Genomic DNA, 57,671 nt, shown 5'->3' on the forward strand with positions numbered 1-57,671 from the left:
TAGCTGCGTAAAAAACAGTAGTGGTGGTATGGACCCACCCTGAATCTACGGGGCCTAGGCTCCGCACATCAGATGCTCGGTAATTTAATTGCCGAGTAGTTCACATGTATCTAGCAATACCATTCAAGAAAGGAAAAAAAGATATGAACGAACATGAATTTTGGAAAGAACGCCGCCACCTTGAGGAAATGCCGTTTGATAAGCGTTTTGATGTGGACGGAAACTCTGAACTTTGCCATGCAACCGGATATGAGGTCTTTGACGGCGAGGACTGGTGGGATGAGTTCGTGGATTCTAACGGAGATTTCCAATACGGAAGATAACTCCGTGAAGCAATTTTGCCTGCAGAAATTCTGCAGGCTCTTTTTTCGCAAATTTTTCTTCTCTCCAAAAAATCCCGCATATTATGTATAGAAAAAACAAAGGAGACAAAAAATGCCTGAAAAAATACTAGTCTTGGATAACTCAACTTTTTTCGTAATCTGCCACGCAGTAGCAGAAGACGAGAAAGATATACGAAATAATGCACAGAATCTGGATTGGTTTCTGTCAGACGACAAAAATGCAGCAAGCCAGGAGATTCTCTCAGACCACACGTGTGAGACTATTGTTCTGGATGCAGACTGGATTGCTAAGCATGCCGAAAACAAATATCTTGGACTTCAATACCGTCAGAACGGTAACACACACACCGAAACAGTATGTTTTCTGTCCAGCGATGTCACAGCTTTGCTGAAAAGAAATTCTTTTGCTAAGCTGAATATATGCGACATACACGGCAACACGAAGGATACATACACCCTGAAAAGGAGATGATTCAAAATGCTTAAAAAGAAGCTCAAAACAAAAACAAAAACCAAACCAAAAAGAAGTCTAAAGACAAAGTCCTCCACCTGCAAACGGCCTTCGCGCAAGCAGCGCCGCAATAAGAAGATGTACGAAGATGACTCTCTGCTGAATATCTGGAATGGAAATGGATTCGTAATGTGCGGGCTTGGGAAAAAATCCCGAATGTTAGCAAAAATCAAACATTTCTTCAGATGCATCAAATGGTCAAAGCAAAGAGCAAAAAGAGGCTTTGCTGACTCTGATGTGTGGAGTATGTATACATATCTGGAAGAACTGATGCCAGCAATGCTGCAGCATCTGAAAGATAACCGGATGGGGAGCCCGGCGATGCTCGGTGAAAATTATACTGACGAGCATGGCATAATGCAGAACGATGCTTGCCATAAAGAATGGGACAAAATTCTTGACCGGATGATTTTTCTCTGGCGGGAACTTGACGAAGAGACATGCAGTGAGAAAAATAAATACGAAAAAGAATATTCAAAAGCCTCTGATGAATTCTTTGATAAATACGGTTTCTTCGGGGAAGGCCTGGAAACAGAAGAAGAAAAAGAAAAAGCAAAAAAGACAGGCTCCAGGAGAGTGCATTTTATGAGTGAACTGCCGGAGTACGAAGAAATCAGCCGGCTGCATATGGAAGAGGAGAAACGACTGATGGCGTATAGAGAAAAATGCAAAGATGAGGTGTTTGATTTAATGAAGAAATATTTCTTCGCGTTGTGGGATTGAGGCTTAATGGGCGCTGCCTTCGGCGGCGCTTGTTTTTTTTTGTAAAAATAGAAATCCTTCATATTATTACAGATATATGATATTATTTATATAAAAAAAGAAAGGAGAAAAAAGAAATGGTAAAATACATCCTAATGCCGGAAGAGGCTATTCAGAAAATAAGAAAAGGAGACAAATTTTTTGTGGATGGCGAATTCAATCCGAATGCTGCCAGAATCATAACTGCGGCACATGATGCATATTTTTGGGTAGATGACAACAATATGCCACATTGGACTGTGGACGCAGAAGGGGGCGGATGCTATGGATATGGAGAAATCTGCCAGCAGGTTTAAGTTTTTTGATACAGCCAGAAATTTTGGCTGTATTTTTTTTTGTAAAAATGGAGAATTGGCATATTAAGAATGAAAATTTTTATTGAATCAGCAAAGAAAGGAAAATGATATGGAGAAATCAGTAGAAAAATTCTATGGAGAACACTATAAATACATGCAGCGGGCAATGTGGTGTATGGATGCCGCGATTGGCGAGGCAGCACGTTTTTCAAAAGTGGCGATTGTATCAACTGATGGATTTATAAAAAGGCCAGATTGTAAAACCGGAATTGATGCGGCATTAAATGCAGACGATACAATTAATGTTATGGTAATTGTGGACTCTAAAAGTGACGCAACAACCCTCCTGAAATGGCTACAGAATATTTCTTGTGAACATCAGATGCAATTAGAACATTCAGATGAATTCCTTGATGTGAAAAATCAGGATGGATTCTATGGGATTTATGCGGTATTTGAGGTTAAATCAAAAGATAACAAATGTGGCCCTTTAAAGGTTCAGGTAAGAATCAGCACGCCAGTATTGGATTGTATTGCAGCATTAGAAAAGTGTTGCGAGTCTGAAGAAGTTAAACAACTTCTGGAAGTTTATAAAAAAATGGCATAATAATTCTATGACTGAACTATGGTATGTCGTCGCATTTTGCGGCGGCATTTTTTCTTTTGAAACATCCACGCGACTAAAGTCGAGGGATTCCCACACCTGCAAGCAAAAGAAAGGAAGAAAAATAATGAGGAAAATCAAAAGAAAAAAAGGATATGCAGAGAAAAGACCGCAAAAACATATACATTTGCATAAAGTATTTTGATTTTCTTGCAAGCTGCCGCTTCGCGGCAGCTTTTTTGCCATATTTGCTGAAGCCTTAAGAATTCTCGCTATGTGCAAAGACTAACCTGGAGAATCATCTCCAGGTTTTTTGTTCGCAAAAAACGAACGGAAATCAAAAGATTCTGCATATTACAGTTAGAAAAAAAATATAGCAGAAAGGAAACAATAGAAAAATGAGAAAAAAAGACAACGTAAAAAAAGATACGGTGAAGTCAAACGTAACAGACAGAGATAACGGCAGGAACGATGGAACAGTAGGAAAGGGCCCCGGAAAAGATAAGATAGTAAAAATTATTTCATATATCATACTGGCCGTTCTGATAGTTACCGCTGGAGCTGGGCTTTATGTCGGTTCGGGTCCTGGAAGGCCAGGAAAGCCAAAAGAAATAAAATATGAAAAATTCCTGGATATGGTGGATGCGGGGCAGATTAAGGAAATCAAGTGGAATGAAGATGACGAGGCCATCACTGCCTATGACAAAAAAGATAAAGAATATACAACGTCAAATCCAAAATACGATGATTTTAAAGTAGATATGCTGGAGCAGGGCGTAGAAGTTAAAGAATCAGAAATGCTCAAGAAGTATGAAACGCCGATTATGATGGCAGTTCAGTTACTTATGTATGCCGCTTTATTCTATGCAATGACAAAGATAATGGGTATTGGTTCCATAAAATCAACCAGAAAGAAAGAACAAAAAAGTAATGTTAAATTCAAAGACGTTGCCGGCCTGGATGAGGTAAAAGAAGACCTCATGACGGTCGTTGACTTCCTGAAAAATCCGGATAAATATAAAGAAGCAGGCGCAGATATACCGAAAGGTGTGCTGCTTTACGGCCCTCCAGGAACAGGAAAAACACTTCTGGCAAAGGCTGTAGCAGGAGAAGCCGGAGTAAAGTTTATTGCAACGTCTGGTTCAGACTTTGATGAGAAGTATGTCGGTGTTGGAGCGAGCAAAATGAGGAAACTTTTTGACGACGCAAAGAACAATGCACCATGCATCATCTTTATTGATGAGATTGACTCCATGGGCGGCCGCAGGCACTCCAAACAGAATAATTATGACAGACAGACGCTGAACACGCTGCTTTCAGAGATGGACGGATTTGACGGAAGCAATGGTGTTGTGGTGATTGCAGCAACAAACAGGCTGGAAGACCTGGACCCGGCGCTGACAAGGCCAGGAAGATTTGATAACCATTTTGCAGTCAGCCTTCCGGAAAGCGCAAAAGAAAGAAGGGCTATTATTGACCTTTATACGAATAACAAGAAATTTGCCGAGGACGTTGATTTTGATACATTTGCAAAAGAGACCATGGGAAGCAGCCCGGCGACAATCAAGACTGTATTAAACGAAGCGGCTATTATTGCAGCAAGAGATAATAACGGAATCATCGACAGAAAAATCCTTGATGAAGCATGGATGAAGCAGTTAATGGAAGGGCATTTAAGAAGGAACGGTGAAAGAAATAATGTTGAAGTCGTAGCATGGCACGAAGCAGGACATGCGCTGGCAGGGCTTCTGCTTGGTCAGGACCTAACAAAGGCATCCATCATCCCGTCAACATCTGGTGCTGGAGGCGCAACCTTTATCACTCCAAAGAAACTTGGATTATTCACAGTCAAAGAATTAAAAGAGCAGGTAATCATGCTGTATGCAGGAAGAAATGCTGAAGCACTGCTGGCAGAGAGCAACGGCGAAGAGGAAGGAGTTACAACCGGGGCATCAAATGATATTGAAAAGGCTACAGACATCATCAAGAAAATGATTGTAGAATATGGCATGAATGATGAGTTCGGACTGCTGAATCTGGATAATCTCGATGTAAAGCCGGAAGTCATTACAAAAGAGGCGGTCAAACTCGCGAAGGCACTTCAGGAGCAGTCTCTGATACTAATGAAAGAAAACATTGACAGGCTGCGGGATATTGCAGAAGAACTTATGAAAAAGGAAACACTCACAGGGGAGGAAATCAGAAAAATTGCAGAAAGATAATTTTTTTAACAGAATGACCGGCAGGGGTGAACTGCCAATCAGCAAAATGGCTGGTCTTCATCCCCCAGAGGACGAAGACCATGAATATATAGAAGATATAATGCATAAAAAAATAAGCAGAGAGCTTTTGGCATCTGTTCTATGGTCAATAATTGGGATTGCATTTATTATCGTATATATTTATATCCATGTAAAATCGAAATCAGAAATAACCATTTATTTCTTTATCACTCTTGCTGTGTTTGCCATGATTGTTATTGTAAATACATACCGCTTTGCTGTTGTGGATAAAAAGCTTGACAAGATAGTCAAAGAAAGAAAGTACACGATAAGAGATGTTAAAGTGCATCATGTGATGCCGGGCTATGGAACAAATTTTGGCAAACTAACTGTAAAGATTCAGGATGAACAGGAAAATGTGTATTATCAGGAATTTACACTCAATAGAAAAATGGCAAAGATGTACAAAAACGACACAGATACAGCATTTATCCTGATAGCACTGGATAGAAATAAAAATATATACAGTCTTTTAAGCAAGAAGGAAGAACAGAAAAAAGAAAAGAGTGAAGAGGCAGCCGAAGAATAGCGGCTGCCTCTTATTTTGCATACAGAGAAAATTGTGCGTATTTCAGGAAAGAAATTTTGCATATTGTAAATATAAAAAAAAGAAGGAGGAAAAGAAATGACGAAAGAAATAGAGAAGTTGCAGGAACTAATCGATAACCACGACAACATTGTATTTTTTGGAGGCGCAGGGGTCTCAACAGAAAGCGGCATCCCGGATTTCAGAAGCCAGAACGGGCTGTATAATATGAAATACGAGTATCCGCCAGAGACAATCTTAAGCAAGCAGTTTTTTAAAAAATTCCCGGAAGAATTTTTTAAATTTTACCGTGATAAAATGTTATGCGATGCAGTAAAGCCAAATGCTGCACATTTAAAATTGGCTGAGTTGGAAGAAGCTGGAAAAGTTAAGGCTATTATTACGCAGAACATTGACAATCTGCATCAGATGGCCGGAAGCAAAAATGTACTGGAGCTGCATGGAAGCGTATACCGCAATCATTGTACGAAATGCGGAAAGACATACGGCCTTGATTACATTAAGGATTCTGATGGAGTACCGCATTGTAAATGCGGTGGAATTGTCAAGCCTGATGTAGTACTATATGGAGAAAATCTCAATGACGGTATTATGGCCAAGGCCGCAAGGGCACTCCGTGAAGCGCAGGTACTCATCATTGGAGGAACATCGCTTTCTGTTTGGCCTGCCGCCAGTTTGATTGACTATTTTTACGGTAATCATCTGGTGGTGATTAACAAAACCCCGTCACCGCGTGATATGCATGCAGATTTGGTTATCCGTGAGCCAATTGGAGAAACCTTCGCTCAGATTCAGCTGAAAAAATAAGAAAAAATTTATTTTCAAAAGTTGGTCAAAAAGTGTTACAAAAAATTTTTTATTTTTCATATTGTATATGAATGCAAAAGAGATGCAAAAAAGCGGGACAAAAGAAACAGGGCTTTGCCGATTGGTAATCCTCCGGCCCGATTTTTAAAAGCACCTGGATTTTGCAAAATAAATATAGATGCGCAAGAGAAAGCGCAGAAAAATCTAACAGGAGGAAAAACCAATGCGAAATAAAGCAAAAAGAAAGATTGACTACAAGAAGGTGGCATGGTGCCTGGCGATGATGGTGCTGGGAAGCATGATGTTTATCATGCCGGCATTTGCAGCAGTCAGCGCTTCCGCCACTATGAATAACCTTATCAGTTTAATGTGTTCAATGTTTAAGTATGTTGGCGCTGCGATTTTTGTTTGGGCAATTATTCAATTTATTCTTGCAACTAAACGTTCTGACGCTGATTCTAAGGCTGATGCGGTGCAGACTGCAGTTTGTGGAATTGCACTTATGGGAATTGCACTTATTGTAAATGCTCTCGGTATTGGAGATGCTATCGATGGCAATGGAGACGATTTTACAGACGACAAGTTAGCAGGATAAAAAAAATACTGCTATTACGCACAAAATTAATAATATTAAACAACAGCAGGTTTCGGTTCACGAAAACCTGCTGTTATATTTTGTTTAAAAAACTGAATTCGCAAAAATTTGCAGCAATCTCAAAAATAACGTATAATATAACTAGAAAATAGAAAGAAAGGAGAAAGAAGATGGCTAAAAATATCCTAAAAAAGATTCTCACTGTAATCGGCTATCATTCGCCGGATATTGCGCGAATTGTAACTATCGTCATGTGCATCATTATGACCGGCCATTGGATTGCTGTGAATAAAGACGGCATGAACGTTTTTATCGTACTGTTTTCTGTATTGGTTATCTATCCTCTTCTTGGTCTCGTCCTTTCAGTTCTGATAATAATCCCTTCATTTATTTGCCGAATGATTTTATATGCATTAGGAAACGATGCAAATGCAGAAGACCATTATTCATATACATATGACAATAATAGCGATAGCAATAACGCATATAGTAACGCTGAAAATGGATACCAAAGATACCAAAATCAGCAGCAGGGTGGTCGATATTATGGTTATAGCGGTTACGGATATAATTCCGGAAATGCCGGTTATGGTTACAGCAATACCGGAACCGGTCAGAGAGATTATTCTTATAACTATTCTGGAAGAACAAATATGAAGAGCGATTATGAGATGGCACTTGAATTTTATAAACTTCAGATGCCTTTTACAGAAAAAGAACTGAAAGAACGTAGAAGACAATTTATGAAAACCGCACATCCGGATGCCGGCGGCAGCAATGAAGAGGCAGAAAAGATTAATGAATATTATGAGATTTTAAAGAAATACGCATCATAAACCAGACTGTTTTTTGCATACTGTAAGAAAACGATATGCAAAGGAGCAGAAAAAATGAAGACAACAAGAAAGATAATCATTACAATGTTATGTGTGCTATGTATTATACTGGGCACATCCTATTTTCTGGGAATGGCGTATTTTCAGACACATTTTAAAATAGGCACTACAATCAACGGTTTCCATTGTGCGTTTAAGACGGTTAACGAAGCCGAGGCGCTGCTATCAAAAGAAGTCAGTAGTTACGCAATCGCCATAGATACGAGGAATGGAGGGGTCGAAAAACTAACTGCAAAAGATGTAGGAATGACGTTCAATGGAAAAGAAGGACTAGTGAACATCATCAACAATCAAGATTATAGATTATGGTTTATGCCAGAAATAAAGGAACATAATCTTGATGAGGAAAGTTATGCGATAGATTCAGCAAAGATACAAAAATCAATCGCGAAATTAAAATGTATGCACAATATGGTGAGCCCTGAGAGTGCACGTATCGTTGACACAGATGGGTTTTACCAGGTAGCGCAGCAGGTCGTAGGGACTGAACTCGACAGGGAGAAAGCAAAACAGGTGATAGAAACGTCCATAAGGCAATGGCACAAGAGCGTAAACCTTGAAGACAAAGGATGCTACAAAGAGGCAGAAAAAACAGATGGGAAAGAATTGCAAAAGCAGTGTGATTTTTTAAACTCAATCAAAGATGTTATCATAACATATGACTTTGGGGATAGAAAAGAAACTGTGGATGTTGAGACGATAAGAAAAAATATGCTCAGTAAAGATTTTAAACTGAGCCAGAAAAAGATTGAAGAGTATGTGAAATCATTGGCAGAAAAATATGATACAATTGGAAATGAAAGAAGCTTTGTCACCTATGATAATCGGACTTCCAGCATTTCCGGAGGCGATTATGGGTGGCAGATAGATATAAAGAAGACGGCACAGGATTTAAAACAGATGATTACAGATAAAACAATTGATGTTGTGAATCCAACATACAGCCAGAGTACAGTCAGCAGGAATTCAGACGACATCGGTCATTCTTATCTGGAAATCGATAAGTCACATGGAAGTGTGGTCTTATACGTGGATGGAAATCCAGTGGCTCAATGTCAGGCAAGGTTTGGCACAGACATCTCATCCGGATTCTATAGATTAAAGCTGAGAGAGGCAGCAGCAGAAGACGGTACAAAAAATATCATGTATTTCGGAGATGGTGCTGTTTATCAGTTTGATGATGCTGCGGCGATGCCTGGTTTCTCCGGAAACGAAGATATTTCAGCAACGGCAACATCGAATGGTGTAAAACAGGGATGCATTGCTGTTGATGAAACATCTATGAATACAATATTCACCACATTTCAGGACAACTGGCCGATTATAGTCTACGATGATTCCAATATCACGGGACAGACTACACAAGGAACAGAATAGAAAGACGAGGAAAATTTCATGGAAGAAGATAAAGTTAAAAAAGAAGAAGAAAAAACGAACGATTTAAAAAATATTCGGCATACTATAGTTGTATACCTGACGATAGCCGTTATGACAATGGTTGCAATGGTCGTATTATATACACAGGTACTTATGAATGCTTATATTCCATCCGAATCAATGGAAAACACACTGATGACTGGCGATAGGGTAATCGGCAACCGTCTCGCCTATAAGTTTGGACACGACCCGGAAAGATTTGATATTGTTATGTTTCATTTCCCGGATGACCCAAGCATGATTTATATTAAAAGAATCATCGGTCTACCGGGGGAAAAAGTAACAATCAAAAAAGGAAAGGTCTACATCAATGACAGTTCCACTCCACTCGATGATTCGTTTATCCGTGAAAAAATGGAGGCAGAACCCGATATGGAATTCAATGTCCCTGAGGGATGCTATTTCATGTTGGGAGACAACAGGAATGAATCCGCAGATTCACGGTATTGGGATAATCCATATGTATCCGCTGACCAAATAGTAGCCAAGGCTTCTTTCAGGTATTGGAAGGGGTTCAAGGTGGTAAAGTAACAAAATAACAACCCTGTAACGACTCTCTGATGGGCAGGGTCCGGTTTAGACGGGCATGCTAAAATAAAAGATGTCGATATGCAGGACTCCTTCCGGCCAACGCGACAGTTTTCTGTTGCGCTGGCCGTTTTGCATACATCGAAACGATATCAGAGAAAGAACAGGAGGAAAAAATAAATAATGAGAGAAGAAGATAAGAATTACAATCTCGAAGAAGATGATGAAGACGAGAACTTTATGATAGGCGGAACTGATGACGACCTTGATGAAGAATCGGAAGAACCGGAAGAACCGGAAGTACCGGAAGGAGAGGAGGAAGCAGAGGCCCGGGTTAATAACAAACTTGAAAGAAAGACGACGCCCAACAAAGCAGCGGACACTGAAAGAGCAAATACCAAAAAGGAGAAACAAGGAATAATCCATGACGAGGAAGAGGAAGAAGACGACTATGATTATGACGACGATGACGATGAAGAAGAAAACGGCGGAAAGAAGAAAATCATTATCATTGCAATCATTGTCGCAGCGGCCGTAGCAGCGGCAGGCGTATGTACATACCAGAAATTAAAAGGAAATAGTGAAGGAACGCATCAGGAGCAGCAAGCAGCCGAAGTAACAGAGACGCCGACGCCTGAGGCTGACAGCGCAAGTGAAGACAGCGACTACGAAGAAGATTTCGGTGGAGACAGTACGGAGACCGACGACGGTGCAGACAGTGCTGATGCAGACAGTGATTCCACTGACGAAGATGAAGATGGCAGTACAGATGAAAACGATGCCATGCCGACTTCAACGCCAAAGCCATTACCAACTGCTACTCCAATGCCAACAGACACACCAAATACAGAAGAGGACACGGATGTTGTTGATGCAAATAATGAAACAGACAGCACGGAAGCCGAGAACACCGGTGATACTACTGTTGCGGACTCAGACTCACAGTCACAAGAGCCGGCAGGGGTAATTTTCCTTGGTGATGAGAGATTCCGAACAATGGCAAACTACGCTAGCGGGCAGTCTGATTTATGGGAGTGCTCTGCATCTGGTGATTTTTCATGGATGACAGATACGGCATACCCGGATGTAGATACAAAGATTGGAAATGGAACAAAAATATTTATCAGTATGGGCATTAACGACCTTGATAACTACCAGGCTTACGCATCTTCCATCAATACAAAAGCGAAAGAGTGGCAGGACAAGGGAGCCTCTGTTTATTTTGTAGCAGTGGGACCGGTATCTGCTGAAAGCACCACTTCAAACCAGAAGATTTCAACATTTAATACCTACATGTATCAGAACCTGAGCATTCCGTTTATTGATGCTTACAATCATCTTGTAAGTTCTGGATTTAGTACAACAGACGGACAAGATTATGACGAGGCAACAAGCACTGAACTATATAATTATCTGAATAGTCTTATCGGAAGATAAGCAGCGCGGGCTGATATATTCAGCCTGCTTTTTTCTGAAAACAGACGAGAGGAGGACGCTGCCTGAATGGAAAAGATAGGAGCGAAAGAAAGCAGAAAAAAGAAAAAAAAGAAGATGACAGCCAGCGACGTTGTCTTGATTGTGATTTTTGTCGTTGCGATTACGGTCGCCGCTGTCTCTGGTTATAAATTATATTCTATCATGATGGAATACAAAGCGGGTGTCGATGAGTACAACGAAATTGCAGACACGGTTGTCAAAGAAAGAGATGCGGACGCGGAGGAAATAAAAAAACTGAAAGACGCAAAAGGACATGAGACCAAACATTGGACGTCACCGTTGGAAATTAATTTTGATGAGTTGAAGAGCATTAATCAAGATGTAGCAGGTTGGCTTTATATGGAGGCTTTACCAAACATTAATTACCCGATTGTCCAGGGAAGTGATAATGATTTTTATTTACATCACACATACAAAAAAGAATCTATTTTCGCAGGTTCTATTTTTGTTGACTGCAAGAACACAAAAGATTTTTCCGACCAGAATACCATAGTTTATGGGCACAATATGAAGAATGGTTCTATGTTCGGAACATTAAAACAATATAAGCTGCAGGAGACCATTGATAAAAGTCCATACTTCTGGGTAATCACGCCAAAAGAAGCATATAAATATAAGATTTTTGCGATGTATGTGGCAAATGTGGATGGCGATACGTACACTTTGATTAAGGGCCCGGGAAAAGAGACTATTGAATATGGTGAAAGTATGAAGGCAAAATCGCTGATAAATACAGGAGATTATCAATTTAAACAAACTGATAAGATTGTTACACTTTCAACATGTACAGGCGATTCTTCAACAAGATTTGTAGTACAGGGCGTAAGAGTAGAACCGGAATGAGTGCAAAAAGATGACTGGATATAATGTCCGGTCATCTTTTTTTTGACAAAAATAAATTGTCAAGAAAAAGTGTTACAAAAAAAATTTTATTTTGCATATTGAATATAGAGAACATGCAGGCATGGCATATACGGCCGACCGATAACTCGGAGCAAACCCCTTTGCTATCAACGTAGAACGGGGAAGCCGCGGCCGACCAAAAGTCGTCCGCGGGTAAAATGTCCCAGTTTTAACTTCGCGCGCGGGTCGAAATCCCCGTTCGAAGTCAGGTAACGGGTCCGGCTTTGCTGGCGAGTTATCAATTGATGATACCGCGCGTGCACCAAAGCCTCGTAAAGGCTGACAAGTGAAGCCGTTAGGCTGAGCACAGTAGGCTTTAGCCGCAGACAAATGATACCTGCAGATAGTTCTAAAAGAACCAGCAAAAAAATATGCGAAAGCAAAAAAAATAGGAGATAAAAGAAATGAAAAATAAAGTTATTTCAGCCATGCTTTTAGGCATGTCAGCAACAATGGCTGTGCCAGGCACAGTAGTTATGGCAGCGGAAGACGGTTCCGAGTCTACCGCAGTAGAGGAGACCGCAGCTGAGGTCCCAGAAACAGAAGGAGGAGCGTCTGAGGCAGAGCAGAGCGATGAGGAGAGCCAGGATAAACAGGATACTGATACAGCTGTCCAGAAAATGATTGATTATGCAACAGACGAGAGTGCAAAAGTCGCAGATACACCAGCCGATTTCGGGCCTAAACTGAGCAACATTGTTTTTTCTGATGATGTATTTGGAAGATATGCGGATTCATTAAATGAGTACATCAATGGAAGCGAGATAGATACAGATTCTATTTACAATTGCGAAATGGATATGGTAGATAAGGTAGCCGAACTTACCAAAGATGAAAGTGCAGAAGCGATTGCTGCATCAAAATACCAGGTTGCTCTGACATTTGAAAGTGTTTATGGAGAGGATGCTTTTATGCCAGGACGGGATATCAGGCGTGCACTGATTGCAGATAGCAGTAAAGATGAAGATTTTGCTGTATGCGGAACAATTGCTGAGGCTGATACGGTATACATCAGTGCAGGCGGAACAACAGCAATTCCGGCTACTCTTTTTAAAGCGGTATCCGAACAACCGGAAAATCCAGATGAGACAGGTGCTACAGACTCACCAAACGACACAGATTCAGTTACTAAAGACGAAGACCAGAACGGAGCAGATGACTCAACTACAGAAGAAACGCCGTCTGATACAACAAACCCGGATACCCCAGGAGACGTAACAACAGATTCAGATTCTACAGAAGAAGAGAAGAGAAGCCTTGATGAATATGTGGAAGGGCTTGACGATATTGAAATCCAGCTTGGAGATGACCTTCCGAGTCCACGCGTTTCCTATGATGATACAAAAGTCGTGTCTGTATCACTTGACACTTCAAAAGTAGACAAAAACACAATCGGAGTGTATACGATTTCTTATATCATCAAAGGAGTTGATGGTACCACTAAGATTGTAAATAAACAGTGTGCAGTATCTGAAGACCCGGTCCTTAAGGAACTGAGAAAGCAGATGTGTGAAAAAGCCGGCGAGATTGAAAAAGGTAAGTTTACCGAAAAAGATTTCAAAAGCAAATGGGATGAAGCCGTAAAAGCAGCAAAAGCGGAAATCAACAAGAAGAAAAATGAGGAAGAAATGCAGGCAGTGTTGGACAAATTGACAGAAACAGCCACATCAATCCTTAATGACCAGCAGCTCTATATAACTAAAAACGGATATGTTGGGGAAATGTATAGTAAATTTGAGTCCATGGAATTCGTCACAGATGCGCAAAAAAACATGGCAAACGATGTATTAAAAGACGCAGTCGCAAAAATCAAGAAATCCGAAACGGTTGAAGACGCTAAGCAGGCAATGGATGAAGGAATTGAAAGCATCGAAAAAATCGCTGCGCAGGATGATTCATCTATTGATGCGCTGAAGAGCGAGGCGAAAAAGAAAATCAATGCTGCTATGGATGGAATCAAGGATAAAACAACCGTACTGCAGAATGTATACGGTTCATTAATCTTCAAACTCGATACATGCACAACAGCGAAAGAGATTGATTCCGTAACAAATTCCGCAGACAGCGCTTTTGCCCATGTGAAAGCTGCGATTGAAGGTGACATGGATTCAATGTTTGCTCTGTATAAAGACCTTAAGGGAATTGCTCCAGACAGCGATACAACGGAAACAATTGACGAAATCATATTACTCGGCACACCAAGTGATATTTCTGATGGAGAAGATAAGATTTCAGATATCCATAAGGCTATCACGAGCGACGTGGATGAGTTTACAGCATATCTTACCGGACGCGCCGGTGAAACAATTTCTGGAGAAACAAAAGCGGAGGCTTATGCCGCTTACGTAAAAGCTACGAACGGAACCCCAGATGCAGACCTCACAAAAGTAAAAGAAGATGCAAAGTCAGAAATCCAGAAAGCGCTTGATGAGATTACAAGTGACAATGAAGAAGTAACAGACAAGAAAGGTCAGATTAAAGACGAGGTGTTTAAAAAAATTGATACCGCAGCATCTGCAGAAGAAGTAGAGACTATTGTCAGTGATGCTAAAAGCGAAATCAAGGACCTGAAAGATGAAATTACAAATAATGAGGGTCTGAGTTCAGTGAAAGAGAGCGCCAAGAAAGAGATTCAGAATACTGTAGACAATCAGTCTGACGAAGAACTGAAGGCCTCAATTCAGCAGCTGGCTGGTGCCGCACTGAAAAAAATAGAGAATGCTACAACAGAGGATGAAGTAAAAGATATAGTAGAGGGATTTAAATCTGACGTGCAGACAACTACAGATGCTTACAAAAAAGACAAAGAACTTGCATCAGTGAAAGCAGACACATTAAGTAAATTGTCTGTTCTTGAGTCAAAAGTGAAGTCTGAGTATGTAACAGCAGATATGAACAGCATCATCAGCACTGCGAAAGCAAACATTGAAAATGCACAGTCTGCATCTGAATGCTCTAAGATTTACGCCCAGGCAAAAACGGATTACAACAATGCATACCTGACATCAATGCGGTCCGTATTTAACAATAAGATGGATGCACTCCTTACAGAGTACAAATTTACAGATGATACATATTCTCAGAAAGCACAGGAAGTAATCAACAAGCAGAAAGAGAACATTAACAAAGCAAAAAATGAAACAGCAATGGAAAAATGTTACAACCTTGCTAAAGACAACCTTGCGAAGCTTGTAACCGCGCAGGACGCAGCAGCAAAACTTGCACAAGCAAAAACGGATGCGATAGCAAAAATCAAAGCAATGGTAACAAATCCTACAGATACTTCGAACAAGATTATCGATACTTACACAGACAAAATCAACAAAGCAACGTCAGAAGATGATATCAATAAACTTGTTGATGGATGTCAGCAGGCACTGAAAGACGCAGGGGTTGATGCGAGCAGCACGGCAGATGCATCGAAACTTGCACAGCTAAGGGCAGACGCAATCAGTACACTCCAGAAAATGCTTGACACGGTTCCTTCAGACAAGAAAGAAGATGCACAGAAAGTGTTTGATTCTTACGTAGAAAAGATTAACTCAGACACAACAGAAGATGCCATCAAAAATGACCTGGAAGAAGGCAAGACCAAATTAAAGAAATACGGAGCGTCTGATGTAACAGATAATACCCCAACCCCAAACGGAAATACATCTACGACTCTTGATGGTTCCGGTTCAGGAGCAACAGAGAAGGGAAGCGATGTTGCCACAACGAGCGGAGTAAAAACCGGCGACGATAATATGAGTATCATTGCAATAGCAGGGGCTGCAATCATGGCGGCACTTGCAGCAGCATTTATTTCACTGAAGAAATTCATTAAAAGATAAGAACGATGTAACCATTACATGAGGCAGCCTGTGCTGCCTCATACATAAAAATTCATAGAAAAGAGGAAAACATAATGAAAAAAGGATTAATTGCTGTAGTGCTTGTTGCAGTTTTAGCCGCTGGAGGCGCTGGGGGCTATACTGTATACCAGAAAAAAGTAGTAGAAAAAAAATATGAGCAGGATATGACGAAAACGATATCCAGCCTGCCGGCTATCACGGTATACGAAAAAGAAGACCTCCCATCCGTAGAGGAAGAGTTCAAAGGTACCGAATCAAATATCAATATTGATTCTATAACACCTGATATCAGTGGTGTACATACAAGCGAGCCGGGTGAATATGATGTTAAATACACTTTTAAAGACAGCCATGGCGCAGACAGGACTGCAACTGTAAAATGCACCGTAAAACCTGAGTTGGCATCACATGTAGAGGGCATGCAAGATATCGAGATTGACAAAGGGGATGAACTGCCTACAGAATCCGGATGTACATTCGATGATTATGTAAGTTCCGTAACATTAAATACCGATGAGGTAGACAATGAAGAGGCTGGAACTTACGACATCTCTTACACGGTTCTTGGTGCAGATGGAGACATGAAGACAGTAGAAGGTTACACCTGTACCGTCAACGAAGTTGCAACGCCAAGCCCAACGGCAACTCCAAAACCGACTGCAACGCCGAAGCCAACCGCTACCCCAGAGGCAAAACCGGAAGACAATACAGCACAGCCTGAAACGACAGAAGCAGAAGGTAATTCACAGCCTGAACAGGCAGCCGCTGATACAGCAGTAGGAAACGTGGAAGTGCAGAATAATGTTGTAGAAACAGGAGATGAGAACAATATCATCGCAATCGGAGCGCTGATTGTTGTTTGCCTTGGTGCTGCCGCAGGAGTGCTGATTTATAAGAAGAAAAAGAAAAATTAATTTTAATCTGGTACCGGGCCGAACGGAGAGTTATCAATTTTAATCTGGTGCCGAGCCGATACGGCGAGGTATCAAACAAAAAGCGCTCAGCCGATAGGAAGCCAGCAAAAATAGATAAAAAAAGCCCTTCATTTATTCACAGATGAGGGCTTTTTTTATCGGCAAAAAAAATGCGCAAAAAAGCAACGATTCTTGAAATTATTTGGCATATTATCTTAGAGAAAATTAATTTTGATTTAGATAGTTTGAAAGGAGAAAGAAATAATGGCAGAAAATTATTTAATTGGGATGGCAGAGGAAATCAAATCATATATTCCCGGCACATCAAGTATTGAAGAGGGGGACAGCAAGATTACGATTAATGCAGAATTAAAAACAGGTATTAAAGGTATAAGCGTTGCGATTGAGTGTGCCCCAAATACAGTAAAAATCAAAGGTACACAGGAGTATAAGTATCCGATTTCAGAAGAAGCCGTAGAAGAGTTCCAGCAGGAGATGATGGAAAAATATTCCGGATGCAATGTGTATGTAAGCGGCCAGGTATTTGCATTTTCAAAGTTTTTTTCATACCAGACAGTAGAAGAAGCAGTAAAAACAACAGAAGAAATCATCGATGCGATGCAGGACGCAGTGGTGACATTTGAGAACGACTGCGTAAACTTTCTTGAAAAAGATGTTGAGGCCAAAGAGGAAGACTATAACCCGGAAGAAAACGTAAATCTTGTACACGTGGATAATGCATACCATGCGGTATCAACTACGATGCAGGATACAGAGGACTATGAGGAAGAACATCGCAAATTTGCGGAAAAAATTTTCCGTGATTTAGCAGCTGAAATTGGTGGGACATTAAATGGAAATGAAGTTATCCTCACCGACGAAAAAGAAAAAATTACAACAGACTGTATCTTTTTTCCTCTGGATGCGGAGATTCTGGTTTCCGTATCTACTCCGGCAGATAATGATGCCGGCACGATATATGTTTCCTACATCAATGCAAATTATCCGGAATTGATGGCTGCTTATGACGCAGACAATGAAGTATTCAAAGTAAGAACGTATTCAAGCCCAGACAAATACGCACCGGATGAAACAAAAGAGCGTCTGGATTTATGTAGAACGGCTCTAATTGCATGCATGAAGGAATATGAAAGAACGCTAAAAAAGAAAGATTCCGCGGACTTTGCGTCAGACGTACAGCAGATTTTGTCAGAACAGACAGCAATGGTATCTGAGCGAGAGAAGGCTGTCGCTGAGCGTGAAAATGAAATGGAACAGAAAGAAAAAGAGATGCAGAAAAAAGAGGCAGAACTACAAAAACAGGTTGCTGTATTGGAAGAAGAAAGGGCTGCACTTCAGGAGAAAATCAAATCAGAAGAGGCGAAAGTAAAAGAGCATGAAGAGGAGATGCAGAATAAAATCAAAGAATATGAGGAAAGGGATACAAAAAATATACTGAATCTGCAGCAGCTCGCAAAGCAGCTGGCTGCATTGCAGGATAGACAGAATGCCCTGGGAAAAACTGATAACGAAGCGGAAGAAGAAGTGTTCAGAATGAAGCAGAAAGTACAGCAGCTGGTAGGACAGAAGATTGCCTTGGAGAAAAAATTAACAGAAAAAATTGTCACAAAAGAATCAAAAATCAAAGAACTCTCTGATTCCATTGGAAAGAAGGACCGTGAAATCAAAAAGATTGAAAGCAATATTGAAGACATGGTCAAAAGCCAGGTAGCAGATGAAGTTAAAAAAGTAGAAGAACGCGCGGAAAGTATCCAGAAGCAGCTGGACGAAATCGGGCATATCCTGACGCCGGAGGACCTGATTTCTTATTATGAGCAGTATTCCGATGCTGAAATCAAAAAATTCCATGCCCCAAATGCAGAATTTGTTGTATACAATGACGGGGCTCTTGAAGTTAGAATCCGTATCGGAGAGACAAACTACGTTGAAGTATCAAGAAGCGCAGCGCTAAAAGACCAGATTCTGAGGAAGCTTAACACAAAGTACAATGATGTCAAATTTTACAGTACAAAGGATGACAGGATTGCAGCAAGGTCATATTTCAAGAAAAATGCCGCTGCTGAAGATGTCGACGACATTGTAGCATCATTGTCTGAAAATTTCAAAAAATAATAGTACAGCCCATCGGTAATTTACTCATTACTGATGGGCACGCATAAAGGAGGAGTAGAAAAATGGACAATACAGTGATTATTTTAATCGGAGCCGGTGTTTCTTGCGTCGTGATTGGTTTCGCTCTGTTTGTTAAATTGGCAAAAATGGGCTCACAGGAAGAGAGTGAAGCATCAGGAAACAAGAAACTGCTTGCAGACGATTATGCAGAAAATTTTCAGGAATGTTTCGAAAACACTGGAAACATTGAGGACACGCTTGAACAGCTGGCTGATATTTATACTGGAAATCAGTATATGTACAATCTGATTATCAATGCCCTTAACTTCCTTAAAGAAGACCAGGGTGATTATGAGACTGCATTGGAGGGTATCAATGTTGACAGTGATACAAGTATCATGAAGATGCATAATAACGCGATAAAAAAGGCGTTAAATATAAACATTGGAAATAGAAATAACGCTCATGAAGATGTTAAAGAAAAACCGGAACGAGAAAAAGCAAGAGAGAGTTACAATAAATCAACAAAGAGCGAAGGGGACTCGGCCGATGATGTCGTCTGTGAGCCAGACCCTGCGGTTTCAGCTTTTCATGAGGGCTTAAATTCACGCCCTGAGTTCGATAACGAATCAAGCTTTGCTGACAAATTGCCGACGAATGAAGAGGATGAGTATGAAGAAGACGAGGAAGAAGATGAGGAAGAAGACGAAGAGTATAACACACAGGAATTTTTAGATAACGTTAATACTGATAAGAAACAGGAGGCACCGAGTCTAAGAACTGGCCACAGGAGGGAAGCGCGAATTATTAATGGAGAACAGGAAATCACCGACCGACAAAAAGTCGTCCGCGGGTCAAGTGCTCCGGTTTTAACTTCGCACATTATCAAAAAAGAAAGAAATCAGGAAATCGAAAGTGAATCTTTTGAAGATGACGACTTAGATGATTTCAAAATTGGCTAAGGAGAGGATGGAGATGGACAACAAAATAAAAGCAATCATCGCCGTTGCCGTTGTTGCAGTTGGGATGATTGGATACACACAAATATCAAAAGAAATGAACAAAGACCCTGAGATAACCGGACTGCAGGCTGAATTCGTTGGAAAGGTAGGACCGGGAGGGTCGTTATCTAAAAACATGTTTAAAGTGACTGGAACCACTGAGGCGGGTAAGGCTGTGCAGATAAATGACTTTTCTTCAAAAACAGCTACTGCTGCAAAAAACGGAGCATCTTGTGAAGTGAATATTGAGGCTCAAGGACAGTCGGCGACAGTAATTGTTGACATTACAAGAGAACCGGTACTTGAAGAAAATATCGGATATCCAAATGAGAAAAGCGCAAAAGTGACATGTTATTCAAATGGAGATTTGGAATTCACAGGAAAGGGGGACATTACAAACTTCACAGCGTTTCCGTGGTCATCAAGTACATATTCCCACGTGTATATTGACGATTCACTAAAAATCGAGAATATGGACAACTGGTTTGAGGGGAATGAAAATCTGGTATACTGCGACAATCTGCCAAAAACGTTAAAGACGATGAAGAGCACATTCGCAGGATGTACAGCAATAGAGAAAACTCCTGATTATTTCCAGTGCTCGAATTTAAAAATTATGGATTATGCATTCTCTGGCTGCTCTGCATTAAAAGAAGCAGACATTATCCCGGTTAATGTGTCATCAATGAAATACACATATGCCGATTGCGTTTCACTCCAAAGCCCAATCAGTCTTGACAAAACAAGTAATCTGACGAACGTCTCTGGACTATATTCTGGGTGCACAAACCTGAGGGAGGCAACGACAATACCTGATAGTGTTATCTACATGAACGAAACATATAAAGACTGTATCAATATTAAAGAAGCAGTAAAATTTCCGAAAAGTATAGAAGAAATCAGCGCAGCATATGCAGGATGCACCGGATTGCTGACAGGAGCAACGATTCCAGAATCCGTAATAAATTTTACTGATTGTTACAATGGCTGTGAGTCCTTAAATGGCAAGTTGGAAATCAACTCAGACTCGGATTCATTTGAAGGTGTACTGATGGGGGCAACAACAAACGGTGACAAATTAAGTATATCAGGAAACTGCGGTAATCTTCTTGCAATACAAAAAAATGCTTCAAACAGTAATATCGTGATGGCTGACCCTGAAGCAGCGTCAAAACAGAACGAAAGATTAAACAGAGAGAAGGAGAGTCAATAAAAATGGTAAAAAAAATAGTTGTGTTTTTATGTTTTTTTGCTGGAGCCACATGCTTTATCTCTGCCGGTTTATACATAAACAGGCAGAATGCTGGGCTTGAGCCGCAAAAGACAGAGGAAACAGTTTCAAAGGTGAAAAGTCCAGAACTGTTATCAGAGATTGACATGACATCATATGTTTCGCTTCCAGAATCATTCTCAGACATTGACATCACAGAAGACTTGGACAATATTGAGGTCACAGATGACAATGTGCAAGATGTTATGTATGAACAGCTCGATAAAACTGCAGACCGGTTAGGTTCAGTGCAGTCAGCCAGTAGAGATAATATCACCCTTATTGTGGATTATACAGTAACGCAAAAAGGCAAAGTAAAAGAAGTTAAAAGTAATTTTAAAATGGCATATAGCGACAACTCGAAGATATACAGTGACGATGTGTATACTGCATTGAATAACGCTAAAAAAGGGGACACTGTAAGGGTAACGGATACAACTTTTAATGGTGTTGAAGATGCATCAGTAGACATAACGATATCTGATATTTTGAATATGCCATATCCAGTTACCGACGATTACATTCAGAACAATACAGAATACGACAGTGTGCATGATATGTGTTCCGCATTAAAAAACGATGCAAGCGGAGAGGCTAAAGAAATTGCAAGGGAACATACGATAAATTCACTGATTGATACGATGATGGAACAGACTACATTCATTCAGCTTCCAGAAAGCCTTATCCAAAGAGAGCTGGAAGTCCTCCAGAAAGATGACCCAAACGCAACATATGAACAGGCAAAGCATAGTCTTTATAAAATTTTCTTTATCGCATCGGTTATAAAGAATGATGGCGTTGCGACAAAAACGGACCTGGAAAAAAGGTATGAAAAGCTAGACAAATCGGAAAAAGAAGGACTTTCGAAATATGAAATTGAAAGAAAAAAGTACCTTTTATTTGAGGAGGATGTTGTCACCAGTATTTATAAAAAAGTTCAAATTAACAGTCAGGAAAGTTCAACAAGCAGCTCTGATGCTGCTGAAAATGATAACACTGAGGACGATAATTCAATCGAATGATTCTGAGCAACACGAAGAGCAGAGATTTATATTTCTGCTCTTTTTTTGCAAAAAAAAACGTAATCCTTCATATTGTTTTCGGCATATTAACATAGAACACGAAGACCTGAAAAGGAGGCCGAAAAATATGCGAAAAACAATGTATTCAGCAATGAAAAATCTAGCAGAATATATTGCTGGGAACGAAAGTTATGACTTTGAAACTATCTGGAAAGAATGGAGTTCCAAATATAAACCATTAGAAGAAACCACTAAAGAATTAAAAAAGATGGGAGAAAGTTTATGTCAGATAGATAAGAGTGACATCAAATCGGTGCCGGAGAGGAGCTATCGTGAAACTATAAAAAAGATGTTAAAGCCAGAAATCAACAAGGAGGAGTTTTTTGATGGACACGTCAGTGACAAAGATGAATGCTGCCGATAATGCTCAACTATTAGAAGAAAAGAAGGTAGTCTACAGTTCAAATGGAAAATACGACCCACAGGAGATTAATAAACTGGTCAAAGTATACCATATGGCACTTGAAGCGGGCGACAACGCAACGGTACAGGACGCATTTACGCAGATATACTATTTTATCAAAAAATACGTTTATAAAACACTTTGGGATAACTATCGCACACTTATGCAGAACAGATATCATCAGGAAGACATTGTTCAAGATGTGTGGATTAAGATTTTTTCGGAATTAAAAAATTACGACCCTGACAAAGGTGCTATCACTACGTTCATAGCGCCATGGATTCGCCATGTGGTAAGCGATTATGCAAGCAAAAATTTCAGGAAAACCTCTGTGTATTATGCGAATGCCATGAAAAAAATCAATGGCGCGCAGAATTACTGTAAACAATATGGATTAAATGCAGATGACATTGAGACAATCATGAGCCTGACAGGGCTGTCAGAAGCGACCGTAAAGAATACTCTTGATTTAATGTCAAAAAAAGACAGCGTCTCATACGAAGCATTAATTGATGCGGGCGCAGACTATACAGCATCAATTAAAGGACCGGAAGAATCTGTTATTGAATCAGAATCAGAGGAAAACTTAAAAACAATCCTTAAGGATGTATTAACGGATGAAGAGCTTAATCTCTTAGAACTGTTATTAAATCCTGAGAATTCAAGTAAAAAGCACTCCAGTTATCGCGAGATTGCAGAACAGATTCCAGGCAGTAATATTCCAAAAGTAAAACGTAAAATATCACGCATTACCACAAAGCTAAAAAATAATAAACAGTTTGCACAATTGTACCCTTATATTATCGCACAGGAAAAAGCATTGGAGGATAATTACATACCAGTCATGGGTGATGATGGGAATGAAGATGACGACATGTATGAGGAGTTCGATGACATGGACATGTCGGAAGGATGGAAAAGAACGAAAAAAAATAAGTAGCCTGTCATACAGGCTCATGATACCGCGAGCTATGCTCAGCTATGCTCGCTTGTCAGCCTCTGCGAGGCTTGGTAGCGAGCCGATGCGGCAAGGCATCATGCGTGCTCTGGTACCGACTCCGGCAAAGCCGGGGAGGTATCAAAGTCAGACGAGGGCTTTCCTCCCGTCGATGGTTTTTAAAAAAAATAAAAAAATCCGTCCGGTTCACAAATTATTCTGCATATTGATTCTGATGATACAGATGACAGCCAGGAATTTTACAAAAAGTCCTGAAGGACCTTACTGATATTGTACAAAGAAACGAAAAAAAAGAAATAAAAGGAGGCAGGAAATTCGTGGAAATATCACGCGGTCAAATTGAATATTGAGGTGTCACCTCTACAAAGAGGACGTTAATTATTGTTTTTCTTGCATAAAGATAAAGAGAGAAAAAACAAAATCAGCAAAAAATGATAAAAAAACGTGATGAGAACGAGACATATGCTGCAGTAATGCAGAGCAAGGACCAATCTGGTTACTAAAACAACGTTAAGTGTTGCCGAGCGGCAAAAGTCGAGCAGGGAGCGGAGAAAATAGTTTGGTCTTAGACTATCCGATGACCTAAGGGGGTGTAGTGCGTTGCAAGCCCTTTGCCTAATACGTAGTTGTATGCGTAAGATGCGAAAGCACGGGTGAAAGCCTGGTTAAGAGTAGGACGCGGGGGAGTTTGTGGATAACGGAATCCGCGGGAATAAAGACAAACTGCATATACAGTTGATGTAATAAAACCGCAACAGGAGGAAGTGAAGCACAGATGCACAGACAGCTTGCGGGCTGCCGGGACCTGTAGGATGATGGAAACATCATGGCGTGTGGGATGTGCCATAGATTGTACAGAAGAAATGTATAATTTAGACTACGCCAAAATCAGCACGGCTGATTTGAACTGCAGGGTTGCGCTCTCCGATAAGCTCTTCGATAAGTTTTTCGATGAGTGCGACTGCTATCTAAGACCGTCATGATGTGAAGCGACCGATTCCGACGGGCTACATAAAATCTGAGCAGAATGGCATAGCGTTATCCTTCTTCCGCGCAGACGCATACCATTATAGTGAGAGTCTGCGCTTTTTCGCAAGGAGAAACTATGTCAATCTGCTCAGCTCCCTCCTCCTCTGGGCTGCATGGCGGCCTTTGGCCGCCTTTCAAAACGTAAGGTTACGAAATATAAATTTACTTTTTTCAAAGTGTAACGTTGAGATGGCAACTGAGAATGCAGCCCATTAACGAAGGGTGTAATTTATCCGGTAAAGCGACATCACGCATCGTAATAACACTCAACATGTCAAAACTTTTAGAATATATGAATCACGCCCGCACTAACGAAAGAAAAAAGCTGAGACAAGACATGTACACTGCAAAATCTTCATATATCTGGAACGCGAAGATACTGGATGTCACGATATATATGAATTTTAAGAAAACTTATAGGATATCCAGTATCGGAGCGGATAGAACCTTCCGCGATTTTGTAGTGTACATGTCTTGTCTCGAGGTCATCCTAATCGGCTTGCCGATTAGGATGACCTCCATGTTTTTTTATATACAAATACACTGTTCTTCCAAATATTTATCATATTGTACATAGAGACCCGGGACACAAACAACGTGCTTGCGACAACTGGCCATTGTATCAACACTTTAAATTCCTGTTTCGGTTATCGGCAACAAAACACACAGGAGGATAAAATATGTTTTTTGTTATAGTTATTCTAGTAATAATCATTGTATTCCTGGCGAACCAGATACGTATCGTCCCTCAGCAGGCATGCTACATTATTGAACGCCTTGGAAAATACAGCACAACGTGGGAGGCTGGCCTGCATGTGAAAGTTCCAGTCATTGATAAGATTGTAAAGAAAATCTCCATTAAGGAACAAGTGTACGATTTTCCGCCACAGGATGTTATCACAAAAGATAACGTCACAATTAGTATCGATTCTGTCGTGTATGCAAGTGTTTTCGACCCAAAATTGTATACATATGGGATTGAGAAACCTATCACTGGTTTACAGAATTTGACAGCCACGACTCTCAGAAGTATTATTGGCGCCATGGAATTAGACCAGACACTGTCTTCGAGAGCAGATATCAACCGCCAGATGCAGGATGTGCTTGATGAAGCAACTGATGAATGGGGTATTAAGGTATCACGCGTGGAGGTCAAAAATATCAAGCCACCGAAAGAGATTGAAGAGGTCATGACAAAGCAGATGAGGGCTGAAAGAGAAAGACGCCAGACCGTATTGGAAGCACAGGCACATAAAGAATCTGTAGTATCCAGGGCAGAAGGTGATAAGCAGGCGAAACTGCTTGACGCAGAAGCTGAGAGAGCCGCAAAAATTGCTCTTGCGAAAGGCCAAGCGGAGGCTATCAGGCTTGTATATGAAGCAGAAGCAGAAGGACTTAGAAGGCTTGCGGAGTCAGGCGTAAATGAAAATATTTTACGTTTAAAATCTATTGAAGCGATGAAGGATGTGGCCGATGGCCGGGCTACAAAAATCTTTATCCCAAATAATCTGGCAGAAGGTGTCGGGCCGGCAGCGATTGCCGGCGAGGCTTTTTGGGGAGCAACAAAGGAACCTAAAAAGGAATTCTCAAATGCCGAAGCGGAAAAAATCCGAAAAGAAAGATGCGTCAAAAAGACTGTGTCTGAGGATGCCTGCATGAAAGCACCAAGGACGAAAGTAAGTATGCAGTCGGCGATGACTAATGCGGGAATGGTCCATGATATGCATAAGGACGAAACTGACTGACAGGCGCTGCAATAGACAAAAAAAATAAGAAAAAGGTACATCGTAGCATTTCGCGACGTACCTTTTTTATTTTATTTTGCATATTGGAGAATAGAGAAAAGAAAAAAAAGACTCTCTAAAAGAAAGAAAACTATAGAAAAAAAAGAGGAGGAAAAAATATGGCAAGACATAATTATGTGAGTGTTCTTGCACTGGTACGAAAGGAACCAAAATTCAAAGACACAGTTGACGGAAGAGCCGGAATCGTTGGTCTTACAACGATTATGAGTGGAAGAGAGTACGACAAGGCTACAAGCGGTTATCAATTAAACAGTGTTTCTTTTTGTGCCAGAACACAGGAAAAAGAAATCCTTGATGTGATGGATACATTGCAGTTATGGGATGTTGTAAAAATGACAGGATTTTTAGCAACAAGAGAAAAAGATAAAAAAGCGGAGTGTCCGTTTTGCAATGCGGTCAACCGAAGAGTTGATGCATGCGTAAGAAATGGAAAGCCAAAATCCGGTGGTAATGAGATTTTTGTATATCCAATTACGCTAAGAGTAGAGGAGAAGTTTGAAACAGAGCAGGCGGCGTACGAGTATCTGCATGCAAACGAAGAGGATGCAAACCGTGTGTTTGTACTTGGTAATTTAACAAACTCTCCTATCCACGGGGAGCTGCAGGGAGGACGAAAGCCGTATACAAGATTCCAGCTGGCTATCAACCGTAAGTATTGCCCAAAGGGCGGAAATGAAATGTACGAAAGGACAGACTATCCGTGGGTGTACTCTTATGGCGACAAATCTATCGAAGATTACCAGAATCTTGAAAAAGGTGCCCTCGTATTTGTAGATGGTGCCCTGCAGGCAAGAAAATTTAAAGAACAGTACACCTGTGGAGTATGCGGCGAAGAGTATGACGTAAGGGGAAGGACACTAGAAGTCCTTTCATACGATACAGAATATCTTAGACTTCCGAACCTGGCTCCGGATGACGAAGAAGACGATGATGAGAACGAAGATTCAGAGTAACTATATGAGGCAGCGGCATGAACTCCGCTGCTTTTTTGATGAAACGAAAAACATTCATATTAAATGTGAAATAAAAACAAATAAGAAAGGGGAAATTAATTTGAGAACATTTAATATGGAAGGCCTGAAAGATTTATGGGAAGACTATTCTTCTGCAATAAAATCGACAAAGATTGATTTTAAAAAAGCAAAAATCTATCAGGCAAAGGAAATAAAAACAGGAGGGCTGGAAATGCTGGTCACATCCGTAAGTACTGGAAAACAGGAGACGATTTTTGAACAATTGCCTGATAAAATGTGCTATATCATCAATAAATCCGAGTGCTTTTATGAGATTGACGGAATACGCTATATCCCAAGCCGTGAAGTAAACAGCAGAACGCTGAACGATTACAGCCGCAAGAATATTGTTGATGACTGTATGAACAAAGGAAAAACAAAAGAACCTCCTATAACGGTAAATCATTTCTCATCACCGGACACATTGAAAACACTGGCCGGAAGATTAAGGCGGACAGATGAGCTTATCGGTATTCATTATAAACCGGTCCGTGCCAGAAAAAAAGTATATGCACGGCTTGTTGGGCTAAAATCTATGAATGGTGAGAATCAGATTTCTGCGGTAGAGATTGCTGGATGTCTATATGATAAATACGGAAGGAGTATGCTGTTTGAGTCTGCATACCTAGAGCAGATAAAAAGACAGCCAGCATTAAGCTTTACTTTTAGATGCAAACCTGCCCGGTTGCGTTCCGACGGAATCCCGGTATGTATTTTGTTCCAGGATACATTATCTGGGAGAAAGAGCATGCGCGTCGATTTTGCAGTAAAGATTGACAACAGGCTGTATATCCTTGACAGCATGGAAGTTAACCATCGTACTAAGATGTCCGAAGACGAGATTGCCGATAACATCATTAAACGATTCGAAGTATGTTATACGGCAGATTTAAATCTAAATATTACAGCAAATGATATCATTAAAAACGTGCTGCAAAAAGGACTTGTTCCAAAAAAAGCAGAAGAGAGGTTTGTAACTTATATGTCATCTATTAACACTGATACGCCAATCGCTATGGCTTCAGATGTAATAAAGACAGGGATATTTAATATAAAAAACAAAAAGCATACAAGCAGCGGATATGACGGCGGAAAGCGTCGCTATGAGTTGGAGTTGGGACGCGCTCTGATAAGATAATGTTTTCAAAAAATATAAGACCGGGGAGATATCTCCGGTTTCTTTTTTTTGGCATACTAATTTTAATCTCTGCACTCAGTCTTACGGCTTCGCTTGTCATTTGCTGCGCAAATTGGTAACGAATCCGGCAGAGCTGGTGGGGTATCGAGATAAACGCATAAGAAGGTATGGAGGAATAAAGTATGGCATTTATGACAGAAACGGCAAAATATGAAACAAAAAATGTGGAAAATATGATTAGAGGTTCTCGTAATATTACTTTTTTGAATATATTTAGCGTAGGTAAAGAAATCCTGCGTATTGAGGCAGAAACCTATTATGTGGAAGATGTTCTTGAGAATGGCGATGTTATTAATATAATCGGAAAATTCATTGCAAACTCTGACCCTTGTGCCAAATTGAACATCGTTTGTAAAGATGAAAGAAAGAGAAGACCAGAAACATTAAGAAAAGTTGGAGTAACACTTGAAGAATTAAGAAATGGTATGGAAAAGAAGGAAATGGCAAGAGCTGTGTCTGATTATTTTATAAAATATGACGGGATTATAGTTTCTTGCAAACCATATTCTATTATTTCGATGCTGAATAATGATATCATTGAATCCAAGTATAAATCTATTGATAATTCATATTTTGATATAAAAAGAATGGCTAAAAAGTGCGGTGAAAATTTTACAGATAAGAACAGCCTGGAAAATCTAAAAGAAACGTTTATAGACTGCACCGGAAGTTACCGCAGGATGAAAAAGATGGAACAAAATAAAAAAGCCTGCGTTGTAAACTATGCATATTTTTGGCAGAGTTCGTATCGAAACTACGCAGAATGGATTTTTTGCGATACTTCGATTGGGAAGATTTATTATGACACGTTGACTGAGAAATGGGGGATTACAAAAAAAGAGGAAAAAGAAAATGGGCTGCGTATCGAAAGTGTTGATACTTTTGATGTAAAAAAACAATTGATGGATAAATATAGAGTGAATAGCATGATGGAGCTTAAAAACCTGCTCAAAGAAAAAGCAGAAGAAAGAGAAAAAAGAATGGCAGTCTGATATCTGGAAATGAGTCCGGCAAATCCGGGAAGTCAGTAACAAAGGACAGAAGTCTCAGGCTGGAGATGCTGCTCTGGTGTTTTTTAGCGACAATCAAATTTAGCATATTAAAAATGCTAAACAAAATATAGCTAAAATAGCTAAAAAAAGAAAGGAAAAAATATTATGAAATTTAAAACAGACTATGAGACATTTAGAGGAGCAATCGCAACAATTGGAAAAGCTGTAAAGAAAAACGGTATCAACGAAATGGCCGTTGTTAAGATGGAGGTAAAAGGAAATATCCTGGAATTATCTACAAATGGTAATATTGGATGCATCGTCCAGGTTGAATTGACAGATGGAGAAGATGGAGAGTTTGTCGTGTCATTTTCAGAACTTAACATCTTTAGTCTTAGAAAGTGCACCGGAAAAATCTCTGTATCATCAAGTGATGATGGCAACGCTATGACCATGATGTACAGAGACGGAAATGCCAAGACTGTACTCACAAGAGTTGATGTTGTATTTAATGACGTAGCAAAGCCTGAAAAAGATACACCGAAGGTTGCGCTTCCGTTTGCAACATTAAAGAAAATGGTTGCAGAAACAATTTTTGCTGCAAGCCGTGAGGAGACAAATGCAGGGTATGGCGTACATCTGAATATCCGTGAAGATGAGGACGGGCTGCTGGCTCTTACGATTACATGCCTTGATGGCTTACGCGTGGCTCAGCGAACTGCATATGCTGTCAAGAATGGAGACTACACCGGAACTGTGATTGTTCCGCCTGAGCAGTTTAAGACAATGATTGACATTGTAGATGCATCAGATGATGATGCTAATATCGATATTACTATCGATAGCGGAAAATTATATATGGATTACAGTAAAAAGCATGTGTGCATTCCGGTCCTGGATAAAAAATATCCGGCCGTACAGCGAATGATTGACGGAGAAATCGGAAAAGACGCTTGCAAATTCTCTATCACAATTGACAAGAGAGACTTTATTGAATCCATCTCCTGTGTTCAGTATGTACTTCAGGAGACCGGGGCATCTGGAGTGAACTCATCAGCGATGCTGAAATTCAAAGAAAAAGAACTCGAGATTGGAGGAATCGGTCTTTCTCAGTATGGAGAAAAGATTGAGGCTGAGACAGTCGGAGAAGTTCCAGAGCCTGCTTATTTTAACCCGGATTTTCTGAAAGAAGCAGCAAGCATTTATCCTAAGGACAAAATTACAATCGGAGTGATTGAACCGAAAGCGCCAATCTGGATGTGCTGTGGGGACAGTAACGAATATGTTTACTGTGTGCTTCCAAGAAAACGCGAATAAGATAAAAATAGAAAAGTTAACATAATAAAAAAGCAAGAGGGCTGCCCTCTTGCTTTTTTAATCTTGCACGCTTTGTGAACCTCTCGGAAATTGATAACTCCCCGGCTTTGCCGGAGTCGTTACCAGAATAAATATGAATTACCGAGTATCCGAAGACACCAGGTAAAACAATTACTTTTACCTGCGAGAAATACAACCGACACATATGCAAGCATATGCACCAGAACTATCCCTGGACAGAGGCCCGGCTGCAGACATGCTACAGCAGGACACGACGAGGCTCCTATGGGCCTGAAGTTTTCGACAGAAGGTGTAATAGTCAGAGACTATTTCTTTTCTGCATACTCGTTTCAGGCCGCTGCTTTGTATTGGTCGTTACGTGATTTGTATATCATCTTAAGATTCTTCTGTAACTCATTATGTTTATACTTATACTTTTCGCATATCTCCTGTATTTCCTGGTCGTCGATTCTTGCCTTGATGTTCAGGCTTCCAACATAATCCGCATCCGCTTCATATCCGCAGCACTTGCATTTAAAAGACTTGCCATTGCGGTTGTCTTTTTCAAGATGGCTGCATACCGGACATGTCTGGCTGGTGTAATCCGGTATAATTTCCTTGAAATCATAGCCATACCAGTTTAAAGTTTCCATGAGCTTCTTCTGCAGCTTCCCTCTCGCAAATGTTGACATCATATCGTTAGACTTACGGCTTTTGTTAAATTCCCTGATATCCAGTTTTTCTAGGACTGTCAGGGTATCATGTGAGATTGATTCTATATATCTGTCTATGCTTGATTTAATCTCATGGTCAAGTGTTTCATAATAGCAGCGCTTCTTGCGGTATGGGGCATCAGCCTTTTGAATCATCTGGTCAAGCCGGTCCATCTTTTTGATGAGAGAACGTCTCACATCTTCCGGAAGGGCCTTATGTCTTCGCAGGTAATGGCTGATACTGCGTTTTTTATTTCTCATGTCAGACAGCGAAGCGAATGACTTTTCCACTGTATCGTGGTAAAAAGCAATCACCGGCTTCATGCTGCCGATTGCTTTATCTTCAGATGTATGCAGTGTGTCAGAGATACCGACATCAACGCCTACCACATTTGAAGTCTTTGGCTGTTTCATTTTTGACTCATAACTCCATCCGACCTGCAGGATTCCGTTTTCATCAATTGACGCCATGACCGTACCGGCCATTTTATGTGATTTGATTTTATTGGCAGAATGTCTGCTTGTGTTAATCGGTATTACGATTCTTTCTGCGTTTTTATGTAAAGCGTCGCTTATCTTAATCACATATGGCATGACGGTATCTGTTGATACTTCAATCTTCATCAGCCTGCTGTCAAGAGGCATATGCGCCCGTCTTAATTCTGGGACACGGTATTCCATTGATAAACTGATATACATATCCATGAATTCCACCTGTTTAAATGTAAACTCGTCGTCTGACATTTCATTCAGGATACTGATACAGTCTTCATAGAAAGCCTTGTCTTTCTTTGTTTTAGACGCAATCTGTTTCATAGTGCTCAGCATCTCAGACTTCGTCTTGGAATCAATGGACATTGCAAACAGGACTTTTGATGATGTAAAGACTGACTGTTCTTCTGTATACATATCCTGCCGGATGCTATCCATACGGTTAGAAAGATGGGTCACCGCCATGTCAAAGGCATTCTGAGAGAATGCAGAATTTGCATTTTTCGGACGGATGGATTTTTCAAACTTGCGGATGTCACTGCTCTTCTTATCATTTTTTACGATTTGAAGTGTAAATTTATCATTACCCGCAAGGAGTCTGATATATCCATTTACCATCTTTGTAAATTCATTCTGCATATCCCGGATGATTTTAGATTTGTCTTTATTCGGGCTGCCATACAGAAATACACTTTTCGTCATAGAAGTTTCAAACTGCGTATCTTTGCGTCTTCTCGCCTTTGCCATTCGTCTCACCTCCTTGCCTTTTCATTACATATTTAATATGCCGAAAAATTTACAGACCGGTCGTTTTTTGCGAAAAATTTCTGTATGGAAGTAAAAAATCTTCGCATCCATATCTGGACACGAAGATAAAAATCGTAAACGATACTTTTATTTATTTCGCGCTTTCATCTCGGTAATTTAATTGCCGAGGATTCCCGCTTTATATCCTCTAATTGTTCATATTTTGACATGAACATATAGTTATGAAAAAGAAAATCATTTTTCACTGCAGACGGCATGCTGTCGTGCATGTATTCCAACGGTGTTGCGTAAAAACTGATATATAATTGATATAATTTATTTTGTTTTAAATATTTAATACACTCTTTTGAAGAAAAGAACCTGTATAGTTCATCTTCTGATTTGAACATACATGTTTTGTTGATTACGTATTGAAGACATATTTTGGCGCGAAGCATACCTAAGTATCCGTACATATAGTCCTTTGGGTATCGCCCCTCTCCTGCCATTACCTTATCATATACACGAAGTGTATACCTTTTTACGTCGTAATCCACATAGCGAGGATAAAGAAGATAAAGTATATATTCTGTATCATCCTTGGTAACATCAGATGGAAACGCAATGTATTTTATCATCTGGTCAAGTTTCATAAATGAAATGTAATTTTTATTAAATAGCTTTATTGCATTGTGGATATCCCATCCTAATAAATTCTCTATCGCATATCGGATTACAGAAAGTGCAATCCTCTCGTTTCCCTTTTTATCAAACAAAAAATAGCTTGTCGGTATGCGCTGCCGGTTTCCAAGCAGGACATCTTCATAATCGTTTAATATTCCCATTGTATTTTAACTCCTTTTTCCGATATTTTTTATTTCTTTCTTTTAATATGCGAAATGAATCCCTTTTTAACCTAGCCGTGCCGATATTTTTTTTATTTTGCATATTGGAGATAAAGATAAAGGAGGAAAAATATATGGCGACAACAGATATTTTATACAGATATTTTAAAGCCAGACAGGAAGTAAATGAAAACGGACATGCAGAAACTCTTGCTCAATGCATCCATTACAATCGCGGAGTTGATGCAGTGGTCCTTGATATGAAAGATAAAGGACTGGCTCAAAAAATATTAAAAGAAACAGATATAAATGACGCTTTTGACTCATGGCTGTTGGATATTGCTGGAAACTTGGTTTTAATATATCCACGAGAACAAAGAGAAAAATACATGGAAATTCAGCCACATTTGGTGCTTGGAGAAAAACTGGTGCAGTATGGAGGATTTTCGCACAGCGAAGCAAAAGGTATGATAGATTTTCTTAAGGAAGCAGGAGTGGATTATAAGCAGTCTATCGGAGAGGATGGAAGGATTAGCTTTTTGCTTGCAGAAAATAAAGAATATATATTTAAAAACGCGATGGATACAATAAAGCGAGAAGAAACCACGGAAGTTGGCGAAAAACATTTCGTATCACAGAATTTGTATTGGCGCTATGCCATCAACCAGGCTTCAAAGGCGCTAAATCATGATGGCGTTGTATTTTTAGGGAGTGAAGCAGGGACGCGTGGAATAAGAATTGACAAAAATGGAGCAATCAGTATGAATCCATTAAAAAAAGGACGTTTTATTCCCAAAAATGACCCGGATTATGAGCGTAAAGTATTGAATGAAATTCTGAATACGATGAACGGAAAAGAATTTCCTGTGAAAGTTTTTTATGGAGAACTCGCCGATGTAATGAGCAAGGATATGACGCGTAAAAGTTTACGGGAATCCCCTCTGATGCTAAAAAAGAGAGAAGCATTGGATATATTAAATTTAAGTGATATCCCTTCTGTTGATGAAATTGGAAAGATGGTAAACAATCTTGAGGACTATGGGGACCGCGAAAGAAAAGCGATTTATTCTTTGATGCGGATGCGGGTATGTCGTGATTACAAGATAGAAGATATCCAAGCGTACAAGATGTCTAAGCAGGATAAGCAGGATTATAAACAGATGCATGAACAACATATAAAACAATTTGCGAAAGGATGTAGACAAGACAGGGAGGGGCTGGTAGATGAAAGATGATAAAGAACTTGAACAGAAAAAGCTTGCCTTTGTCTTGTATGGCATCTTGTGGTTTATTGGCCTGATGATAGCTGGTGCATTTGGCTATCAGAAGCATACACAGGATGGAGCAAGTATTTTTTCAGCAGTGGAAGCGGTATCCCATTTTGGTATCTTCTATTGGTTAAATCCGGTAAGCTGGGGTACATGCTTGAGATGGACGTTTATATATTGGATTGGTGTAGCGCTTTTCATGATATATGAGCAAAAATGGAAACATGATGCGGCCGGTAAAGAGGCCGGCTCGGCTCATTGGAATAAGAAAGTTGAAGAATTTAACCAAGGACATTCGGAGCCGTTTGGTGAAAAGACTTTTAGTGACGAGCCTGGTCTGACAAAAAAAATGGGTGGGGAAAACCTGAACAATAAAAAGACACCACCAGTACCAGGAAACCCTAACATGATAGAATCGGAATTGGTAAGGCTGTCAACAGCTGATATGAAAACACATTTGAATAACAATGTTTTTATTGTCGGTGGTGCTGGTACTGGTAAATCACGATTTTTTATAAAGCCAAACGTATTACAGATGAACTGCTCTTACATAGTAACAGACCCTTCCGGAGAGCTTCTGAAATCAATGCATAACGTATTGGTTGAGAATGGGTATAAGATAAAAGTATTTAACTTGGTCGATATGTCTCATTCAAATAAGTACAATCCATTCCGATACGTCAGGAGCGAAACAGATGTCAGTATTCTGGTGGACTGTTTTATTTCAAACACAACAGGTCCGGACCAAAAAAGCGGCGACCCGTTCTGGGATAAATCGGAAAAGGCTTTGCTCTCAGCGCTGGTATTTTATCTTGTTGATATTGCTGATGCAGAGTTTAGGAAGTTCTCAACCATTTTGTGGATGGTACAGTTGGCACAGATGGATGAAAACGGCCGGCCAGGTCAAAAGCCATCGTCTGAATTTGGCTTCTCTATAGATATGCCGCTTGATGAATTGTTTGATGGAACAAAAAAAATCGGTAAAAAAACAATTACAGATAAAAAGACAGGAAAGAAACAGACGGTGCTGGATGCTGTGGAGGTTACGGACCAAAAAGAAATTGGAAGGCTGCGTGATAAAATAGAGACTTCACTTTGCCTCACCAACTATAAGACGTTCAAACTTGGTGGAACAAAAACGTTGAAATCCATCTTGATTTCAGCTGCTGTTAGACTGAACCCATTTAGTATTCCGGCAATCCAGAATTTGACAGATGATGATAACGTGGAACTGGAGAAGGTGGGTGATGAATTGACGTGCTTTTTTGCAATCATTCCGCAGACGAACAGCACATTTAACTTCTTGATTTCCATGCTGTTCTCTCAGATGTTTGAATCTTTATATTATAAGGGTGCCACAATACCGAATAGCCGGCTTCCATATCATGTAAGGTTCCTGCTCGATGAGTTCGCCAACATCGGCAAGATTCCGGAATTCCCACAGAAGATTTCCACTTGCCGAAAATATAATATATCAACAACGATTGTCCTGCAGTCTATTGCACAGATAAAAATGCTGTATAAGGATGACTATGAGACAATCATCGGTAACTGTGACACCGCAATCTGCCTTGGTACAAATGAGCAGACTACGGCAGATTATTTCAGTAAAAAACTTGGAAAAGGTACCATCACGTCGAGAAGTAAATCCACGCCCGTGGGCAAGAGCGGAGGCAATCTATCGTTTAACCAAACAGGACGTGAATTGATGCTTCCAGATGAGATAATGACCATGCCGTTTGACAAATGTATTGTCATGATGCGAGGAATCGACCCATTTTATGATAGTAAATATCCACTGGAAAAGCATCCACAGTTTATGAAAACAGGTGATGGGGATGAAAAAAACTTTTATTTCCTGGAGCAGGACGAAGAGTTTTCGTGCGTTGATAAGTCAGTAGAATATGAGGAGATAGCCGAGCAGGAAGAAAATAATGATACAGTAAGCGAAAAGTACCAGCCTAAAACACTGGAAGAAGTGCTGGACGGAATTCTGGTCAACTATCCGGAAGAAGATGGATATTATCTGATTAAGGATGCAGATAATAACAAAACAAGGAATTCAATGATTACAAAGTACAGTGAATTGCTGGAAGACACAATCCAGATGTCTATGGGTAACGACGAAACAACGATATTGTTTGACGGGAAAAATATGGATATTGCTCTTGCAAAAGGTCTGATAAACAGGGCTTTTGAACAACATGACGGGGAATTTGAGGATTTAGCCGTTGCCTGCAACGGAATCAGTGATGGACATGTGTGCTGGTTCGGCGCAAAGAATGACCAATGTAATATCGTTAAAGTAGCAGAACGATTACAGTTGTCAATATCCAAGAAAAAACGAGGAAACATATCCAGGCAGGATTTATATAAAGTTAACGATATCCTATCAGAAGATAAGTTTGAAGAATTAAAAAAAGGATGTAAAAATGGTGCTCATTGTATGGCTTCACAAAAAAATAACGATGTAGATTTTGATGATTATGATGATGATAATGATTGACATTGCTGGTTAGAAAGGACACCGCGTATTTTATACGCGGTGTCCTTTCTTTTTGCAAAAAAAACATTTTTACTCCGTTCGAAAAATGAAAAATTCGGCATATTGAAGGCAAACCGCAAAAATAAAAAAAAGGAGAGAAAGATATGCAACATATTGAAATAACAGAGCATGACTTTGATGCCTTAATGGATAAACTGGAAAAGATTGAAATGGAAAACGATGGATATATTCCGTCAGAGGAAGACGTTTTTGATTATATTGAAAAAAATCCAGAAAGATATTACCTGTATTTGCTTTGGTACAGCGAACATAAGCCGAAGCCTCAGACAGAGGAAGAAAAAAAGATTTTAAAAAAAATTACAAAGATAACTAATCAAACAATCAAGATTTTATAAGGAGGGAATAAAAAATGAGATATTTATATCTGGCGGAGAAGCCGTCTGCTATGAAATCGGTGAAGGCTGCTTATAATGCAAGCAATAAGCCGCTCGGCGATATTGATTTTTTCGCTCTAGCCGGACATATCTGCCGTTTATGTGAACCAAAAGAATATGAAGACTGGGATGTAAAATGGGCAGACCGAAAGCTGCCAATGATTCCGAACCCGTTTAGGGTTGGAATCTTGACAGATAACAAAGTAAAAGACTTAAAAGAACAGCTAAAAAAAGTTAAATACGATGCAATCATTGTCGGCACCGATAGTGATGTGGAAGGTAACGGCATCTATGACCTGATTGAAACATACCTTGGGCTGCAGAATTATAAGACTTACCGATTTTTTGAATCTGACCTGACGCCGGCTGGAATCATGAAATCAATGAATAACCTGACAGATTATCATACAAATCCACGTGATGTAGGGATGACACAGTCTTTTAGAATCCGAAGCCGGTTCGACTGGCTGATTGGTTTTAATATGACTGTCGCATATACAGTGAAATCAGGTTTTTTGATGAAGGTTGGACGAGTTAAGGCGCCAACATTAAAACTCGTGTATGACAACTGTAAGGCAATTGACGAATTTAGCTCTAAGACGGCATATCAGCCGGCAATCGTAACAGAAAACCCGGAAGTTACTGCATATATGATTGACGATGAAGGCAAGGCAGTGTCTTATGCTGATAAAAATGAAGCCCAGAAAGTTCTGACTACATTAAGCGGTGAAGCGGAGGTGCTGAGTTTTGAAAAAACAACAAAAAAAACGCAGCCGGACCAGTTATATAAATTAACCGACATCCAGGTCGAAGCCGGTTCTAAGTATGGATATACCCCGGAAAAGACTCTGGAGCTGATTCAGTCTCTGTATGAAAGACATAAGCTTATTTCATATCCAAGAACTGATGGAAGGTATGTGTCTACCGAAAAATCAAAAGACTTTGCCAGATTACTGAAAGCGGTAGAGGCTATGCCGAGTCTTTCTGCAGCAGTAAAAACGGTTACCCCGGAAGCAATCGCTGCTGCACAGGGGAATAAACGATTTGTAAATGATGTTGAAGTACAGAAATCCTCGCATGATGCGCTTATCCCGACAGGCGATACAGCAGCGCTTGCAAATCTGTCTATGGATGAGATGCATATCTGTGAAATGATTTTCAAAAGATTTCTTGCAATATTCTTCCCTCCATTGGAAGAAGAAAAAACAAAAGCAGTGCTGACTGACAATAATATTAAGTTTTCCTGCACCGGCTCCAAAGTTGTGAATCCTGGCTTTACAGTCCTTACCTCAAAGCCAAAGGAGGCACCGCTTCCAGACTTTAAAAAGGGGCAGAAATTAAAAGAAAAAGAAACATCCTTGCACGAAATCGTAAGCAAGCCGCCTGCGCGTTTTACACAGGCAACACTTATCAAAGCGATGGAGAATGTCCAGAAATACATGGCGGCTGATGAGACAGAGCTTAAGAAGGCGCTGAAGAAAGCAGGAGGCATTGGCCAGCCGTCATCCAGAGCTGCAATCATTTCCGAACTGGTTTCTACTGGATATATTGATGACGTAAAGTCTGGGAAAGGAAAGGGCCTCCATATTACAGATTCCGGTAAACGTTACATAGAGAATCTTGGCAGCAGTTCTATTGTAAGCCCTGAACTTTCTGCACAGTGGGAAGTATATATGAATGATATACGTGAAGGCACCAAGACATATGATGAAGTCTATGAAAAGGTCATTGACTATGTATATCAGGCTTTAAAAGAACTGGAAGGGATGAAAATCCAGAAAATGGCTGCAGGAAACAGAAAAGAGGTCGGCAAATGCCCGAAATGCGGAAGACCGGTTGTTGCCCTGCCAAAAGGATACGGCTGCAGCGGTTATCCTGACTGTGATTTTTCCGTATTTAAACGTGTTGCAGGAACAGACCTTACAGATAAGGATATGGCGGATATGCTGAACGGAAAGGCTACGAAAGTTATGAGTTTTAAGAAGAAAGATGGGAGCACTTTCTCTGCCGCGTTAATACTAAATAAAGAACATAAAATTACATGGGCTCCATTTGAAAGTAAGACAGACTTGACGTGTCCAAAGTGTGGAAAGCCGCTGGTTAAGACTCCTATGTCTTATAAATGCGATGACGACGAGTGCGGTTTCATATTCTGGACGAAAATCTGTGGAAAAACATTGACAGATACACAGGTGAAAAAATTGCTTTCTGGGCAGTCTACCGGAACAATCAAAGGATTTAAGAAAAAAGATGGTACATCCTTTAATGCCAGTCTGATAATGAAAGATGGAAAACTGGAATGGGAACATAGCATTGCAAAAGATACCGGTCTCAAGTGTCCGAAATGCGGAAAGCCAATTGTTGCAACAGACAAGGCTTTCTCCTGCGCAGATAAAAAAGACGGCAAGTGCGATTTTCAGATTTGGAGAATGCTTCCAGGCGATAAGGTCGTATTGACAGAAAAAGATATGAAGGATTTGCTTGAAAAGAAAAAGACAGGCCTCAAAAAGGATTTAAAAAGTAAAGGTGGAAACACATTTAATGCTTATATAACCTTAAAAGACGATTTTACAAGAGGTATGGAATTCGCAGACACAGAGAGAAAAAAGAAACCGCAAAAATAATATCATCGAAAAAAATTCAGCATACTGATTTTGCAAAAAGGACAGGAAAGGAGCATATCATCAATGATTCCAGTAAGAGGTAGGATTGTCGATTTTTTAATAGACCGTTGTAGTGACGGGTATGCTGAATTTTTATTTAAAAGTGATTACGATAAAGACTGCCCGCGATTTGAAGCGTTGTGCGCCGGAAAAATCCCGGATGTTGTCCCAGGTGTCCCGATTACTACAGAATTTGCAGCAGATAATATGGACAAGATTTTGAAGATAGATTTTCGTGAATTGAAGATTGAAAAGATTACAAAATATGTAAAAGAAAAATACATGAACCGAGTCGCATATACGTGTATTAATTATAACGACGAAGAATATGCAAAAACGCTATTGGTGAAGGTGAAAGGAATATCAAGTAAAACTGCAAACCGAATACTGGATGCTGTTGATGGTGACATAAGCAGGCTTTCTGATGTGTGGAATGACAAGGAATTCTGGAAAGGACTGAAGGGCTCAAAGCGTTACTTGTCTGAACTTAAAGAGACAGTGGGAGCGATGATGGAAAAAGACCATCTCGTAAAAAAGTATCAAAAGTATGGAATCGGGTATCCGCAAATAGATATGCTGACTGCATGGTATGGGCTGGAAGCAGAAGAAAAGTTGTGTCAGAACCCTTATGCTGTCTTGCAAAAAATGGAACTGGATTTTCAGGTTGCAGATAATTTTGCAAAGGACCTCGGCTTTGGATATTTGTCTACAGAACGGGTCAGGTCAATGATATATCAGGTATTGGTAAATAACGAACAGTCTGGAAACACAGCAATCAAATTGAAAGATTTTTATATCAATTGTGCGAGGCTTCATCGATATTCAGCATGGAAGGATTATGTTGTATCTCCATATTACCTTTTGGCGACTCTTGTAGATATGAAGAGCGTGTATTGTGAAAATGGCATGCTTGGGTTTATCCGGACAATGGATAAGGAGGCCGATATCGCGTTCCAGATTAGCAGGTTGATGCAGATAAATACCGAGATGGGAACAAAGGAAGAGGTATTTGAATCTATCAAAGATAAATACAATAAAGAACAGCTCGAATTTCTGAAAAGTTTTGATAAAAACAGTGTTGTCTTGCTCCTTGGACGAGGCGGAACCGGAAAAACGCATACAATCTGTGGCGCTATTGACCTTTTTAAAAAAAGACACCCAGATGAAGAGATACGGCTGTGCGCACCAACTGCACGTGCAGCAGGTGTGCTGAAAGAGCATTCAGGGCATGAGTCTTCAACAATACATATAATGCTTGAGTTGAATCCATATATGCCGGATGATGCCGGTAAGAATGAGGAGAACCCATTAAATGAAAAACTTATTATAGTTGATGAAATGTCGATGGTAGATACAGACCTGATATATCATCTTTTGAAAGCTGTCAAATCAGGTGCAAAACTGATTCTAAGCGGAGACCCTGACCAGCTTGAAAGTGTTGGATGCGGTGCAGTTTTAAGAGATATGATTGATTCAGACGTTATACCAAAGGTGAAACTCAAAAAAATCATGCGTCAGGGAGAAGGCTCAGCGGTTATTGATAACTGCGGGAAAGTGCTTGCTGGCAAGAGCAATTTCATTGAAAATGAATCATTTGTGGTAAGAACATGTAAGTCGGAAGAGGAAGCCAGGGCCTATTTAAAATCACGGTATCACGGCGACCCTCACAATACGCAGATTTTATCCACGACCAAAAAGGGCGTGGTCGGTACGATGGCTTTAAATAAAGAATTTGAGGATGTGGAACAACCCGGTATCTGGTTTCACGGAGACCATTTTAAGATTGGAGACAAGGTTGTTTTTACAAAAAATAATTACGATTCCGGGTATTGTAATGGTGATATTGGATTTATTGAAACGCTGACAAATCCAGTTAAAGTCAGGATGCAGGGTGAAGATAAAGTAATAGATATAAACAAAGATGATGCGGTGGACATGGAACACGCAGATGCGATTACCATCCATAAGAGCCAGGGAAGCGAATATAATGATATTTATATTATGCTCCCGGATAAGCCAGTTTCATTGTTAACAAGGAATATGGTGAATACAGCGATTTCCAGGGCGCGCAAGAGCGTTGTCCTTATAGTGGTTAATGATGCTTTACAGACTGCCGCAAGTAATCGTTTTAAGAGGAACAGGATAACAAGATTAAAAGAAAAACTAAAAAACATGGGGGAAATAATATGTCCAGAGGAAGAAAAAAAAGCAGAAAAGTAATTAATCCATTGGTAGAGCATATAGCTGATTATTCAGACATGGAGTTTGTTGATAATGAGAGCGGAGAGGCTCTTATTGCATCTCATGCGCAGGCAAAGATTGATAAAAAGTGCGAAGACGAAACGGACCGCATGTGGATGTATAAAGATAACAGAGATGATGAGATTGTTGATGAAGATGAATCCACAGAAGACGACCTCTGGAGTGACGAAGATAAGAAAGAAAAAGAAAGAAAAAAATCAGAAAAAGGAACTGCACAGGTAGAACAAAAAGTCAATGCTGTAGCGGAGGAAAAAGTAAAACAATATATGGATGCGGCTGTATGGTTTAAAGATATAAGTGAAAGAGGGGAGATGACAGAAAAGGAACAAAGATATGTTGAACTTATGATAATTGAATTGTCGAAATTCTATTTTTCAAATCTGGACACACTGCATCCAAGTTCAAAATGCAGGGAGTCAATTTGTAAGATTTTCGAAGACATAAGGAGGGCAGGAATGTGTTGAGAATATTAAAATCGTTGCTTGCTGAGTCTTCTTATTTCTTTGAAAAATATTTTGGTGCAACGTCAATCGCATGGTCTGTTATTTTTGTCGCTTTTTGTTCGGCAGTGATTATCGGGTCAACGGTGAAGGGACTATTTTGGGTAATAGGGATAAAAAAGAATAAAAAAAAGACGGAAACAGCAAAAGTAAATTTATTCTTTCCGGTGTATATTGGAATCATGTTGTTAATCACGTATTTTATAAATTATCTTGTTAATACAGCGTATACATGGAACAGTAAGCTACAGCGCGTGATGTCGAATTTTGAATACGTGCTGTCATTTAAAACAAACCGCCATGCGTTTTTATTTGCATTAAATTTGCCAGACAATGTACAAAATAAAAAATCATTGTTTAAAATGGCGCTGTATTTAAACGATAAGCAGTGGGATTCTGTCTTTAATAATGCAGGAGAAGGTGCATGGTATTTCGAAAAAGTAAAAAAAGCCATTTTTGAAATTTTACATGTAGGAGACTGTCATTTAATGTTAAGCCCATTGCAGCAAGGGTGGTTGGCGTATTTTCCAATTGCAGGGATGCTAATTGTGTTGCTTATCTTTCTATTGAAAAGAAATTGGGCAAATGCTTTAGTTTCTGCTGTTGCTTGCATTTCAGGACTGTTCGTGAATATGGGCGCAAGTATTTTTATGCTAAGCGCAATGTGCTTTGGAGTGATATGGGCTATAGCGCTAGATACAGCAATGAAACAAAGTATTTACGAATGGCGAAAATCCCTGACTGGCAAAAAGCCGTCCGTAGGTCAAAGGTTCAGGTCTTAACTTCGCACGCGGGTCTGAATCCCCATTCGAAACACGCTTCATTGCTGGACGGCAGTCAACGTCTGGTGATGGCGAACACAAGTTCGCCGAACCACTCAGCCTTACGGCTTCGTTTGACATTTGCTGCGCAAATTGGTACCGAGCCGATACGGCAATGTATCACGAGCGCGAAGCGTGAGCTATCAAGATAGCAAAAAAAAGAAAAATAGGGAAGGAGAGAGATGAGGACAAAACCTTACCTCTCTTTTTTTGTGTACAAAATGCATTCGTTTTTTAAAAAATTTAGCATATTAGAATAAGCGGTAATTAATTCCTGTTTCTGAAATAGCAACAGGGACAACCACAAAATGCAAAAAAAAAGAAAAAGCAAAGGCAAGGAGGAAAGGAAATTGACAAAATACAGTGATTTGCCAGAAGCAAAATCTGCACTCATTGCTGATAAAGAAATTATACAGACTTTATTTCATTCAGGCTATGAATACCTGATTTTGAATCTATACGATGAGGTCTACACGACTCCGGAGATATACGACTATTTTGCGAAGAACCTGGATTTAGACAGTCTAAAGATATTCAGGAGCGAAATCAAAAGAGCAGAGCTTAAAACGAGTAAGATAGTTCTCCGAAGTATTATCGGAAATGATGAAATATTATCGGAAGATGAAGCATATGCAATACTTTATGCAATGACAAATAAAATTGATGTGATTTTGGATGACCCGAGAAAATACGAGATGTTCAAAGTTCGTAATATCCATACACTAAGGCTGTCGAAGATTATTGCAGCAGCAAAAAATTCAGATTAAGGGAGGTGAAAAGGATGTTGCCAAAAGAAGAATATATAAGCTTATTGGCCAATCTGTTTCAGAGAGGTTTATGTCTGGATATGATAGATATAGACGGAAAACAGGATTCTCCAGATATATCAGACGAGGAAAGGATTAACTTTAAAGCGGCAGATGAGGCTTTGAGCAGAGTTGACCTAGATGAACTTTTCGATAATGCGGAAATTTTAGAAATTCCAGATAAGTATCCGGAATTTTATGAATATCTGCGAGAACTTCAGCTTGAGAGACAAGAAGATGGACATGGTGAAAGAACCATTGAGGATGTCTCTGCAGATGAAGAGGTAGAAGAGGGCGAAGAGGAGCCAGGACCGGAAGAGCCACATGAGCTTTCAACGAAAGACCAAGTTTTAAAGAATATCGTAGGTGGAGAACACACCGGAAACCAGAGGGACAGTGAAAAATACCGAAAAGGTGACGAGATGCGGGCTCGTCTTGACGAAGAACGCCGTGAAGCATTGTCTCGTGCTGCTGAACAGGAGCGATATGATAATGAACATCGTATGCCTCTGGAATCCAAACTTGAAGACGAACGTGGAGAGACCATAGCCAGGGCTGAAGAACAGCAACGGCAAAGAGAAGCTTTAAGGCAAAAGGAACTGGCTGAGAGACCTGAAACAACCGTTAATATCACAAGTATACACGATAAGAGCAAGAGTGCAGATGGTGTTACAAATGTGGTGAAAGGTAATATTCCAGACGAATCGACAAAACACAATGAGAGTAAAACTCAATACTATGAACCAGATACGTTTAACGAAGAACGGGGAATCCATGACCGGCAAGAATCCGCCCATGAGTCAAATACTTCAATTTTAACTTCGCACGAGGGTTTGAATCCACGTTCAGCGTCTGGATACGAGCGCGAAGCTCGAACTATCAATAAGTCGTCTGATTTGTATCAGCAGATGCAGGCCAAGGACAATGACACATTATCAGATGCACAAGACAGGTCGCATAAGAATGATAAGAGAGATGAAAGGCCGGAGCCTGAAAAGAAAGATAATAACAGGTCTGCGACAAATGAGTATTCTTCTCGTATCACAAATGACTATGCGGAAAAAGATTCCCATATTACAAAAGACATAAATAGAACTGGTCCTCAAGTATTTGAACCAAAGCGGGAAAATGTAGAACAAATATCTGGTCATGAAGAACTTAACACGAAAAGCGCTCAGGATGTAAGTCATGTTGTAAAAGGAGATACTTATTCTGATTTTTTTGGACAGGACAGACCCGAGGTAAGGGATGAAAGAAATCGTGCAGACGTTCATAACGAATCAAGGTACCAGTCATCGCGGGGAAGCCGTGAGGATTCGGTGGGTGCTGGCGTACTTGACCGAAAGAAGGCTGAGGATACGTCTCAATATCATTCAGAGGCAGGCTCAGAAGCGGCAGTAGATAATACAAGAAGGACTGAATCGGAAAACAAATATATATCTGATTCGTATGAGAAGTCTGGACAAAGAGATACTGGTGAAACTTATAAGCGCCATCAATATGACGGAGGTTATGGTGGTACTGATAAGGAAAACCGTTTATATGAAGCTGAGAATAACCACACAAATCGCAAGACTGAAAGGGTTGGACCAAATCAAGGCAGTGAATATAACGAAGGTTTTATATACAAGAAGGATGCCGGTATAAACAAACACGCGGAGTCAGATGGCTCTATTGTAGAAAAACGCAGAGAGCATGATACAGAAGGTTATAGAAGCATACAGGGATTCGATAAGCCGAATAGCAGCGAACCGTATAAAGCGAGCAGCATTCCTCAGCATGAAAAGGAATCAGTATATGACGGGAATGCCATCAGCAATCCAGACTCAGGAAACGCGTCAAATGGAACCGCACAATATAAAAGAGAAGCATCAGAAAGTAAAAAATACATTAATGATTCATATGAGCAGGCTGGGCAACGGGAATCTGCTGATATTCAATCTCACAAGGATACCGGTGAGGATACGTACGCATCGTTTAAACCCAAGGCATATGATGCTACTAAGAATGAAGACCAATCTTCGACATTCGTAGCACGGAATGAAAGAAGAGCCTATGATGCCACAGCGAATAGTACGGACAGCATCGCAAGAAAAGAAAATGGAGATTCACACTCTGTCTTAAACTTTGGCGCAGATAAACGTCCGTCTGCTGAACCGGCTTCAGAAAATGCAAAAAGATATGTAGGCAGTTCATATGAAATGGCTGGACAGAGAGAAGCCGAGCGTAAAGACCGTGGTTATGAAAATCTGGAAAGACAGGGGCTTGCGGATAAGCTTACAGGAAGTGTGCAGCCACCATTCTCTGACGGAATTGGAGAAGTAGAAAAAAAATATGAAAAGAGTAGTACAAGAGAAAATAGTGCATCAGAGGTGACATCTAGGCGTCAATCTGCAGTAGATGATTTATCTAAAAGTGAAAGGGTCCAGGCCGATAACATTGTCCGAAGACCAATCTCTCAGATGCCAGCTTCACATACTGCCTCGAATCAATATCCAGGATTAGATGGGGACAGTCACCAGCCTTCCGAAGCAAAAACAATGACGCATGACCAGCGGCAAGATGTAGGAAACCATCGGGATGAAAAGCCTGGAGCGAGTGCTATTGAAGAGGTTCTCAGGAATAGGGCTGCTAATCAAGAAAATCAAGATGCGAATAGGGCGTCTGGCGGCATCAATGAACGAAAGCAGACATATAGCAGGGATTCATATGAATCTTCGGGACAGGCTCCAGTAGATGAGAAGAGGAAAGAACCATACGGTCCAGGAGAGACCTATAGCTACGTTGGCAGAAAGGATGGACAGGCTGACAGAAAAGTCGCCGAAAACCGTGTCTTAAAGTCTGATAAAACTGATGTGGTGTATCCACAAAAGAGAGATTCTTCGGTTTCGAGCGAAAGCAAAAATGGCCTTCAATCTATCAAAAAAAAGGACGAAACGAAAGTTATTGAAATCACAGTACCGTCAGGCTCAGGTCAGACACATACTGTACGAGGTACTGTGTCCGGAGCTGCAGCTGTAACTGCAGTAGCAGCCGCGTTAGCGGCAAGAGAAGCTGCGAAGGCCACCTCTGATGCCGCAAAGACTGCTACAGACAAAGCGGAAGGCATGGTGATGCTGAAAGATACATCAATCATGTCGGCCAGCGAACTTGCTGCATATGCCAGTGCAGTGAACAGTGCGCAGGCAGCAACGCAGATAAGCGGAAAACAAATCGCCGATTCCTATGCTTTGGCAGGTCAGGCTGATGTAGAAACGATAAAGATAAATGTAGAGCAGGCTCTTGCGAATGCGAGAGAGATAGCAGCGGGGACTCGTTCCGGATTGAACGTTCCAGGCGTTACATCTGGCCCAGTGGGACCAACCTCATCTGGCGCAACACAGAATTTTAATATAACGAGACCGTCTATACATACACTGGGAATTCCAGGCGTCGTAAAGAACTCAAATTTCACAGACGTTGGAATGTTTGTCCTAAAAGAAGGAAATCAGGTAACTATATCCAGAAATGGAAAATCAAAAAGATACACAGTCCGTTCTGACGGGACTATCAGAATAGATGGAATTGTATTGAACGTATATTCAGTAGACAAAGACAGAGCTTTTGTTGGTTGGAAAAACGCGGCTGTATATGGCGGCAAGATTTATACGGCTACAGGCACTGTCCTTGATATAAGTACGGATGGAAGCATAGGAACGACCAAAACGTTGGCTGGCCTGGAATTCCATATTAAAAGAGATGTTAAGGTCAATGCAAAACAAATGACAATGGCGATGACAATAGCCCCAGCATTAAACCAGCCTATTACAGACGCAGATTTTGTGAAAGTTGGAGATAAGTTTATATCAAACAAAGTAACAGAATCGTATAGTGGACTTTTATACCAGAAAGCATTAAACAAAGGCAAGGTCTCTCAGCTTATTTTTAAACAAAAAATGGCAATGCATTCCGTCTTCCGAGCACAGCTGCTTGCAGGCGCAGCAGCTAATATGAAGTCGATTGATTTGAAATTAGACCTAAATACGCTGGTTGCAAATTACGATAAAATATTGACATCAATCAGTGGAAACAGCAAACAGTTTTATCAAATGAATGTGTTTTTGGAAACACGCTATTTGAGCGATATTGAACGTCAATATCTGTTTGACGCAAAGGCAAAACTTAAGCACCTTGGTCTTACTGAGAATACAGATACATTAAAAGAACTTCTGGCTGGCGGCGGATTGTCTCCAGAAGCAGCAAGTGCAATAACGGATTATCTGAATGTATATGAAAATACAAGAGAAAAAATTATACGAAAAGGTGTGCTCGGGGACCAGAGCATAGGCGATTTCAAAGTAGAAAGAGCGTTTTATGCTGCCGCGCTGCCATATGTGCTTCAAGCAAGGGGACTTCCGTCAGATAAAAAGGCGCTAAAAAAATTATTAAAAGCAGGAACAACTTCAAAAGAAACGAAAGAGTTGATAAGAAATGTATTTAAACTGCAAAGAAGGATGTTTTTGCTTAATTTGACAGAAACAACATTAACGGCATATGCCAAAGGTGCTGTCAAAGCGGTTAAAAATGGATACCGAAAAATAAAATCATTGGCTAATAGATATATGGGCGATGATTATACGATGCGAGGACTCCTCATGATGGAGTCAATCATTGTTGGCTCTGCTATGAAAGCGTATTGCACATCAAGAAAAATAAAATGGATGAGAGAGAACGCTGGAAGGTTGCTAAATTCCTCAATCAGGCTTGGAAAGTCAATAGGAAATGCTGCGGTCGCAGGATATAGAGGTGCAAAAGCAGGTATTCATGCAGTTCATATGGGCGGAAGAGCGGCGAGAAAAGGTTTCCAGTATCTTAGGAAAAACGGACTTAAAAAAACGCTAAAAAAAGGTGTAAAAAAATTACGGATGAAAGGCACGAAAGTTGTCAGAAAAGGCGTTTTAAAAGTCGCCAAAGTAGCGCAAAAGGCCGCGATTAAAGCAATCCAGGCTGCGATAAAGTTGATACAGACATTGATTTCAGCATTAGTAGCAGCATTAGGACCTATAATCATAGCATTGATTATTGTATTGGCAATCATCCTTTGCATTATTTCATATGTGAAGAACGCAGGAAATGAAGTCTATTATGATGCAGGCGATGAAGACACTACTGAAGTTTTACAAGAAATGGTTGACGTCTTAACCTTGTGCCACAATTCATTCAGAAGTGAATTATCGAATCATTTTGGTGGAACGTCAAGCACAGGCTCGGCGTCTGGTACAGATGGCTCAACGATGAATGCACCACAGCTACAAAAGGGTGATAGTTCTAAGGTTCAGGGGTTATATGATGTGACTGAGGGGACCTGGTGGAATTATGAGTTTACATACCAATATATTCATGGTAATTGGGCTTCCGGAACACGGCAACAGGCGTTGGATAACAAGGTAACAGTTGAAGGCAATGGAAATTACGCTGTCGTCGACCAGAACGGAACAAAGATGTATATGGCGGCTTTTGGCTCGTATTGGGGAAAAGTAGGAGATGTCCTTAAAGTGGAATTTAATAACGAGTTCACAATAGGCAGCCAACCAGCATCCAATACTATGTACATTATTATTGCGGATGAAAAGGCTTGGAAAGATACTGGTTATCCAGCAGAGCAAGAAGGAATATATGGACATCACTTAGGAAGCCACCGAGATTTTGCAGAATTTATTGGTTATGGCTCTAAACCTGCAGGATTGAATGGAAATGGATTGATTCCTACTACTGCAACAAATATGGGAAGTATTTTGGATGGAACATTTGATTCATCAACGATAGGAACTGGTTCAGCTGCTTCGTCGGTAAGCGTAAATGCCGATATCCTGTATCGTCAGGAAATAGACCAGGATGTTTATCGCGACATTTTAAACAGAGATAAAAACATATACTACACTTTTCCGGAAGAGCAAAAAGTACCAGATGGTATTACCCCAACACCTACTCCGGAAGGATATGTAAAAGCAGATGCAAAAGGTGAAGTGTATGGATTCTATAATAATAATCAAGAGCTGATTTCTATGGTAATGGCTATGTTTGATTTTGAGGCAAGTTCTAGTACTTCAACAAAAAGCACAATCATTAGCAAAAAAGATGCTTCCGGCTTTGACGAGGCAAAAACAAACGACACATATCAAAAAGGTATGACGGATAAAGAAGTTGATGATAAATGGAAGCTGATAGAATACCTGAATGAAAAAGGCTTAGACCTGACAAATTACAAAGCAGGCGGCTATGATGATTTGAGATATTCGGCTTTGATTGGTCTTTTTAATGCTTCACATATTATCACGGGAACAGCCGTTAAGCAGTACCATGCAGGCCCAGACGGAACAATCAATCCAGTATATAACGATGATGGAAGGATTGTTGGTCAAAATAATACCGATGGTATGTCTTATCAAGTACCGGTTATGGAAACGAAGACAAGACAAGTCAGAAACGAGCACGGAGATATCCAAATCGAATACTACACCGGATATAAAACGGACTCGGATGGAAACATCGTTTATGAAACAAAGTATGCACCGTGTCCGGGCCATACAAAGTACAGTGGAGCAGTTATTACCCTGCATTTTGATAGTCTGTTAAATCTTGATGACTGGTGGGAGAAAAACATCTATGGAGTAGATGATTTTGATAAGGAAAACCCTAACTATGAAAGCAGTGACGCAAGTGCAGATACATATAGAGCTAAAGAGAATACGCTAAAACGAACAATCCAGTATATTAAAAAGCCGGATTATTATAAGAGTCTGAGTGGAACATGCTCAGAAGGAGAAAATTCTACCACAGACAGTTTCAATCCTGGAACGTGGGATGGAGACCAAGCAAAAGTTGCTAAAGAGGTATATGAATTCCTGACAACAAAAATGTCGAGAAAATTAACCTCTGAACAGGCAATGGGAGTATTGGTAAATATCTATAGAGAATGCTCATTCAATTATACAGAAGAAGAAACTGGCGGTACTGGATATGGCTTAACTCAATGGTCGTTTGGACGCAGAACAAAACTTGTTCAATGGTGTAATGCAAATGGATATCAGTATAATACGCTTGAAGGCCAGCTAAAACGTTTGGAATGCGAATTTACGGAAGATACGAGTGACTGGTCCCCGAGCGGAATAGAAGGATTCTATGCATGTACGACTGCAAGAGAAGCAGGCGAATTCTTCATTACGAATTACGAAAGGCCTGGTGCACAATATAAAGCGCAGCGTTTAGCCGAGATGGATTCAGATATCGCTACTATTCAGGCAATGCTACAGTCGTAATATTGTGTATGTTCGACGCGTGATTGTGGTACGGGCGGAGTACTCCGCCCGTCATTGCGTCAGGCAAGGAAACCGCAAGCTGTGTTTGTAAGCGGTAGGAGGATGATAAAATTGAGAAAAAAACAAAAACAAAATAAACATAGAGAACGCTTAATTGCGGGAGTCGTGGCCATAATCCTTGTTTTAGCACTTATACTCACAAGTATTGCCGCGTCTCGCGTACCGGTTTATGCGGCTGGGGCCTCTACTACAGGAACTTCAACCGTCAAATCAAAAGCAAATAAATCCGGGCAAAAAAAAGCGACCCCAACACCAACGACAATGCCAAAAAAAGAAAAAAAAGCATTGGAAAAAATAATGAAAGGATTATCTACGTTTCATTATAAAGCATACGAATGGGCGGGATTAACCGTCGGAGGCATGCCGTTCGCTTTGGCGGAGGGGATTTATAATATATCTGATTTAAATACTGATGGAACAAAAACGCCAATATTTTGGAAAAATGAAGATACAGAATCAGAAATGAAAGATTTTTACTCTTCTACGAATTGGAATGAATTTGAAGGAATGTATGAAACAGTTGAGCTGAGTAATAGCTGCGAAGCGGTTTTGTCTGATGAGGTTGCAAAGTATGAAGACCTGATGGACAAAGCGGCGGAAGATAATGGTTTTAAAACGTATAAGGAGATATTTAAGGCAATTGCGCAAGCAAGGTTTAATGAGCATAAAGATGAGTATGAAGCCATGAAAAAAGATATAAAAGGAGAGGGCAGCGATAAGTTTGATTTATTTCATATCAATGGTTCATGGCTGGCAGATACAAGCAACGGAGACGTTACTCCGGTAAGCAGCAAAGCAAATGTCTCGCCGAAAGACGAATATGGAGAAGATGAAAGGCTAAACCTAGCAAATAAGAAAAAAGAGGCTGGAAAATACACAGTGCAGGAATCCATAGATGCCGCGGCAAAGGCCTTTGCGAATATAGTGGAAGAAGCAGTCTATCCATCACCTTATAATACTGATTCATTGATATGTGTTGTCCAGGGATTTGAATTTGGTGGAAGTTCTAAAGCAATAAAAAATCAATATAATAGGTCGCCACTAAAACTTGATGAAGAAACCGGGTTTGTTACATTTACGGACTATTGTAACAACAAGGCGTCAAGTAGTAAAAACCAATCCGCAGAAAAAGAAGAGGTGGATTATGACTCTATCATTGAGGCTTATGCAAAAGTAATCGCCCATGGTGAAGAAAGAGCTAATGCTGATGATGAAAATGGCAAATATAAATATTCGGACCAGAAGTTTTATCAAAAGGTATTTGAAAATTATAAATGCTCTGGCGGTGGTTCTGGAAACCTGGATATGGGACAATTACCGGATGATATGAAAGAGATACTGAAAAAGTGTATGGCGACATGGGATAGCAAAGTGACAAAAGAAAGGCGTGAGATTATACAGCAGGGAGTTATGCTGTATGGCGTGACGTATGATATGAACGCAAGGAACTCACCGTCATATGAAAGTCCCAAATATCTTGATTGCTCATCATTTGTAGGTCAGTGCTATTGGAGGTCTGGAGTAGCAGCTAAAGAAGGGCAGTCGGCTGCGGATTGGGCAACTCCATCAATTTCAAGCACGTTTACAGAGATATCAGAAAGTCAACTTATACCAGGAGATGTCGGACAAAAGCATTGGCCCGGCAATGCTGGCGGGGAAGACCATGTGGGAATTTATATAGGAACTGTAAATGGTACAAAATATTGGCTTCATTGTACTGGAGGATATACAGACGGAATATACCATGCGCCAGGAAAAGCTATTAAAATAAATAACTATTCAGGATTTGCTCATTTCGGAAGATATCCTGGGTTGTAATTCTTGATGGAGGTAAAAAAATGAAAAAAAAATACATGACAGTGTTAATAACCGGAACAATCATAGTTTCTTTCATGTTTTCTACTATAGTAGCGTCAGCATTGGTAGTACCAGCATTTGCTGCGGAACAAGAAGACTCTACGACGTTTACAGATGATAATGGAGAAGAAGATACAAGTGCGACGAATGGTGATTATGATTACACGAAAGACGAAGAGTATACGCAGTCTTTTTATCGTCCAAAATCATTATTTCAATCATCTTACGAGTATGAAGAATACTGCAAGCGAATGTATAACATGGGATATATGGATTCTGATTACGACTGGACACCAGCGGCTCAGGATTTTATTGACAATATGACTGGCGATAACATGAAAGCGTTGGATAAAAATGCAAAAGAAATTGTACAACAAAGAATCAAAGATGGAGAAATGAAAGAAGAAGACAATCCATATTTGACATATGACCAGAAACAGGCACTTTCTGAAAAAAATAGTAAAGACAGTCAGACAGAAGACTCTGAAAATGTTTCAGACAGTACGAACAGCGAACAATCATCGGATGCAAGTACAGATAGTAATGCATCTTCCGATATGAGTACGTCTAAAGACGATAATACAATTACAGTAACGCCAGAAGAGGAGCAAGCAGAGAAGGAAGACGAAAAACCAAGTTCTCTTGCAAACCGCATAAAACTTGTGTTTATGGTATTATTAGCAGTAGGCATTGCACTTGTTACATATTCTATTTATAAAAAACAATTCTAAAAAAAGGAAAAGAGAGCCAAAATATACGGCTCTCTTTTTTTGTATAAAAAAAATAAATCATATAACACTCTGCAATTTTTTCTGCATATTAAAAGAGAACAGGAAATGCACAGCATATATTGCTTAGTTTTGAAATTACAACTGCAGAAAAAAGAGGAGGATAAAAATGGATTTAAAAGCATTTAATACAGCACAGGAAATTATTGCATGTAAAAACCCAATGGTGTCACACTGGGTCATTGCTATTGATATTGGTTTTTCAGGAGTAAAGGGAATGTCTCCGAATAAAAGGTTTTGCTTTCCGTCTTATGTTAAACAGATTGAAAGCAATCTGATGTCGGTAGATGAAGAGGATATCTATTATAGGGATGAAGAAGGCCTGTATATGATTGGAACAAAAGCACAGGACCTTGTCCGAGCCGATGATACTAACGATACAGGTTCTACGTTTGACAGAAACCGATATTTTACAAAGGAATTCATCATTCTTGCCAGGACGGCTGTAGCTATCGGATTGATGAGCAATGAAGTAAGAGAGGGAGGGCCACAGATTAAGCCATTTATCCAAACTGGACTTCCAGCCGCATACCTGAAAGCAGATGCGCCGAAAATCAAAAGCGCATTCACAGCACAGGGTGTTTATGAGGTAAAAATCGGTACTGGTAGATGGATTCGTTTTGAAAACAATTTAAGAAATAGTGATGTGAGCGTCATGTCTCAGCCAGCCGGAACCTTAAATTCCATTCTGTTCAATGATGAAGGAGAACGACGAGATGAAGCTAAAGAATTGATGGCAGAAAATATCATCATCGCTGATATTGGATTTGGCACGTTTGACCCATACGGAATCATCAATAGGAAGAAGGTTTTGGAGGAATCTATCAACAATCTCGGAATGAAACGAGTATTGGAGACGGCGGCTGAGTATATTTTTAAAGATTATCAGATGGATATCCGTATTCCACAAATGAGGAAATACATGAAAGACGGATATTTCAAGGTGGTTGATATCCGGCAGATGACCAGTAAAAAAATCCCGTTGGACGGATACATTGAAAAGGCGTGCAAGGAAGTGGCAACGCAGGCGGCGAAGAAACTGTATGAAATGGCAGAATATTTCACCGATTACGATGTACTTGTTGTGACTGGTGGAACCGGTGCAGCATGGATTCAATATTTCAGGGAGACGTTATCAGGATTGGAAGATTTGAAGATTATTCCTGGAAACGATGGAAACGAGCTTCCAATTTATTACGCAAACGCAAGGGGATATTATATGTCCGCTTATAGACGATTGAGAAAAGAGAGGACAGGTAAAAGTGAATGATGAAGGTAGAAGTAAAACTGTATTCCTATCATGACATGGACCTGGTTGGCCTGTATAAAACAGGGAAAGTTTCCTTTCCTGAAACAACCAGGCAAGTACTAAATTCTTATGCCCGTGGCGAAGTGTATAAAGTCAAATTATTACACACGAATGATAAAAGGCTCGCCAAGTATCCAAAGACGAGCTTCCGGAAGTATTATCACTATCATGTGGTACTGGATGGAAAGGAAGACTCTGATGCGATTTCCTTGCTGCATAAAATAACACCAGGATACAGAAACAATTTCATTAAAGTCGTACTACGTCAATATCTTTGCGGTGTTTTTCTTGAAGAGTACTGTGTCAATGGGGATACATCGTTTTTCAATGAAATGTCACGAAAATTTCAGGGTGGAAGAGATGAGAAAGAAATAAGACAGACAAAAAAAGAAAGAGATAAATGCACCCAAACAGAACTCAAAAGCCCTGATGTGACGACGAGAACTTTAATAGAATCTGGTAACGAGTCCGACTTTGTCGGCGAGTTATCAATAGAATCTGGTAACGAATCCGGCAGAGCCGGCGAGTTGACAAAAACAGCAAGCAGAGGAGCTAAACTAAAAGAAAAACAAAAAAAAGGAATAACAGATGACACGGTTGACACTGATGAACGGAGTTTATGGGACAATGTAAAAGATGAGAATGAATCCAGGTATGTTGAGCTGCCTACAGAAAAGCATGAAGCAGAACCAGCAGATATCGTAAAAAATACTGAGCACAAGGCCCTGATAAATGATAAGGCAAAGAGTATTGAGCTTGGCTCCAAAGATAATAACAACAAGATAAAAGAAGATTCATTCGAATTGTCAAACAATAAAACCATGACAACCGCACACACTGACGCACATCCAAATATAGCGAATAGCGTTCAATCCTATAGCGATGAGGATGATTTCGACGAGTTCCTTGACGAAATGACAGAACAATATTAAGGAGATGATTATATGTACAACAGACAGGATGTATTTAAAAAGCATATTCAAAAAAAGGCAGAAGAGTTAAACGACCTTTGTAAAATACTTGGTGTGGTTTCTTTTATGTCTTTTGCCATTAAAGATAACGGGGTTTCTACTGATTATAAAAACTATATTTATGGCAGCACATCAAACGGTATTCGTTTATCAAATGACCAGATACGCGGACATGTAAATGTATCAAATGGATTCCAGACGGTTCCACCTGGTGACAATATTGATGCTGATGATTATATGGATGATATTGATGATAATTAAGGTGAATACAAATGGCAAAAACAAAAATCATAATCATTGCTGAGAAAGGAGCAAACAAATACGAACCTGGAAAGATGCAGGGAATTGGCATC

44 protein-coding genes (1 of these 44 running past the window's edge) are annotated in these 57,671 nt (G+C 40.1%); 42 read left to right on the forward strand and 2 right to left on the reverse strand.

The window, feature by feature from the left end; genetic code table 11:
* Positions 1–143 precede the first annotated feature (143 nt).
* The 27 genes from LI091_RS13085 (at position 144) to LI091_RS13215 (ending at position 30,978) form a co-directional block, all read left to right on the forward strand.
* Positions 144–323, forward strand: coding sequence for a hypothetical protein (locus tag LI091_RS13085; RefSeq protein WP_110102542.1), 180 nt, complete (start codon positions 144–146; stop codon positions 321–323).
* Between the two features lie 112 nt (positions 324–435).
* Positions 436–816, forward strand: coding sequence for a hypothetical protein (locus LI091_RS13090; RefSeq protein ID WP_173734051.1), 381 nt, complete (start codon positions 436–438; stop codon positions 814–816).
* A gap of 6 nt (positions 817–822) precedes the next feature.
* Positions 823–1,578 carry a hypothetical protein gene (locus LI091_RS13095; protein ID WP_265191226.1) on the forward strand — a complete coding sequence of 252 codons (756 nt, stop codon included), beginning with the start codon at positions 823–825 and terminating at the stop codon, positions 1,576–1,578.
* A 116-nt stretch (positions 1,579–1,694) separates the two neighbouring features.
* Complete coding sequence (locus LI091_RS13100) at positions 1,695–1,913, forward strand: hypothetical protein (RefSeq protein WP_110102544.1); 219 nt, start codon at positions 1,695–1,697, stop codon at positions 1,911–1,913.
* Between the two features lie 109 nt (positions 1,914–2,022).
* Positions 2,023–2,520: a hypothetical protein gene (locus LI091_RS13105; protein ID WP_173734052.1), complete on the forward strand. Its 498-nt coding sequence runs from the start codon at positions 2,023–2,025 to the stop codon at positions 2,518–2,520.
* Positions 2,521–2,915: 395 nt separating this feature from the next.
* On the forward strand, positions 2,916–4,739 hold the full coding sequence (locus LI091_RS13110) for an ATP-dependent metallopeptidase FtsH/Yme1/Tma family protein (RefSeq protein ID WP_173734053.1): 1,824 nt from the start codon (positions 2,916–2,918) through the stop codon (positions 4,737–4,739).
* On the forward strand, positions 4,726–5,328 hold the full coding sequence (locus LI091_RS13115) for a hypothetical protein (protein WP_173734054.1): 603 nt from the start codon (positions 4,726–4,728) through the stop codon (positions 5,326–5,328). The genes LI091_RS13110 and LI091_RS13115 overlap by 14 nt, the downstream gene beginning before the upstream one ends.
* A gap of 96 nt (positions 5,329–5,424) precedes the next feature.
* The gene (locus LI091_RS13120) at positions 5,425–6,153 is read left to right on the forward strand and encodes an NAD-dependent protein deacylase (protein ID WP_173734055.1); all 729 of its coding nucleotides are present in this window, start codon (positions 5,425–5,427) and stop codon (positions 6,151–6,153) included.
* Between the two features lie 223 nt (positions 6,154–6,376).
* Positions 6,377–6,748, forward strand: a complete 372-nt coding sequence (locus LI091_RS13125; protein WP_173734056.1) for a hypothetical protein — start codon at positions 6,377–6,379, stop codon at positions 6,746–6,748.
* Positions 6,749–6,918: 170 nt separating this feature from the next.
* Positions 6,919–7,584 (forward strand): hypothetical protein, encoded by a 666-nt coding sequence (locus LI091_RS13130; protein WP_173734057.1) that lies wholly within the window; start codon positions 6,919–6,921, stop codon positions 7,582–7,584.
* Positions 7,585–7,638: 54 nt separating this feature from the next.
* The gene (locus LI091_RS13135; protein WP_173734058.1) at positions 7,639–9,021 is read left to right on the forward strand and encodes a peptidoglycan binding domain-containing protein; all 1,383 of its coding nucleotides are present in this window, start codon (positions 7,639–7,641) and stop codon (positions 9,019–9,021) included.
* Positions 9,022–9,039: 18 nt separating this feature from the next.
* Positions 9,040–9,612: a signal peptidase I gene (gene lepB, locus LI091_RS13140; protein ID WP_173734059.1), complete on the forward strand. Its 573-nt coding sequence runs from the start codon at positions 9,040–9,042 to the stop codon at positions 9,610–9,612.
* Positions 9,613–9,792: 180 nt separating this feature from the next.
* Positions 9,793–11,046 (forward strand): hypothetical protein, encoded by a 1,254-nt coding sequence (locus LI091_RS13145; RefSeq protein ID WP_173734060.1) that lies wholly within the window; start codon positions 9,793–9,795, stop codon positions 11,044–11,046.
* A 66-nt stretch (positions 11,047–11,112) separates the two neighbouring features.
* Positions 11,113–11,949 carry a class B sortase gene (gene srtB / locus LI091_RS13150; protein ID WP_173734061.1) on the forward strand — a complete coding sequence of 279 codons (837 nt, stop codon included), beginning with the start codon at positions 11,113–11,115 and terminating at the stop codon, positions 11,947–11,949.
* A gap of 464 nt (positions 11,950–12,413) precedes the next feature.
* On the forward strand, positions 12,414–15,842 hold the full coding sequence (locus tag LI091_RS13155) for an LPXTG cell wall anchor domain-containing protein (RefSeq protein WP_173734062.1): 3,429 nt from the start codon (positions 12,414–12,416) through the stop codon (positions 15,840–15,842).
* 74 nt (positions 15,843–15,916) lie between these two features.
* Positions 15,917–16,777 carry an LPXTG cell wall anchor domain-containing protein gene (locus tag LI091_RS13160; RefSeq protein ID WP_173734063.1) on the forward strand — a complete coding sequence of 287 codons (861 nt, stop codon included), beginning with the start codon at positions 15,917–15,919 and terminating at the stop codon, positions 16,775–16,777.
* 264 nt (positions 16,778–17,041) lie between these two features.
* A complete protein-coding gene (locus tag LI091_RS13165) occupies positions 17,042–18,910 on the forward strand; it encodes a hypothetical protein (RefSeq protein WP_173734064.1) in 1,869 nt (622 codons plus the stop codon).
* 62 nt (positions 18,911–18,972) lie between these two features.
* Complete coding sequence (locus LI091_RS13170; protein WP_173734065.1) at positions 18,973–19,872, forward strand: hypothetical protein; 900 nt, start codon at positions 18,973–18,975, stop codon at positions 19,870–19,872.
* 13 nt (positions 19,873–19,885) lie between these two features.
* The gene (locus LI091_RS13175; RefSeq protein WP_265191227.1) at positions 19,886–21,124 is read left to right on the forward strand and encodes a leucine-rich repeat domain-containing protein; all 1,239 of its coding nucleotides are present in this window, start codon (positions 19,886–19,888) and stop codon (positions 21,122–21,124) included.
* A gap of 2 nt (positions 21,125–21,126) precedes the next feature.
* The gene (locus LI091_RS13180; protein ID WP_265191228.1) at positions 21,127–22,203 is read left to right on the forward strand and encodes a hypothetical protein; all 1,077 of its coding nucleotides are present in this window, start codon (positions 21,127–21,129) and stop codon (positions 22,201–22,203) included.
* A gap of 127 nt (positions 22,204–22,330) precedes the next feature.
* On the forward strand, positions 22,331–22,627 hold the full coding sequence (locus LI091_RS13185; protein ID WP_110102561.1) for a hypothetical protein: 297 nt from the start codon (positions 22,331–22,333) through the stop codon (positions 22,625–22,627).
* The gene (locus LI091_RS13190) at positions 22,590–23,606 is read left to right on the forward strand and encodes a sigma-70 family RNA polymerase sigma factor (protein ID WP_265191230.1); all 1,017 of its coding nucleotides are present in this window, start codon (positions 22,590–22,592) and stop codon (positions 23,604–23,606) included. Before LI091_RS13185 ends, LI091_RS13190 begins: the two co-directional genes overlap by 38 nt.
* A gap of 1,727 nt (positions 23,607–25,333) precedes the next feature.
* The gene (locus LI091_RS13195; protein WP_173734068.1) at positions 25,334–26,398 is read left to right on the forward strand and encodes an SPFH domain-containing protein; all 1,065 of its coding nucleotides are present in this window, start codon (positions 25,334–25,336) and stop codon (positions 26,396–26,398) included.
* Between the two features lie 158 nt (positions 26,399–26,556).
* Positions 26,557–27,411: a single-stranded DNA-binding protein gene (locus LI091_RS13200; RefSeq protein ID WP_110102564.1), complete on the forward strand. Its 855-nt coding sequence runs from the start codon at positions 26,557–26,559 to the stop codon at positions 27,409–27,411.
* A gap of 100 nt (positions 27,412–27,511) precedes the next feature.
* Positions 27,512–28,609, forward strand: coding sequence for a hypothetical protein (locus LI091_RS13205; RefSeq protein ID WP_265191231.1), 1,098 nt, complete (start codon positions 27,512–27,514; stop codon positions 28,607–28,609).
* 182 nt (positions 28,610–28,791) lie between these two features.
* Positions 28,792–29,661: a hypothetical protein gene (locus LI091_RS13210; protein ID WP_195656727.1), complete on the forward strand. Its 870-nt coding sequence runs from the start codon at positions 28,792–28,794 to the stop codon at positions 29,659–29,661.
* 165 nt (positions 29,662–29,826) lie between these two features.
* Positions 29,827–30,978, forward strand: coding sequence for a hypothetical protein (locus LI091_RS13215; RefSeq protein ID WP_265191232.1), 1,152 nt, complete (start codon positions 29,827–29,829; stop codon positions 30,976–30,978).
* A gap of 350 nt (positions 30,979–31,328) precedes the next feature.
* Here LI091_RS13215 and LI091_RS13220 read toward each other — a convergent pair whose 3' ends face one another.
* Complete coding sequence (locus tag LI091_RS13220; protein WP_265191233.1) at positions 31,329–32,930, reverse strand: transposase; 1,602 nt, start codon at positions 32,928–32,930, stop codon at positions 31,329–31,331.
* Positions 32,931–33,094: 164 nt separating this feature from the next.
* Entirely contained in the window at positions 33,095–33,775 is a 681-nt protein-coding gene (locus LI091_RS13225; RefSeq protein WP_265191234.1) for a hypothetical protein, read from the reverse strand.
* A gap of 134 nt (positions 33,776–33,909) precedes the next feature.
* On the opposite strand from LI091_RS13225, the gene LI091_RS13230 reads away from it, so the two are divergent.
* The 15 genes from LI091_RS13230 to LI091_RS13300 form a co-directional block, all read left to right on the forward strand.
* Positions 33,910–35,010 (forward strand): hypothetical protein, encoded by a 1,101-nt coding sequence (locus LI091_RS13230; protein ID WP_265191235.1) that lies wholly within the window; start codon positions 33,910–33,912, stop codon positions 35,008–35,010.
* A complete protein-coding gene (locus tag LI091_RS13235) occupies positions 35,000–37,549 on the forward strand; it encodes a VirD4-like conjugal transfer protein, CD1115 family (protein ID WP_265191236.1) in 2,550 nt (849 codons plus the stop codon). Before LI091_RS13230 ends, LI091_RS13235 begins: the two co-directional genes overlap by 11 nt.
* Before the next feature lie 143 nt (positions 37,550–37,692).
* Positions 37,693–37,944, forward strand: a complete 252-nt coding sequence (locus LI091_RS13240; RefSeq protein ID WP_110102571.1) for a hypothetical protein — start codon at positions 37,693–37,695, stop codon at positions 37,942–37,944.
* Between the two features lie 14 nt (positions 37,945–37,958).
* On the forward strand, positions 37,959–40,607 hold the full coding sequence (locus LI091_RS13245) for a type IA DNA topoisomerase (RefSeq protein ID WP_173734073.1): 2,649 nt from the start codon (positions 37,959–37,961) through the stop codon (positions 40,605–40,607).
* A gap of 63 nt (positions 40,608–40,670) precedes the next feature.
* Positions 40,671–42,866 (forward strand): AAA family ATPase, encoded by a 2,196-nt coding sequence (locus tag LI091_RS13250; protein WP_173734074.1) that lies wholly within the window; start codon positions 40,671–40,673, stop codon positions 42,864–42,866.
* Positions 42,833–43,372: a hypothetical protein gene (locus tag LI091_RS13255; protein ID WP_195656735.1), complete on the forward strand. Its 540-nt coding sequence runs from the start codon at positions 42,833–42,835 to the stop codon at positions 43,370–43,372. Before LI091_RS13250 ends, LI091_RS13255 begins: the two co-directional genes overlap by 34 nt.
* Positions 43,366–44,190 (forward strand): hypothetical protein, encoded by an 825-nt coding sequence (locus tag LI091_RS13260; protein WP_265191237.1) that lies wholly within the window; start codon positions 43,366–43,368, stop codon positions 44,188–44,190. The genes LI091_RS13255 and LI091_RS13260 overlap by 7 nt, the downstream gene beginning before the upstream one ends.
* Positions 44,191–44,579: 389 nt before the next feature.
* A complete protein-coding gene (locus LI091_RS13265; RefSeq protein ID WP_265191238.1) occupies positions 44,580–44,996 on the forward strand; it encodes a hypothetical protein in 417 nt (138 codons plus the stop codon).
* A gap of 14 nt (positions 44,997–45,010) precedes the next feature.
* Positions 45,011–52,333 carry a phage tail tip lysozyme gene (locus LI091_RS13270; protein ID WP_265191239.1) on the forward strand — a complete coding sequence of 2,441 codons (7,323 nt, stop codon included), beginning with the start codon at positions 45,011–45,013 and terminating at the stop codon, positions 52,331–52,333.
* A gap of 111 nt (positions 52,334–52,444) precedes the next feature.
* A complete protein-coding gene (locus LI091_RS13275; protein WP_173734077.1) occupies positions 52,445–54,211 on the forward strand; it encodes a hypothetical protein in 1,767 nt (588 codons plus the stop codon).
* Positions 54,212–54,231: 20 nt separating this feature from the next.
* On the forward strand, positions 54,232–54,981 hold the full coding sequence (locus LI091_RS13280) for a hypothetical protein (protein WP_173734078.1): 750 nt from the start codon (positions 54,232–54,234) through the stop codon (positions 54,979–54,981).
* Positions 54,982–55,147: 166 nt separating this feature from the next.
* Positions 55,148–56,308, forward strand: a complete 1,161-nt coding sequence (locus LI091_RS13285) for a ParM/StbA family protein (RefSeq protein WP_265191240.1) — start codon at positions 55,148–55,150, stop codon at positions 56,306–56,308.
* On the forward strand, positions 56,305–57,279 hold the full coding sequence (locus LI091_RS13290) for a hypothetical protein (protein ID WP_173734080.1): 975 nt from the start codon (positions 56,305–56,307) through the stop codon (positions 57,277–57,279). The genes LI091_RS13285 and LI091_RS13290 overlap by 4 nt, the downstream gene beginning before the upstream one ends.
* 12 nt (positions 57,280–57,291) lie before the next feature.
* Positions 57,292–57,579 (forward strand): hypothetical protein, encoded by a 288-nt coding sequence (locus LI091_RS13295; protein WP_173734081.1) that lies wholly within the window; start codon positions 57,292–57,294, stop codon positions 57,577–57,579.
* Positions 57,580–57,590: 11 nt separating this feature from the next.
* Positions 57,591–57,671, forward strand: partial view of a hypothetical protein gene (locus LI091_RS13300; protein ID WP_265191241.1) — the start only. The gene runs 492 nt beyond the window's last position; the window shows 81 of its 573 coding nt (coding positions 1–81); the start codon lies at positions 57,591–57,593; its stop codon lies beyond the right edge, outside the window.

Source organism: Blautia sp. MSK20_18, from assembly GCF_020553125.1.
Lineage (GTDB): Bacteria > Bacillota > Clostridia > Lachnospirales > Lachnospiraceae > Blautia_A > Blautia_A fusiformis.

Excerpts from the sequence above, each read along its gene's own strand:
- LI091_RS13125 (WP_173734056.1), top strand. The coding sequence starts at position 6,377 with ATGCGAAATAAAGCAAAAAGAAAGATTGACTACAAGAAGGTGGCATGG.
- LI091_RS13190 (WP_265191230.1), top strand. The coding sequence starts at position 22,590 with ATGGACACGTCAGTGACAAAGATGAATGCTGCCGATAATGCTCAACTA.
- lepB (WP_173734059.1), top strand. The coding sequence starts at position 9,040 with ATGGAAGAAGATAAAGTTAAAAAAGAAGAAGAAAAAACGAACGATTTA.
- LI091_RS13175 (WP_265191227.1), top strand. The coding sequence starts at position 19,886 with ATGGACAACAAAATAAAAGCAATCATCGCCGTTGCCGTTGTTGCAGTT.
- LI091_RS13210 (WP_195656727.1), top strand. The coding sequence starts at position 28,792 with ATGGCATTTATGACAGAAACGGCAAAATATGAAACAAAAAATGTGGAA.
- LI091_RS13235 (WP_265191236.1), top strand. The coding sequence starts at position 35,000 with ATGAAAGATGATAAAGAACTTGAACAGAAAAAGCTTGCCTTTGTCTTG.
- LI091_RS13245 (WP_173734073.1), top strand. The coding sequence starts at position 37,959 with ATGAGATATTTATATCTGGCGGAGAAGCCGTCTGCTATGAAATCGGTG.
- LI091_RS13160 (WP_173734063.1), top strand. The coding sequence starts at position 15,917 with ATGAAAAAAGGATTAATTGCTGTAGTGCTTGTTGCAGTTTTAGCCGCT.
- LI091_RS13100 (WP_110102544.1), top strand. The coding sequence starts at position 1,695 with ATGGTAAAATACATCCTAATGCCGGAAGAGGCTATTCAGAAAATAAGA.
- LI091_RS13130 (WP_173734057.1), top strand. The coding sequence starts at position 6,919 with ATGGCTAAAAATATCCTAAAAAAGATTCTCACTGTAATCGGCTATCAT.
- LI091_RS13215 (WP_265191232.1), top strand. The coding sequence starts at position 29,827 with ATGAAATTTAAAACAGACTATGAGACATTTAGAGGAGCAATCGCAACA.
- LI091_RS13230 (WP_265191235.1), top strand. The coding sequence starts at position 33,910 with ATGGCGACAACAGATATTTTATACAGATATTTTAAAGCCAGACAGGAA.
- LI091_RS13255 (WP_195656735.1), top strand. The coding sequence starts at position 42,833 with ATGTCCAGAGGAAGAAAAAAAAGCAGAAAAGTAATTAATCCATTGGTA.
- LI091_RS13290 (WP_173734080.1), top strand. The coding sequence starts at position 56,305 with ATGATGAAGGTAGAAGTAAAACTGTATTCCTATCATGACATGGACCTG.
- LI091_RS13180 (WP_265191228.1), top strand. The coding sequence starts at position 21,127 with ATGGTAAAAAAAATAGTTGTGTTTTTATGTTTTTTTGCTGGAGCCACA.
- LI091_RS13280 (WP_173734078.1), top strand. The coding sequence starts at position 54,232 with ATGAAAAAAAAATACATGACAGTGTTAATAACCGGAACAATCATAGTT.
- LI091_RS13145 (WP_173734060.1), top strand. The coding sequence starts at position 9,793 with ATGAGAGAAGAAGATAAGAATTACAATCTCGAAGAAGATGATGAAGAC.
- LI091_RS13110 (WP_173734053.1), top strand. The coding sequence starts at position 2,916 with ATGAGAAAAAAAGACAACGTAAAAAAAGATACGGTGAAGTCAAACGTA.
- LI091_RS13295 (WP_173734081.1), top strand. The coding sequence starts at position 57,292 with ATGTACAACAGACAGGATGTATTTAAAAAGCATATTCAAAAAAAGGCA.
- LI091_RS13090 (WP_173734051.1), top strand. The coding sequence starts at position 436 with ATGCCTGAAAAAATACTAGTCTTGGATAACTCAACTTTTTTCGTAATC.
- LI091_RS13135 (WP_173734058.1), top strand. The coding sequence starts at position 7,639 with ATGAAGACAACAAGAAAGATAATCATTACAATGTTATGTGTGCTATGT.
- LI091_RS13240 (WP_110102571.1), top strand. The coding sequence starts at position 37,693 with ATGCAACATATTGAAATAACAGAGCATGACTTTGATGCCTTAATGGAT.
- LI091_RS13185 (WP_110102561.1), top strand. The coding sequence starts at position 22,331 with ATGCGAAAAACAATGTATTCAGCAATGAAAAATCTAGCAGAATATATT.
- LI091_RS13220 (WP_265191233.1), bottom strand. The coding sequence starts at position 32,930 with ATGGCAAAGGCGAGAAGACGCAAAGATACGCAGTTTGAAACTTCTATG.
- LI091_RS13250 (WP_173734074.1), top strand. The coding sequence starts at position 40,671 with ATGATTCCAGTAAGAGGTAGGATTGTCGATTTTTTAATAGACCGTTGT.
- LI091_RS13120 (WP_173734055.1), top strand. The coding sequence starts at position 5,425 with ATGACGAAAGAAATAGAGAAGTTGCAGGAACTAATCGATAACCACGAC.
- LI091_RS13085 (WP_110102542.1), top strand. The coding sequence starts at position 144 with ATGAACGAACATGAATTTTGGAAAGAACGCCGCCACCTTGAGGAAATG.
- LI091_RS13200 (WP_110102564.1), top strand. The coding sequence starts at position 26,557 with ATGGCAAGACATAATTATGTGAGTGTTCTTGCACTGGTACGAAAGGAA.
- LI091_RS13155 (WP_173734062.1), top strand. The coding sequence starts at position 12,414 with ATGAAAAATAAAGTTATTTCAGCCATGCTTTTAGGCATGTCAGCAACA.
- LI091_RS13095 (WP_265191226.1), top strand. The coding sequence starts at position 823 with ATGCTTAAAAAGAAGCTCAAAACAAAAACAAAAACCAAACCAAAAAGA.
- LI091_RS13285 (WP_265191240.1), top strand. The coding sequence starts at position 55,148 with ATGGATTTAAAAGCATTTAATACAGCACAGGAAATTATTGCATGTAAA.
- LI091_RS13270 (WP_265191239.1), top strand. The coding sequence starts at position 45,011 with ATGTTGCCAAAAGAAGAATATATAAGCTTATTGGCCAATCTGTTTCAG.
- LI091_RS13165 (WP_173734064.1), top strand. The coding sequence starts at position 17,042 with ATGGCAGAAAATTATTTAATTGGGATGGCAGAGGAAATCAAATCATAT.
- LI091_RS13170 (WP_173734065.1), top strand. The coding sequence starts at position 18,973 with ATGGACAATACAGTGATTATTTTAATCGGAGCCGGTGTTTCTTGCGTC.
- LI091_RS13225 (WP_265191234.1), bottom strand. The coding sequence starts at position 33,775 with ATGGGAATATTAAACGATTATGAAGATGTCCTGCTTGGAAACCGGCAG.
- srtB (WP_173734061.1), top strand. The coding sequence starts at position 11,113 with ATGGAAAAGATAGGAGCGAAAGAAAGCAGAAAAAAGAAAAAAAAGAAG.
- LI091_RS13195 (WP_173734068.1), top strand. The coding sequence starts at position 25,334 with ATGTTTTTTGTTATAGTTATTCTAGTAATAATCATTGTATTCCTGGCG.
- LI091_RS13105 (WP_173734052.1), top strand. The coding sequence starts at position 2,023 with ATGGAGAAATCAGTAGAAAAATTCTATGGAGAACACTATAAATACATG.